General features: G+C 56.0%; 43 protein-coding genes. 21 read left to right on the top strand and 22 right to left on the bottom strand.

What is annotated here, in order from left to right; genetic code table 11:
• Window positions 1-104: 104 nt before the first annotated feature.
• The 7 genes from ABUK73_RS22605 to ABUK73_RS22575 form a co-directional block, all read right to left on the bottom strand.
• The gene (locus ABUK73_RS22605; RefSeq protein ID WP_353579223.1) at window positions 105-1,382 is read right to left on the bottom strand and encodes an L-fuconate dehydratase; all 1,278 of its coding nucleotides are present in this window, start codon (window positions 1,380-1,382) and stop codon (window positions 105-107) included.
• Window positions 1,383-1,440: 58 nt separating this feature from the next.
• On the bottom strand, window positions 1,441-2,451 hold the full coding sequence (locus ABUK73_RS22600; protein WP_353579222.1) for a zinc-binding alcohol dehydrogenase family protein: 1,011 nt from the start codon (window positions 2,449-2,451) through the stop codon (window positions 1,441-1,443).
• 3 nt (window positions 2,452-2,454) lie between these two features.
• A complete protein-coding gene (locus ABUK73_RS22595) occupies window positions 2,455-3,276 on the bottom strand; it encodes an amidohydrolase family protein (protein ID WP_353579221.1) in 822 nt (273 codons plus the stop codon).
• Window positions 3,273-4,292, bottom strand: a complete 1,020-nt coding sequence (locus ABUK73_RS22590; protein ID WP_353579220.1) for an aldo/keto reductase — start codon at window positions 4,290-4,292, stop codon at window positions 3,273-3,275. The genes ABUK73_RS22595 and ABUK73_RS22590 overlap by 4 nt, the downstream gene beginning before the upstream one ends.
• A gap of 143 nt (window positions 4,293-4,435) precedes the next feature.
• Window positions 4,436-5,377 carry an ABC transporter substrate-binding protein gene (locus ABUK73_RS22585; protein ID WP_353579219.1) on the bottom strand — a complete coding sequence of 314 codons (942 nt, stop codon included), beginning with the start codon at window positions 5,375-5,377 and terminating at the stop codon, window positions 4,436-4,438.
• A 124-nt stretch (window positions 5,378-5,501) separates the two neighbouring features.
• A complete protein-coding gene (locus ABUK73_RS22580; RefSeq protein ID WP_113087391.1) occupies window positions 5,502-6,524 on the bottom strand; it encodes an ABC transporter permease in 1,023 nt (340 codons plus the stop codon).
• Entirely contained in the window at window positions 6,514-8,088 is a 1,575-nt protein-coding gene (locus tag ABUK73_RS22575; protein ID WP_353579218.1) for a sugar ABC transporter ATP-binding protein, read from the bottom strand. Before ABUK73_RS22575 ends, ABUK73_RS22580 begins: the two co-directional genes overlap by 11 nt.
• A gap of 246 nt (window positions 8,089-8,334) precedes the next feature.
• On the opposite strand from ABUK73_RS22575, the gene ABUK73_RS22570 reads away from it, so the two are divergent.
• On the top strand, window positions 8,335-9,027 hold the full coding sequence (locus tag ABUK73_RS22570) for a FadR/GntR family transcriptional regulator (RefSeq protein WP_353579217.1): 693 nt from the start codon (window positions 8,335-8,337) through the stop codon (window positions 9,025-9,027).
• A 36-nt stretch (window positions 9,028-9,063) separates the two neighbouring features.
• Entirely contained in the window at window positions 9,064-10,596 is a 1,533-nt protein-coding gene (locus ABUK73_RS22565) for a UxaA family hydrolase (RefSeq protein WP_353579216.1), read from the top strand.
• A 166-nt stretch (window positions 10,597-10,762) separates the two neighbouring features.
• On the opposite strand, the gene purH is transcribed toward ABUK73_RS22565, so the two are convergent.
• The 4 genes from purH to htpX all read right to left on the bottom strand — a co-directional run bounded on the left by purH (window position 10,763) and on the right by htpX (window position 16,796).
• Window positions 10,763-12,379 carry a bifunctional phosphoribosylaminoimidazolecarboxamide formyltransferase/IMP cyclohydrolase gene (purH, locus tag ABUK73_RS22560; protein WP_353579215.1) on the bottom strand — a complete coding sequence of 539 codons (1,617 nt, stop codon included), beginning with the start codon at window positions 12,377-12,379 and terminating at the stop codon, window positions 10,763-10,765.
• 145 nt (window positions 12,380-12,524) lie between these two features.
• Entirely contained in the window at window positions 12,525-14,147 is a 1,623-nt protein-coding gene (locus tag ABUK73_RS22555) for a heparinase II/III family protein (protein WP_353579214.1), read from the bottom strand.
• A 310-nt stretch (window positions 14,148-14,457) separates the two neighbouring features.
• Complete coding sequence (locus ABUK73_RS22550) at window positions 14,458-15,846, bottom strand: RsmB/NOP family class I SAM-dependent RNA methyltransferase (protein ID WP_353579225.1); 1,389 nt, start codon at window positions 15,844-15,846, stop codon at window positions 14,458-14,460.
• Entirely contained in the window at window positions 15,837-16,796 is a 960-nt protein-coding gene (gene htpX, locus ABUK73_RS22545) for a zinc metalloprotease HtpX (RefSeq protein ID WP_353579213.1), read from the bottom strand. The genes ABUK73_RS22550 and htpX overlap by 10 nt, the downstream gene beginning before the upstream one ends.
• Before the next feature lie 108 nt (window positions 16,797-16,904).
• Here htpX and ABUK73_RS22540 point away from each other — a divergent pair, with 108 nt between their 5' ends.
• Window positions 16,905-17,105, top strand: coding sequence for a DUF1674 domain-containing protein (locus ABUK73_RS22540; protein WP_353579212.1), 201 nt, complete (start codon window positions 16,905-16,907; stop codon window positions 17,103-17,105).
• Window positions 17,106-17,174: 69 nt separating this feature from the next.
• Here the strand turns inward: ABUK73_RS22540 and ABUK73_RS22535 are convergent, their stop codons facing one another.
• From ABUK73_RS22535 to hemE, 8 genes are all read right to left on the bottom strand, one after another.
• On the bottom strand, window positions 17,175-18,059 hold the full coding sequence (locus tag ABUK73_RS22535) for a ParB/RepB/Spo0J family partition protein (RefSeq protein WP_353579211.1): 885 nt from the start codon (window positions 18,057-18,059) through the stop codon (window positions 17,175-17,177).
• An 82-nt stretch (window positions 18,060-18,141) separates the two neighbouring features.
• Entirely contained in the window at window positions 18,142-18,933 is a 792-nt protein-coding gene (locus ABUK73_RS22530; RefSeq protein WP_353579210.1) for a ParA family protein, read from the bottom strand.
• Window positions 18,934-18,952: 19 nt separating this feature from the next.
• Window positions 18,953-19,573, bottom strand: coding sequence for a 16S rRNA (guanine(527)-N(7))-methyltransferase RsmG (gene rsmG, locus ABUK73_RS22525; protein WP_353579209.1), 621 nt, complete (start codon window positions 19,571-19,573; stop codon window positions 18,953-18,955).
• A gap of 11 nt (window positions 19,574-19,584) precedes the next feature.
• A complete protein-coding gene (gene mnmG, locus ABUK73_RS22520) occupies window positions 19,585-21,462 on the bottom strand; it encodes a tRNA uridine-5-carboxymethylaminomethyl(34) synthesis enzyme MnmG (RefSeq protein WP_353579208.1) in 1,878 nt (625 codons plus the stop codon).
• 58 nt (window positions 21,463-21,520) lie between these two features.
• On the bottom strand, window positions 21,521-22,840 hold the full coding sequence (mnmE, locus tag ABUK73_RS22515; protein WP_353579207.1) for a tRNA uridine-5-carboxymethylaminomethyl(34) synthesis GTPase MnmE: 1,320 nt from the start codon (window positions 22,838-22,840) through the stop codon (window positions 21,521-21,523).
• Window positions 22,841-22,987: 147 nt separating this feature from the next.
• Window positions 22,988-24,253, bottom strand: coding sequence for a transcription termination factor Rho (gene rho, locus ABUK73_RS22510; RefSeq protein WP_112964404.1), 1,266 nt, complete (start codon window positions 24,251-24,253; stop codon window positions 22,988-22,990).
• A 186-nt stretch (window positions 24,254-24,439) separates the two neighbouring features.
• Window positions 24,440-24,985 carry a protoporphyrinogen oxidase HemJ gene (gene hemJ, locus ABUK73_RS22505; protein WP_353579206.1) on the bottom strand — a complete coding sequence of 182 codons (546 nt, stop codon included), beginning with the start codon at window positions 24,983-24,985 and terminating at the stop codon, window positions 24,440-24,442.
• Complete coding sequence (gene hemE / locus ABUK73_RS22500) at window positions 24,982-26,016, bottom strand: uroporphyrinogen decarboxylase (RefSeq protein WP_353579205.1); 1,035 nt, start codon at window positions 26,014-26,016, stop codon at window positions 24,982-24,984. The genes hemJ and hemE overlap by 4 nt, the downstream gene beginning before the upstream one ends.
• Before the next feature lie 408 nt (window positions 26,017-26,424).
• Here hemE and ABUK73_RS22495 point away from each other — a divergent pair, with 408 nt between their 5' ends.
• From ABUK73_RS22495 to dnaQ, 5 genes are read left to right on the top strand one after another with little or no spacing between them, the layout of a single operon-like run.
• Window positions 26,425-27,246 (top strand): pyruvate, water dikinase regulatory protein, encoded by an 822-nt coding sequence (locus ABUK73_RS22495; RefSeq protein ID WP_353579224.1) that lies wholly within the window; start codon window positions 26,425-26,427, stop codon window positions 27,244-27,246.
• Between the two features lie 35 nt (window positions 27,247-27,281).
• Window positions 27,282-27,881: a Maf-like protein gene (locus ABUK73_RS22490; protein WP_353579204.1), complete on the top strand. Its 600-nt coding sequence runs from the start codon at window positions 27,282-27,284 to the stop codon at window positions 27,879-27,881.
• A complete protein-coding gene (locus tag ABUK73_RS22485) occupies window positions 27,874-28,734 on the top strand; it encodes a shikimate dehydrogenase (protein WP_353579203.1) in 861 nt (286 codons plus the stop codon). Before ABUK73_RS22490 ends, ABUK73_RS22485 begins: the two co-directional genes overlap by 8 nt.
• On the top strand, window positions 28,731-29,330 hold the full coding sequence (gene coaE, locus ABUK73_RS22480) for a dephospho-CoA kinase (RefSeq protein ID WP_353579202.1): 600 nt from the start codon (window positions 28,731-28,733) through the stop codon (window positions 29,328-29,330). Before ABUK73_RS22485 ends, coaE begins: the two co-directional genes overlap by 4 nt.
• A gap of 2 nt (window positions 29,331-29,332) precedes the next feature.
• A complete protein-coding gene (gene dnaQ, locus ABUK73_RS22475; RefSeq protein WP_353579201.1) occupies window positions 29,333-30,031 on the top strand; it encodes a DNA polymerase III subunit epsilon in 699 nt (232 codons plus the stop codon).
• A gap of 140 nt (window positions 30,032-30,171) precedes the next feature.
• Here the strand turns inward: dnaQ and secB are convergent, their stop codons facing one another.
• Window positions 30,172-30,654: a protein-export chaperone SecB gene (gene secB / locus ABUK73_RS22470; protein ID WP_111841287.1), complete on the bottom strand. Its 483-nt coding sequence runs from the start codon at window positions 30,652-30,654 to the stop codon at window positions 30,172-30,174.
• Between the two features lie 84 nt (window positions 30,655-30,738).
• Entirely contained in the window at window positions 30,739-31,251 is a 513-nt protein-coding gene (locus tag ABUK73_RS22465) for an FxsA family protein (protein WP_353579200.1), read from the bottom strand.
• Between the two features lie 268 nt (window positions 31,252-31,519).
• On the opposite strand from ABUK73_RS22465, the gene ABUK73_RS22460 reads away from it, so the two are divergent.
• From ABUK73_RS22460 to ABUK73_RS22440, 5 genes are all read left to right on the top strand, one after another.
• A complete protein-coding gene (locus tag ABUK73_RS22460) occupies window positions 31,520-32,218 on the top strand; it encodes a Tim44/TimA family putative adaptor protein (RefSeq protein ID WP_353579199.1) in 699 nt (232 codons plus the stop codon).
• Entirely contained in the window at window positions 32,215-33,333 is a 1,119-nt protein-coding gene (mltA, locus tag ABUK73_RS22455) for a murein transglycosylase A (protein ID WP_353579198.1), read from the top strand. The genes ABUK73_RS22460 and mltA overlap by 4 nt, the downstream gene beginning before the upstream one ends.
• Entirely contained in the window at window positions 33,333-33,908 is a 576-nt protein-coding gene (locus ABUK73_RS22450) for a Smr/MutS family protein (RefSeq protein ID WP_353579197.1), read from the top strand. The genes mltA and ABUK73_RS22450 overlap by 1 nt, the downstream gene beginning before the upstream one ends.
• Window positions 33,905-34,270: a helix-turn-helix domain-containing protein gene (locus tag ABUK73_RS22445; RefSeq protein WP_113087369.1), complete on the top strand. Its 366-nt coding sequence runs from the start codon at window positions 33,905-33,907 to the stop codon at window positions 34,268-34,270. Before ABUK73_RS22450 ends, ABUK73_RS22445 begins: the two co-directional genes overlap by 4 nt.
• Window positions 34,271-34,427: 157 nt before the next feature.
• Entirely contained in the window at window positions 34,428-36,863 is a 2,436-nt protein-coding gene (locus ABUK73_RS22440) for a DNA gyrase subunit B (RefSeq protein ID WP_353579196.1), read from the top strand.
• 113 nt (window positions 36,864-36,976) lie between these two features.
• On the opposite strand, the gene ABUK73_RS22435 is transcribed toward ABUK73_RS22440, so the two are convergent.
• A complete protein-coding gene (locus tag ABUK73_RS22435) occupies window positions 36,977-37,579 on the bottom strand; it encodes a nitroreductase family protein (protein ID WP_353579195.1) in 603 nt (200 codons plus the stop codon).
• Window positions 37,580-37,783: 204 nt separating this feature from the next.
• On the opposite strand from ABUK73_RS22435, the gene ABUK73_RS22430 reads away from it, so the two are divergent.
• The 8 genes from ABUK73_RS22430 (at window position 37,784) to ABUK73_RS22395 (ending at window position 45,968) form a co-directional block, all read left to right on the top strand.
• Window positions 37,784-38,626: a fumarylacetoacetate hydrolase family protein gene (locus tag ABUK73_RS22430; protein ID WP_353579194.1), complete on the top strand. Its 843-nt coding sequence runs from the start codon at window positions 37,784-37,786 to the stop codon at window positions 38,624-38,626.
• Window positions 38,627-38,774: 148 nt separating this feature from the next.
• Complete coding sequence (locus ABUK73_RS22425) at window positions 38,775-40,010, top strand: polyhydroxyalkanoate depolymerase (RefSeq protein ID WP_353579193.1); 1,236 nt, start codon at window positions 38,775-38,777, stop codon at window positions 40,008-40,010.
• Between the two features lie 43 nt (window positions 40,011-40,053).
• The gene (locus tag ABUK73_RS22420; RefSeq protein WP_353579192.1) at window positions 40,054-40,821 is read left to right on the top strand and encodes a M48 family metallopeptidase; all 768 of its coding nucleotides are present in this window, start codon (window positions 40,054-40,056) and stop codon (window positions 40,819-40,821) included.
• A 115-nt stretch (window positions 40,822-40,936) separates the two neighbouring features.
• Window positions 40,937-41,593 (top strand): phosphoribosylanthranilate isomerase, encoded by a 657-nt coding sequence (locus tag ABUK73_RS22415; protein WP_353579191.1) that lies wholly within the window; start codon window positions 40,937-40,939, stop codon window positions 41,591-41,593.
• 2 nt (window positions 41,594-41,595) lie between these two features.
• Window positions 41,596-42,816, top strand: coding sequence for a tryptophan synthase subunit beta (gene trpB, locus ABUK73_RS22410; RefSeq protein ID WP_353579190.1), 1,221 nt, complete (start codon window positions 41,596-41,598; stop codon window positions 42,814-42,816).
• A gap of 2 nt (window positions 42,817-42,818) precedes the next feature.
• Window positions 42,819-43,658, top strand: coding sequence for a tryptophan synthase subunit alpha (trpA, locus tag ABUK73_RS22405; protein ID WP_353579189.1), 840 nt, complete (start codon window positions 42,819-42,821; stop codon window positions 43,656-43,658).
• Between the two features lie 33 nt (window positions 43,659-43,691).
• Window positions 43,692-44,585: an acetyl-CoA carboxylase, carboxyltransferase subunit beta gene (gene accD, locus ABUK73_RS22400; protein ID WP_353579188.1), complete on the top strand. Its 894-nt coding sequence runs from the start codon at window positions 43,692-43,694 to the stop codon at window positions 44,583-44,585.
• 39 nt (window positions 44,586-44,624) lie between these two features.
• Window positions 44,625-45,968, top strand: a complete 1,344-nt coding sequence (locus ABUK73_RS22395) for a bifunctional folylpolyglutamate synthase/dihydrofolate synthase (protein WP_113087485.1) — start codon at window positions 44,625-44,627, stop codon at window positions 45,966-45,968.
• Window positions 45,969-46,154 lie beyond the last annotated feature (186 nt).

Genomic DNA, 46,154 nt, shown 5'->3' with positions numbered 1-46,154 from the left:
GCCGCAACCATGCGGAAAATTATCATAACTATAAACGCAAGGCTCAGAGACGACTTAATGCAACAGAGTTGATGACGTTTACGTCTAGAGGGTTTCCGCATTTTTCACCCCTTGAACGTATAGGCCTCAATCGACTCCTGCTTCATCTCAATCGAAAAACCCGCCATTTTCGGCGGCATGTAAGCGGCATCCCTGATGTCGCAGGGCTCGATGAAATGTTCGTGCAGATGGTCGACATATTCGATCACGCGACCGTCCTTAGTGCCTGATACGACCAGATAATCGATCATCGACAGATGCTGCACGTATTCGCAGAGACCAACGCCACCGGCATGCGGCCAGACGGGCAGGCCGTATTTTGCGGCGATCAGCAGCACGGCCAGCACTTCGTTGAGACCGCCCATGCGGCAGCTGTCGATCTGCACGACGTCTATCGCACCTCCGGCGATGAACTGCTTGAACATGATGCGGTTCTGGCACATTTCACCCGTCGCGACCTTGACCGAACCGATTGCCTTGCGGATTTTGCGATGGCCGGCAATATCGTCAGGGCTGGTCGGCTCTTCGATGAAAAAGGGCTTGGCGAAAGCGAGCTTGTTGACCCACTCGATGGCCTGATCGACCTCCCAGACCTGATTGGCATCGATCATCAGATACCGGTCGGGACCGATGACCTCGCGGGCGATGGTCAGGCGACGAATATCGTCTTCGAGATCGCGCCCCACCTTCATCTTCACATGGTTGAAACCGGCATCGATGGCTTCCTGGCACAGACGGCGCAGCTTCTCATCGCCGTACCCCAGCCAGCCAGCAGAGGTCGTATAGCAGGCGTAACCCTCGTTTTTGAGGATTTCGGTGCGCTCTGCTTTGCCGCTCTCGGCCTTTTTGAGAATGGTCAACGCATCGTCGCGCGTCAGAACATCGGTGAGATAGCGGTAATCGACGATATCCGCGATCTGCTCCGGGCTCATCTCGGCCACCAGTTGCCACACTGGCTTGCCCGCCTGTTTCGCCAGCAAATCCCAGACGGCATTGACGACCGCACCGGTGGCCAGATGCATCGCACCCTTATCCGGCCCGATCCAGCGGAGCTGGCTGTCGCTTGTCAGATGACGCCAGTATTTGCCCGGATTTTCGAGTACGGTGGAGAGATCGGTACCAACAACCAGATGCCGCATCGCTTCGATGGCCATGCAGCAGATGTCGTTGCCGCGCCCAATGGTGAAGGTCAGGCCATGGCCTTTCAATGCCGTGTCATCGGTATCGAGAATAACGTAAGCCGCCGAATAATCCGGGTCCGGGTTCATCGCATCCGAGCCATCAAGGCTCTGGGATGTGGGAAAACGCAGATCGAAAACGCGCAGGTCTGTGATTTTGGTCATGGCCGTTTACTCGCGGTCAGAGGTCATAAATTCGTTTCGTCAGGCTTTATCGAACGGCTCACGCCACTTCGACCATGCCCTTGATGACACCAGCCTTGGGATTGGTGAGATCGGCAAAGCGGGATGGAACATCGGCAAGCACCATGCGGTGGGTAATCAATGCCTCCGGCACTTTGCCAGCGCGCTGCGCTTCCAACACCGCCCGGAAATCCTCGAGCGTCGCGTTGCGGCTGCCCAGCAACGTGGTTTCGCGCTTGTGAAACTCCGGGTCGTTGAAGCTGATGTCGCTGGCGACGATGGAGACGAGAACGTAAGAGCCGCCATGGCCGACGAAGGAAAAGCCGCGTTCCATCGCTTTCGGATTGCCCGTGGCATCGAACACCACATCGAAGAAATCACCGCCGGTGATCTCCGAAAGCCTGTCCTTGTCACCCTCACCGAGTTGCACGATGTTAGAGACGCCAAGCTGCTCTTTGCAGAAATCGAGCCTGTCTTCGCGGCTGTCGATCATCGTCACCGCGCCGCCATTTAGAACCGCAAAGACGGCAACCGCCATGCCAATGGGACCGGCACCGACGATCAGAACCTGCTGACCTTTTTCCACCGCCGCGCGACGCACGGCATGAGCGCCTATGGCAAGAAACTCCGTCATCGCCGCCTGATCGAGACTGAGGCCATCCGCCTTCAGCACGAATTGCCGGGGAACGCTGAGATATTCCACCATGCCGCCATCGCGATGAACACCAAGAACGCCGATGTTGCGGCAGCAATTGCTCTTGCCCTTCAAGCAGGCATTGCACTTGCCGCAGGAAAGATAGGGAATGATGGTGACGACATCACCCTCGGCCAACCCACTGCCTTCAGGTGCCTCTTCGACCGTGCCAGACAGTTCGTGGCCCATGATGCGGGGATAGGAAAGGTAGGGCTGGTTGCCGGTGAAAATGTGCAAATCCGTGCCGCAGACACCGATGCGGCGAATGCGCACCAGAACCTCGCCCTCGGCGCGATGCGGCTTTGGCAATTCCTTTGCGGAAAGAAGCCCCGGTTTATCGCAAAAAATCGCCAGCATGGATCACCTGTCGGAAAGAGAATAGAAACGCACGGCATTGCCGCCAAAAATGGCTTCGTGATGGGGAGGGGGGATGATCTCGCGGCAGAAATCGAGCCACTGCTGATAATCGCCCGCCAAATGCAGAACCGGCCAGTCACTGCCGAAGATCACGTGGTCCGGCCCAAAGAGTTCAAGAATGGTTTCGGCGTAGGGTCGAACCGACTCCGGCTTCTGCTCACCGCGCTCCGTCAACAGGCCGGAAAGCTTGCAATGAACATTCGGCAGCTCTGCGAGTGCCGCCATGTCCCTACGCCAGTCGATGTAATGGCCTGTGGCAATCAATGGCTTTGCGCCATGGTCGATGACGATGGGAAGGGCCGGATAACGCGTCGCAAATGTGAGTAGATGCGGCAGATGCGGCGGTAGAACCAGCGCGTCAAAAACAAGACCATTGTTGATCAAGGCCATTACGGCAGGTTCGAGCGCCGGATCATCGATCCAGCCGATATCCGCGATATCCTGCAACATGGGTCGCACGGCCTTGAAGGCGTGGTGGGTAGCGCGGCGGGTGATCTGCGCAGGCGCATCCGCCGCTTTCATATCCACCCAGCCAACAACGCCTTTGATGAAACCATGCTGATCCGCAAGGTCCAACATGAAGTCGGTATCGGCAGCCGTCTCCATCGTCTGCACCAGCACCGTTCCGCTCACACCGGCCTTTTCCATCAGAGTCAGGAGATCATCCGGCAAGAAATCCCGGTAGATCGCCCCCAGGGAAGGCGGCGGCCACTGACCGGCGCGGTCCTTCAAAAGCCAGAAATGCTGATGGGCGTCGATGATCATGATGACACCTTGGCCCGCGGCACCGGTGCGCCCTCGGCAAGCAAGCCACGCACTTCCAGCTCAGACCAGAACCTTGAAGGAATATCCTGCTCGAACCATGCGATGTTGGAAGAAAGCTGTTCAGCATTGCGTGCGCCGGAGACCACAGTCACGCAGGCGGGGTGGGCAAGGGGAAACTGTAAGGCGGCGGCTTGCAAGGACACACCCAGTTCCTCGCAGACACTATGCAGCGAATCCACCCTGGCCAGAATCTCCGGCGGTGCATCCGCATAATTGAATTTGCGATTGCCGGCAAGAATACCGGAATTGAAGGCACCAGCAGCAACGATAGCGACACCGCGCTTTGCGCAATTGTTCATGAAATCCAGGCTTTCCTGCTCCAGCAGCGTATAGCGCCCGGCGAGCATGGCAACATCAATGTCGAAAATCTCCATCGTGTCGCGCACGACTTCCCACTCATTAACGCCCAGACCAACCGCACCCGTCGATCCCTCATCCCGCAGCTTTGCGAGCGCCTTGAAGCCACCACCGGTGGTCAACTGCTCCCAGTAATGCTGATGCTTATCGCCATGGGTCATGGGGCCGATGTCGTGAATGTAGAGAATATCAGGCTTCAGAATGCCAAGCCGCTGCTGGCTGGCCTCGAAAGATCGCAAAATGCCGTCATGGGAATAATCATAGACCGGGCGGAAGGGCAGGGGCGCGATATAGGCATCCTCTTCCGGACCCACCGTCGCGTCCGGCACCATGACGCGACCGACCTTGGTGCTGAGCGTATAATCCGCCCGCTCATGCTCCGTCACCATGGTTCCCAAGCGGCGCTCAGAGCGGGTGTAGCCGTAAAAAGGTGCAGTATCGAAATAACGTATGCCGTGCTCCCATGCCGTGTCGAAAGCACCTTTCGATTCCGCATAGGGCGTGACCCGGTAAAGATTACCCATCTGGGCGCAGCCAAGGCCCATCACGGTCACATCCACATCACGGCGGGGGATTTTACGTTTTTCGGAGACTTTCATCGCGGCACTTTCGAAAGCTAGCTCTTGGCAATTGGTGTTTTGGGACGTGATCCTCGGGTTTGTCCCGAGGATACATTTACGTCGCAAAAACCGAAAGGTTGGCAGATGCTCGGGACAGGCCCGAGCATGACGTCAAACGGACCTTAGTAAAGAACGTTCTTCGCTTCCGGCTTGTCGATATTGCCCTTGGTCACGACCACGACACCGGTATCGACGAACTTCTCGACCTTCTCCTTGTTAATGAGCTTGGTGACGGTTTCCACGCCCTTTTCGCCCATCTGGTAGGAGCCCTGCACCACGATGCCAGCAAGCGTGCCATCCTTGACGAAACCCTGAAGGTCCTGATTGCCGTCGAAGCCGATGGCCACGACCTTACCAGCCTTGCCGGATTGCGCCAGCGCGCGGCCAACACCAATCGCGGTCGGCTCATTGGCGCCGAAAATGCCCTTGAGGTCGGAATTGGCGGCCAGAACGTCAGTGGTCTGGTTCAGCGCCGTCGCCATCTGCGACTGCGAATAATAGGGGCCGACGATCTGAAGCTTGGAATTTGCCTTGATGTAATCGGTAAAGCCGCCGACGCGACCGATTTCCGAACCGGCACCGGCCACATAGGACATGACGGCGATCTGGCCTTCCTTGCCAACCTTGTCGATCAGAGCCTGTGCAGCCAGTTCGCCAGCCTTCTTGTTGTCTGTGGCGAGGAAGGACTGGTAATATTGCTCGGCACCCTTGGCGAGCTGCGAGTCAACGATCACCACCGGAATACGAGCTTCCCAGGCTTTCTTGACGGCAGGAACCAGCGCGTCCGGATCAGACGGCGCCAGAACGATTCCGGATACCTTACGGTTGACGGCGTTCTCAACCATGTTGACCTGATCGGCGATGGCCGATTCCGAAGCCGGGCCCTGGAAGGTCATGGTGTTGCCGGACGAACTCTTCATCGCGGCATCGGCACCTTTCTGCACGTTCTGCCAGAACGTGGAATTCACGGTCTTGACGATGACGGCGATTTCACCCGCCTGAACGGTCGATACGCTCCACAGCGCAATGGCCGAGGTCAAAAGTACGGTGGTCAGTTTCTTCATGTTTTCCTCCATTGTCCCGGCAAAGCGATATCTCCTCGTCGCCACCAGGTTATCCCGCGGATTGGGTCCGCACCCTCCCGCATGTCTTCCGCACCGGGAAGATCATGCGCCATTCGAAACTCCATCAGCGGCGGTTGCGCAGCTGGTCTATCCACACCGTGCCCAGAATGACGAGGCCGATGATGATCTGTTGCGTGAAGGCCGAAACGCCGTTCATGTTGAGGCCATTGCGCAAAATGCCGATGACGAAAGCACCAATCGCCGTGCCGGAAATGGTGCCGACGCCGCCAATCAGCGACGTGCCGCCGATCACGGCACTGGCAATCGCATCCAGCTCATACATCACGCCTTCGTTCGGCTGTGCCGTAACCAGGCGCGACATCAGCACACAGCCGGTGAGGCCCGCCAACGTACCCGACAGCACATAGGTAAAATTGGTGACGCGGGCGACATTGACGCCGGACAGGCGCGCGGCTTCCGCGTTCGAACCAACGGCATAGATATGACGGCCAAGCACAGAGCGGTTGAGCATGAAGGACACGGCAATCGCAATCACGATCATCAGGATGACCGGATAGGGAATGCCCGGAAAGACCACATTCGGAAAGCCGTCATCGCCAATGGTGACGATGCGAAACAAAGCGCCATTGCCCAGTTCACCGAAGGATTCGCCAAGACCGGAAACGGCACGCGCGCCAGTGATCTGCAAGGCGACGCCGCGCGCGATCAACATCATGCCAAGTGTGGCAATAAAGGGCGGCAGCTTGAAGCGGGTGACGAGCAGGCCGTTGATGAGGCCGCACAGAGATCCGGTCAGAATGCCGAAGAACATACCGACAGGCACCGGCATTCCCAACTCCTTCACCGCCAAGGCAGCAACCACACCGGCAAGCGCCAGCACCGAGCCCACGGAGAGATCGATGCCGCCGGTGATGATGACGCAGGTCGCACCGATGCCCAGAAGCGCAATCGACGTCACCTGAAGTGCAATCGTCATGGCGTTGTTGACGGTGAAGAAGGCGCTGCTGGTGGCGGAAAACACCATGGTCAGCACGACAAGACTGCCGAGGGCCGCAAATTTCTGAATGATGTCCTTCTGCCGGTCGCTGAAGGAAAAGCTCTTGGGCGCGTCTGCACTATCTGACATGTCTATCCCCGCTGCTATAGCCAGAGGCATAGCGCATGATTTCTTCCTGAGTGGTCTTGGCCGTTTCCACGATGCCGGTAATCGTGCCTTCATGGAACACGGCGATGCGGTCCGTCAGGCCCAGCACTTCCGGCAGTTCCGAACTGATGAGAATGACGCCGATGCCTTTGGCCGCAAGCTCGTCCATGATCTTGTAGATCGCAAATTTTGCACCGACATCGATGCCACGCGTAGGCTCATCGAAGAACAGAATGCGCGATTGGCGAAACAGCCATTTGCCGATGATGATTTTCTGCTGGTTGCCGCCGGATAGAAGCCGCACCGTCTGCTTGATCGAGGGCGTGCGGATGTTCAAAAGATCAACATAGCGGCGAGCGGCATCGTCGTGCTTTTTGAAATCGATGAGGCCAAAGCGGTTGGACACCTCGTCCATATTGGCCAGAGACGTATTGGCTGCCACCGACATCTTGACCGCGAGGCCATCGCTCTTCCGATCCTCCGAAAGATAGGCGATGCCTTCCGCGATCGCATCCTGCGGCGAGGTAATGGAAAGTTCGCGACCTTCGAAGGTGATCGTTCCTGCATCGAACGCATCAGCCCCGAAAATCGCCCGCGCCACTTCGGTACGACCGGCGCCCATCAACCCGGCAAAACCGAGAATTTCACCACGACGCAGATCGAAGCTGACATCATGAAACACGCCCTTGCGTGTCAGGCCCTTCACCGAGAAGATCACCTCATCCGTTGGTTTCGATGTTCTCTCGGGAAATTTTTCTTCCAGAGAACGGCCGACCATCCGGGTCACGATATCGTCCACGGTGATATCAGCAAAATTATCCGTCGAAATATAGCGGCCATCACGCAGCACCGTAACGCGGTCAACGATCTCAGCCATTTCATCCAGCCGGTGCGAAATATAGACGATGCCGACGCCAGAGGCTTTGAGATCGCGGATGACCTTGAACAGCAGCCGCGTTTCCTGTTCTGTTAACGAGGATGTCGGCTCATCCATGATGAGAACTTCAGCATCCAGCGACAGCGCCTTGGCAATTTCCACCATCTGAGACTGTGCAACGGAAAGGCCACGCACCATCTGATCGGGATTGAGATCAATGCCCAGCCGGTCGAGACAGCGTTTGGCATCCGCACGCAGCTTTTTGCGGTCGACCAGAAAACCCTTTCGGGGCTCGCGTGCCAGATAGATGTTTTCGGCAATGGTCAGATGCGGAACGAGGTTCAGTTCCTGATGGATGATGGCGATGCCAGCCGCTTCCGATTCCAGTGGCGAGGCGTACTGAACTTGTCGACCCTTGTGCAGAATCGTGCCGCTGGTGGGCTGATAGACGCCGCTGACGATTTTCATCAGCGTCGATTTTCCGGCGCCATTTTCACCGCAGACGGCATGAACCTCGCCCGACAGCAGATCAAACTGCACGTCGCTCAGCGCTTTGACGCCGGGAAATTCCTTGCTGATATTGTCAAGGCGAAGCAGGACGCGACCATGCTGACGCAGCGTGGCTCCGGTCGCGGAATCGTCCTGAATAACCGATGCGCCCTGCGACATCCCTCACATCCTCCCGGTAACGCCTCAACTCCACCCAAGGCGTTTCGAATAGGCGGAATGGTTAGGCCGCATTTTTATCTTGGTCAAGCCAATTTTGGGATATTGATGCAAGTGGCCTAATAAGCGAAATTCATAAATCGAAATAGATCAGTTAGTTCAATGAAATAAACATTATCTTGCGTCTCTCTCACGTTGACGATACGGTAAGGCCAAATCGATACTGGCGGAAAGTTCTCACGAAATCCCATGAATGGTCAGGCCAAAATTCTGGAGCCACGCAGGCTCTATCAGCAGATCGCAGATCAAATTCGTGAGCTGATCGACAGTGGCGAGTTTCTGGCGGGTGCACGCCTGCCGGCGGAGCGGGAACTGGCGCAAAGGCTTGGCGTATCACGACCCTCATTGCGAGAAGCCCTCATCGCGCTGGAAATCGATGGCAGTGTCGAAATCCGTATGGGCTCTGGCGTCTATGTCTCGTCGGAACCAGCGCAGTCGCCTGCCAGAACAAAGTCTCTGGGCGAAAGCCCTTCGGAACTCATGCAGGCGCGCGCAGCATTGGAAGGCACGACCATCGTGTTGGCCGCAAGCCGTATCGATGCAGCTGCCCTGGAAACGCTACGCGCCACTCTGGATGCCATGCGCAGCGAGATCGAAGCGGGGCGCAAGCCGCTCGATCAGGACAGGCAGTTTCACGTCATCATTGCCGAGCAATCCGGCAACAGCGTCTTGGCGCGGCTTGTAGGTGATTTGTTCGATGAGCGCCACAGCCCGATTTCGGCGCAATTTCGTGTCAAATTCGAAGACAAGGACACATGGATTTTTGCGTTGCAGGAGCATGAGGCCATTCTGTCCGCTCTTGAGGCCAAAGACCCATTGCTGGCGCAGGCAGCCATGCACAGCCATCTGGACAGTTCACGGCGACGATGGGTCGAGAACTGAGACTTAAAATAAAAGAATTCGCGAGGAGGAGACCGCGTGACAGAGAATTCAGAAGCAACCATTTTGCTCAACACGCGCGACAATGTTGCCGTAGCCCGGCGCTCGATCCAACCGGGGGGAGAGACGGGCCGCAGCGGCCTTCAGGCGCTGGAGCTGATCGGGCGTGGTCATAAGGTGGCGCTGAAAACCATCAAAACCGGTGAGGAGGTTCTGAAATACGGACAGGTCATCGGCATGGCAACGCAGGACATAGAGCCGGGCCGTCTCGTGCATTTGCACAACCTTGCCATGGTACCATCTGAACATGCCCACCAGTTCAGCGTCGATATCGATGAAAAAGGCATGCTACCGCTTGCGGAGCGCCGCACCTTCCTGGGCTTTGACCGGGGAACCGGTGGTGTCGGCACGCGCAATTACATCGGTGTCATCGCCTCGGTAAACTGTTCCGCCACCGTCTCCCGCTACATAGCTGACTACTTCAACCGCGATGGCGGGCTGGACGGTTTCGACAATATCGATGGCGTCGTGGCGCTGACCCATGGCAGCGGCTGTGCCATCAACACGAAATCGGAAGGCTACCGCCTGCTGATCCGCACTATACAGGGCTATGCCCGCCATCCAAATTTTGGCGGTATTCTGCTCATCGGCCTGGGTTGCGAGACCAACCAAATCGCGCCGATTCTCGAACATTACAAGATGGAAGAGGGGGATCGCCTCCGGACCATGACCATTCAGCAGCATGGCGGTACCCGCAAGACCATCGAAGCGGCCATTGCCAATATCAAGGACATGCTGCCGGGCGTGAATTCTGCCAAACGAACGGAACAGCCACTGTCTGCGTTGAAAGTCGCATTGGAATGCGGCGGATCGGACGGCTATTCCGGCATTTCCGCCAACCCGGCGCTTGGTTACGCATCTGATCTCATCGTGCGCAATGGTGGCACGACGGTGCTTGCGGAAACCCCGGAAATCTATGGTGCCGAACATCTCCTGACCCGCCGTGCCGTGACACCCGCCGTGGCCGAAAAGCTGCTGCAACGCATCGACTGGTGGCGTGATTACACTGCCCGGAATGGGGACGAGCTGAACAACAACCCATCCCACGGCAACAAGCTGGGCGGGCTGACCACCATTCTTGAAAAATCCTTAGGCGCAGTCGCCAAAGGTGGCTCGATGCCGCTCAAGGCTGTGTACGAATTCGCAGAAACCGTAACCGAACCAGGTTTCGTCTTCATGGACACACCCGGTTACGACCCTGTTGCGGTTACGGGGCAGGTAGCGGGCGGCTGTAATGTCATCTGTTTTACCACAGGTCGTGGTTCCGTTTCCGGTTTCAAACCCGCCCCCTGCATCAAGATCGCCACCAACTCTGAAATGTATGAACACATGAAAGAGGACATGGACATCAACTGCGGAGAGATCGTCACCGGAAATGAAACGATAGAGGAATCCGGCAAACGAATCTTCGAACACATCATCGCCGTCGCCTCGGGTGATAAGACCGTCAGCGAGATTTACGACTATGGCGATAATGAATTTGTGCCGTGGCAGGTGGGTGCAGTGACGTAATAGCGCGTGTTTCATGTGAAACAACGCAGGTGCTTAAGCACGCCCCCGACGATTCATAACGTTTAACGTTGTGGTTCAACAAATCCTCGGGACAAGCCCCAGGATCACGTTGAAGACAGGAAGTGCTTCGAGCCGCTAACACACGTTCAGCGGCTCATTTTCTTTATTAATGGCGGAAGTGGCGCATGCCTGTGAAGACCATTGCGACATTGTGGGCATTGGCAGCGTCGATCACGTCCTGATCGCGCATTGAACCACCAGGCTGGATGACAGCCGTTGCACCCGCTGCAATCGCAGCCAGCAGGCCGTCAGCAAAGGGATAGAAGGCTTCTGAGGCAACGGCGGAGCCCGTGGTCAGCGGCTCGGCAAGGCCCATGGCCTTTGCGGCATCTTCAGCCTTTTGCGCAGCGATGCGAGCGGAATCGATACGGCTCATCTGGCCAGCACCGATACCTGCAGTCTGGCCATCCTTGGCGTAGATCACCGCATTCGACTTCACATGCTTGGCGATCTTGAAGGCGAACTTCATGTCTTCCAATTCCTGCGGTGTCGGCGCACGATTGGTGACGACCTTCAGATCGAGGTCTTCGACCATACCGTTGTCACGGCTCTGAACGAGCAAGCCACCCGAAACCGTCTTTGCAGTGATGCCGGGGGCACGTGCATCCGGCAGACCGCCTGCGGAAAGCAGGCGCAGGTTTGGCTTGCGCGCCACGATCAGCTTGGCTTCCTCGGTCACATCAGGCGCAATGATGACTTCGGTGAAGAGCTGAATGATTTCTTCCGCTGTTTCCGCATCCAGTGTCTGGTTCAGCGCAATCACGCCGCCGAAGGCCGAGACGGGATCGCAGGCCAGCGCGCGCTTGTAGGCATCCAGCAAGGTCGTGCCGGTCGCAACGCCGCAGGGATTGGCGTGCTTGATGATGGCGACGGCAGGTGCATTTTCCGGCAGGAACTCGGCAACGAGCTCATAAGCCGCATCCGTATCATTGATATTGTTATAGGAAAGCTGCTTGCCCTGCAGAAGCGTTGCCGTGGCAACGCCCGGGCGCTTATCACCAGTCAGGTAGAAACCGGCGCTCTGATGCGGGTTTTCACCATAACGCATCTTTTCCTTCAGCACGCCGCCAATGGCGCGGTAATGCGGCGTCTCGATCGACAGTGCTTCGGCAAACCAGTTGGAAATCACTGCATCATAGGCGGCCGTGCGGGCATAGGCCTTCGCTGCAAATCTTTGGCGCAGCGCATAGGTCGTCTGGCCATCATCCGCCTGCAAGGCTTCCAGCAGTTCCGGATAATCGCTCGGGTCCGTCACCACGGTCACATAGGCATGGTTCTTGGCCGATGCGCGGATCATGGCCGGGCCGCCGATGTCGATATTTTCCACCGTCGTCGGATAGTCGCCGCCCTTGGCGCGCACTTCCTCGAAGGGGTAGAGGTTGATGACGGAGAGATCGATGCCTTCGATCCCGTGCGCCCGCATGGCTTCCACATGCTCTGCATCGTCACGAATTGCCAGCAGGCCGCCATGCACATTGGGGTGCAAAGTCTTGACGCGGCCATCCATGATTTCCGGGAACTTGGTGATATCGGACACATCCGTCACCGGAAGACCCGCATCGGCAATCGCCTTGGAGGTGCCACCCGTCGACAGCAGTTTCACGCCGAGTTTGACCAGCGCACCCGCCAGTTCAATGATGTCAGTCTTATCGGAGACGGACAGAAGAGCGGTGCGAATCTTGACCTTGTCTGGAGCGGGAATTTTCTTGGAAACAACAGCCATCGGGAGAACTCCGTAATGCGGAAGGGACAGGCCGGAGAGCGACCCATCCGGCGGTTGCCGCCGCGTTAGCACAGCTTTGCCCATTAATAAACAGAGCGAGCGCATCCGCTTTCGAATCACGCAGGATTTTAATGGATGCGCCCGTTTACAGCTTTCGCTCGATAAGCCAGCGGATTTCCGTTGTTCCCGAAGCCTGGAAGGGGATTTCGATTTGCTGTGACGGGCGAATACCAGACGCATCCGCCATGAACACATCTTCCGCTATGCTTACCGTCTGACCCGGCGCTGAAAACACCCAGCTTGTGCCATCGACCGCGCGCATCATGATGGTTTCCTCATCCAGAGATACAAGCTCGATGGAGGGATGAATGTGAAACCGGGAAACGACATCCACGGACGCGGACAGCGCCTTTTTATCGTTCTCAGCCGCTTGAATGAGATCACGTCCTTTGATCTTGCTGCCGGCGGCATTCAGTTCCAGCTCTCGCTGGTGAATAAAACCGAATTCCTTGAGATAACCGTCATGCGATGCCACCAGTACATCTGCACCTTTCTGGTCGGTTTCTCGCTCCACATTCACCTCTGTAATACCCGGCACCATGATGGCACCCAGCAGCCGCGAGCGCGAAAGTCGCGACGACGATGTGTCATTGATGGTGACGGTAGAATGCGCGGCTGTCGAGCGGCTTGCCCGTTTGAAGGCGGGTGCCGCAAAGGGTGGAAAGCCGGAATTGACGATGAAGCGATTTCTGACCGAAGACAGCTCGAAGGACAGGCAGCCGCAATGAGCGCTTCTGGAAAGCGACAGCCGTTGCGGAATACCCGTATCGACAATGAGGACTGTGTCATCCGCCGCCAGTCTTTGATAACCGATATCGGGAAGCGCACGCGAAGGCCGCCCCGATGTCTCGTCATATCGCAGCACGGAGGCCAGCTCGTTGGCGAGCGTCGCCGTGGAGCCGTTGAACAGCGCCAGATCACCATCCTGATGCCGGAAGAAACGAATGGCGGGGAACATGCGGTCAATCGCTGGCACAAGCCCTGGCGGCACATCATGACCCAGATTGATATAGCTCTGTCGTAACGGCAAAAGATCGATCAGCAAATCCAGCATGATTCTGGGATTGCGCGATACATGCCCCCCATCCGGCAGAATCTGACGCTCCAATTCCCGATCCAGTTTCATGCCGTAACGGGCAATCTTCGATGCGCGGTTGGGCAGGGAAATCGATGCAACGGCCAGCGCAATGCGGACTTTCAACCGCACTTCACCATCCGGCGCATATTTGGCAATCAGGCTCAGATAGCGCACATGATAGCCGAGGCTTTTCAGGAAACGCCGATAGAAGCCCGCATCCGCACTCTGCAAAATGACCGGTGAATGCGATAACCACGCAATCAGCCTCTGCGCCGCCGTCTCCGGTGCCCAGGCAATGCCAATTATCCTGCGTCCGTGGACCGCAATCCAGTCTGAAACCAGAAGACGAGATCGGGTGCAGGCCTCCTCCGACTTGCTGGCCCGGACATGGCGCAGCCAGCTGAAGCTGTGCAGCTTTTCCTCGAAGGCCTCGGACGGCATGTCCAAAGAAAAGGGTGAAACACCGCCGGTCTCGAGTATTCGCCCTGCGAGCGCGATACGGCCATAGACCAGCTCTTCGGCAATGTAGGGATCAACTGCGCGCAAATCCGTTGGCGCTGCCACGAGCCCGCTGGGTGTACGATCCGCAAGTTTCAGGAATTGAATACGCAGCGGCGCAATGCCAATCATGGCACGGTTCCGTAGGGTGCGTAAAAATAGCCCCGCAACGCTGAAGCTGCTGTTCAGGGATCCTACCAAACTTGTGTTTCCCGCCCGCGCAAAGACTTATTATGTTTCAGAGAACTACGGATGCTGGCTAGCAATTGACAAGTCATTCAATCTTTCACGAAAAACTTCATATTTTGTAAACGATGCTGACGCGCCGGGGTAACCGACACCGCACGTCGTGCGGCATCAAGCGCGGTCAGCCATTGATGAGGAAACCACCCACGAAGCAACGGCAACGCGGGATGTGGAAGGAAAGCAGAAGAGCATTCGGTTAGTGTTTACGCAGCACCGCTGCATAAAAACCATCTACGCCACCGAACATATCCGGCGTTGTGCGCAGGTCACCGTCGGCATTGATCGCTGCTTCGAGGCCTGGATAGTCCTTCGGTGACACAGGAACGCGCTCGAGGCCAAGCTCGCTTTTCAGCACCTTCGCGACCATGTCCTCGCCCTCTGACGGGTCCAGCGAGCAATTGGAAAACACGACCAGACCGCCCGGCTTGACCAGCGTGATGGCGTGGCGCAGCATCTGCTCCTGCAAAGCCGCAAGTTTGGCAATGTCCTGAGTGTCCTTCGTCCAGCACACATCCGGGTGCTTGCGTAGCGTGCCCGTGGAAGAGCAGGGCGCATCCAGGAGAACCGCATCGAACAAGTCGTCGGTCTGAAACTTGAGCATATTGCTCTCAACCGTGTCGGCATTCAGTTTCAGACGATCGAGATTTTCACGCAAACGCTTCAGGCGGTTGCCGGATTGATCGAGTGCCGTGACCTCAGCGCCCGCAAGAATAAGCTGCGCCGTCTTACCCCCCGGTGCAGCACAAAGGTCCGCAACACGTTTGCCAGAGAGATCACCCATCAACCGCACAGGCATGCTGGCGGAAAAATCCTGCACCCACCACTCACCCTCGTCAAAACCCTCCAGCGCGGCAACAGAGCCTTCGAAAGACTGAAGCCTGACGCTGCCATTGGGCATGACGGTACCGTTCAGCTTCTGCGCCCAGAGATCGGGATCGGATTTTACCGTGACATCGATAACAGATGGAATGAGTTGAGCCTCTGCCATACGGCTCACAGCTTCAGCGCCATAAACCTCAGCCAAACGCGAGAAAAACCACACGGGCAGCACAGGAACGGTGCTGATTGCCTGCAATACATCGTCTTTCTCACGACCCAAGCGGCGGAGAACTGCGTTGACGAGTTTCACGAAACGCTTGTTGCGTGGATCGCGATGCGCCTGCTCCACCGCAAGATCGACCGCGGAATGGTCAGGTACATCGAGATAAAGCATCTGCGTGGCACCCACGACCATGACATGGTGCAGCGAACGCGCGCCTTGCGGAAGAGGTCCATCCAGTAACATGGAGAGTGCGGCTTCGATGCGTGGCAGATGCCGCAGCGCCGTGTTGACGATAGCACGCACCAATGCGCGGTCCGCAAGGCTCAGCGCACGATAGGCCGGATTGCCGTTTTCCGCATCCAGCATACCATCCAGCGATGTCTTCTTATCGATGACGGCAGAGATGATCTTTACGGCTGCGACGCGGGCCGCAAGGCCCGGCTTCCATTCTTCGCCTGCGACAGAGGCGTCATTATTTCCACCAGACGGCTTGCGTTTAAAGTGTTTTGCCGGTTTGGCGGAGGAGTTCGATGTCAAGACCAGGGACCTTTACGCTCATTATTTTCGCCTCGTCCAGAACCCGTGTTCGGGACGGAGCGTGATTTGCGCACCGGCTTACCACTTGTCGCCGCATAGGTCGATGGCTGTCCAAACTCCGATGACATGGCCTGCAGGGCGGCAATGCGGTTATCGGTATTCGGGTGGGTCGAAAACAGATTGTCCATCCGCTCGCCGGACAACGGGTTGATGATGAACATATGCGCAGTCGCCGGGTTTCTCTCTGCATCATCATTGTGGATTTGCTGAGCAGCGCCTGCGATCTTCTGCAAGGCGGATGCAAGCCACAGGGGATTTCCGCAAATCTCGGCTCCACGACGGTCGGCAGAATATTCGCGCGTACGGCTGATTACCATCTGCACCAGCATCGCCGCAAGTGGCGCCACGATCATCGCCACCAGCACACCGATGAAGCCAAGCGGATTGTTGTTTTCACGGTTCCCGCCGAAGAAGAAGGCAAAGTTGGCCAGCATTGAGACCGCACCGGCGAGCGTGGCGGTAATCGTCATGGTCAGGGTGTCGCGATTTTGGATATGAGCCAGCTCATGCGCCATCACACCGGCCACTTCCTGCGGCGTCAGCCGTTCCATCAGGCCAGTCGAAGCAGCAACCGCCGCATTTTCAGGGTTGCGACCGGTGGCAAAAGCATTCGGCTGCGGGCTGTCATAGACATAGACCTTCGGCATGGGCAGACCGGCATTCTGGGAAAGGTCGCGGATCATCGCGAAGAAGTCGGGCGCATTGCGCTCGTCCACCTCCTGCGCGTGGTAAGCCCGCAGCACCATCTTGTCGGAATTCCAGTAGGAGAAGAAGTTCATGCCTGCGGCAAACAGGAAGGCGATCATCATGCCGCCCGTTCCGCCAATCATGAATCCAATGCCCATGAACAAGGCCGTCATGAATGCCAACAACATGGCCGTACGCATCAGGTTCATCCAAAAATCTCCGTTCCGGGGTGAAATGGCTTATCAAGCCTTTCCGACTTCTATAATCTGGTTACGAAGAAACGCTTTTCAATATCCTGTCATAAGGCCTTGAGAACCATGCAGAACGCAGACAACGATAATGCTGGTGAAAACCAGAAGAAGATTTCCCCTGCAGCAGAGCGCGCATTGAAGGAAGCCGAAGAGCGCCGCAAGGCCGCAGAGCAGCTGGAATTGCCACCGGAGACAGGCGGGCGCGGCGGTGCGGAACCAGTCCGCTTTGGAGATTATGAGATCAAAGGCCGTGCAATCGACTTCTGAGGCAATCTCACATAAATAAAAAACGGGGAACAGAAATTCTATTTCCCGTTATTATTCAAATAGTTAATTCTATTTTTGTTCTAACAGACGGCAGACCGCTTCAAGCTGTTCCAGCGTGCGGTAGTTGATACGGATATGCCCGCTATTGCCTTTGTGATTGATCTTCACATCGAGCCCTAGCGCATCGGCAAGCGTCCGCTCCAGCGCAATCGTATCGGAGTCTTTTTCGTTCTCAGGCTTGCGGGAATTCGTCGGGTCCAGCTGCGCACGAATATCGGCCTGCGCCAGCCGCTCTGCATCACGAACAGAAAGTCCCTTGGAGACAATCGTCCGCGCCAGATAGGCCGGGTCAGACGTTGGGACCAGAGCGCGAGCATGGCCAGCGGAGAGCGTGCCTTCAGCTAACATATCCCGAACCGGGTCTGGCAGCTTTAGAAGGCGCAGGCTATTAGCCACATGGCTTCGGCTCTTGCCGATAATTTCTCCAAGATCATTCTGGGTGTAACCATGTTCGGCAATCAGCTGATCATAACCCAAAGCTTCTTCCAGCGGGTTGAGATCGGATCGCTGCACGTTTTCAACAATGGCGAGTTCGAGCGCGGTGCGATCATCCACATCGCGAACGATGACCGGAACTTCGGTGAAGCCCGCGAGCTGCGCCGCGCGCCAGCGACGTTCACCGGCGATGATCTCGTAACGGTTCTGCTCGACGGTGCGCACCACAACAGGCTGAACAATGCCGTGCTGGCGAATGGACGACGCCAGATCCTGAAGCTCGCTCTCATCAAAATGGCGACGCGGGTTGCGCGGGCTGCGGGCAATGAATTCGATGGGGATCGTTCGGTCCGGGCTGACGGCACGCTGGGGTTCACCAACCGGCAAAGGCTGGTCCATCTCACCAATCAATGCTGCCAGGCCACGTCCGAGACGGCGCTTCGAAAGATCATCGCTCATTATTTACTCCACAGATCGAAAGCGCCGCTCATTGTAGTTTTGCGCTTGGATTATCTTATCGCTTCTTGGCGACTGGCGCGCATCATGCAGCTTTACGCAAACGCTCGCGTTGAATGACCTCAGAAGCGAGTTGCAGATAGGCCTGGCTTCCTGCGCACTTCAAATCATACAAAATGGCCGGCTTGCCATAGGATGGCGCTTCGGAGACGCGCACATTGCGCGGGATGAGCGTGTGGTACACTTTCTCACCGAGATGCGTCCGTACATCACTGACCACCTGCTGTGCGAGGTTGTTGCGCGAATCGAACATTGTGAGGACGATGCCCTGGATATCCAGCGCCGGGTTGACCGTGCCGCGTATCTGATTGACCGTGTCCAACAACTGGCTGAGACCTTCCAACGCGAAGAACTCGCATTGCAACGGCACCAACACCGAGTGAGCAGCAGCCATGGCGTTCATCGTCAGAAGATTGAAGGATGGCGGGCAATCGACGAGAATATAGGAATAGGCGTGGGCATCCGGCGCTTGTAGTGCGCTTTTAAGCAGGAATACGCGGTTGGCGGCATTTGCGACTTCCATCTCAAAGCCCAGCAAATCCATAGTCGATGCGACGATATCAAGATTTGGGACAGCCGTTGGCACGGCGACTTCTGAAACAGTATTGGCGCCGACCAGCAGATCGTAGGACGACAGCTTACGCTCACGGCGGTCAATACCGAGGCCAGTGCTGGCATTGCCCTGCGGATCGAGATCGACGACGAGAACGCGCTCACCGATCGCGGCCAAGGCGGTGGCGAGGTTAATCGCCGTCGTCGTTTTACCGACACCGCCCTTTTGGTTGGCAATCGTAATGATCCGGTTTTTTTCAAACATGGTGCCGCACCTGACTTGGTCAATCAGCTTTTCGACGTAAATTACTGATTTCGAGAACAACAGAGTTCTCTTCTACACTGCTTTGGTGTTTTACCAGATCGAAATCCCAACGACCACGCGCTTTTTTTACCTCAGCCTCGTAATCCCGGCCTTTGTTGAGGTAAGAGCGAAGATTTTGATTCTCATTTGCCCAAGGCTGAATATAGCTCAGCAATAAATCGAGCTCTGCCAGTGCGCGCGCAGACACCGCATCCGCCGATTTGATAACCTGCGGGGCCGTCTCTATGCGAATTGGATGCACAGACCCTCTGGCGCCGGTCTCTTTCAACGCGACACGCAGAAATCCCGCCTTTTTATTGTTGCTTTCGACCAGGTTAACCCAGCCGTCCTGACGCTCGGCCAGAAAAATGGCCGTAATGACGCCAGGAAAGCCACCGCCGCTTCCAAGGTCCACCCAAGTCTGAGGCGCAGGAGAGAGCTGAAATATCTGCGCGCTATCTGCCACATGGCGAGACCACAATTCGCTGAGGGTCGAAGGCGCTACGAGATTGGTAGTAGCGTTCCATTTCTTGAAAAGCTCGACAAAATGCTCAAGCCGATTTTGTGTTTCACGTGAAACACTCTGGCCGTTTATCTTCATATTGGGACTCGTTAAGGCTGTGCACGCAACTTCTGGGTTTGCGTATAAGTGCCTTTCTTGACCAAAGCAAGAATAAGCGACACTGCCGCCGGCGTCATCCCGTCCACACGCGATGCCTGCGCGATATTTGCAGGCCGCGCTTTCTCAAGCTTTTGCTTCAATTCGTTCGAGAGGCCCGACAATGATGTAAAATCAAAATTCTCTGGGATTCTGCGATCTTCGTCTCTCTTGATATCAACAATGTCGGCGCTCTGGCGCTGCATATAAACGGCATAGCTCGCTTCGATCTCGAGTACCTCGGCGACTTTAACCGGAATGTTATTGACCTCGGGCCAATGGTTTTTCAACGTCTCAAACTCGATATCCGGATACGCCAACAGTTCATAAGCAGTCCGTCTCTGTCCATCATGATTAAGCCTCAAGCCTTGCTTCGCGGCTTGAGACGGGCTTATCGATAGTTCTCTCAGAAGCTCGCGTCCGCAGTTCAAGTCATTAATAAAATCAGCAAAGCGATTGGCGCGCTCAGAACCGACGATACCAGCTTCGAGCCCAAGAGGCGTCAAACGCAGATCAGCATTGTCGACGCGTAGTGACAGTCTATATTCGGCTCGTGACGTAAACATCCGATATGGCTCTGTAACGCCCTTCGACGTCAGGTCATCGATCATCACGCCAATATAGGATTCTGTTCGGCTAAAATGGACCGGTTCGCCGCCGCTCGCAAATATAGACGCGTTTAGCCCTGCGACCAACCCTTGCGCCGCTGCTTCTTCGTAGCCCGTCGTGCCGTTAATCTGACCGGCCAGAAAGAGACCAGGGACCTTCTTGCATTCCAGCGAGGGCCGGAGCTCGCGGGGATCGACATAATCATACTCGATTGCATAACCAGGCTGGAGGATGGTGACCTTTTCCAGACCGGGGATTGTGTGAATGAACATTTCTTGCACAGAAGTGGGCAGGGAGGTCGAAATCCCATTGGGATAGATGGTATCGTCGTCGAGACCTTCTGGCTCCAAAAAAATCTGGTGGCCATCACGTTCTCCGAAACGGACGATCTTGTCTTCGATTGACGGACAATAACGAGGACCGACACCTTCAATCTGACCGGAATACATGGCCGAGAGATGGATATTGTCCTGAATAATTTTGTGACCCGCCGGAGTCGTGCGTGTAACGCCGCAATCAATCTGTGGATTGACGATTTTATCCGTCATGAAGGAGAAGGGAACCGGGGTCTCATCGGCACCCTGGCGTTCAACACCCGCCCAATCAATCGTCTTTCCGTCTAGACGAGCAGGAGTGCCGGTTTTGAGGCGGCCCATCCGTAGTCCAGCCCGAGCCAACGTATCGGAAAGGCCAACAGACGGCTTTTCTCCAACGCGTCCGGCGGGAATCTTTTCGGAGCCGATATGAATGAGGCCACGGAGGAACGTGCCACTCGTCAGGACAACGGCACGGCAGGATAGTTTCCGACCATCGGCAAGAATGACGGCGGTAATGACGTCATTTTGAATTTCAATGTCGTAGGCGTCGCCCTCAACCACATTTAGGTTCTGGATCGAAGCGATTTCCGATTGCATAGCTTCTCGATATAGACGGCGATCTGCCTGGGTGCGAGGCCCGCGAACAGCTGGGCCTTTCTTCCGATTCAGCATACGAAACTGAATGCCACCAGCGTCAGCTACCCGACCCATGAGTCCATCCAGCGCATCGATCTCACGAACAAGATGACCTTTGCCGAGACCGCCAATAGCGGGATTGCAGGACATGACGCCGATGGTGTCGCGTTTGTGCGTCAGCAAAACAGTGTTGGCGCCATGTCGTGCGGCTGCAGCTGCAGATTCACAGCCAGCATGACCACCGCCAATTACAACGACATCATATGTCATTATAAATCTCTTTATCCCTGTCGCGCTCCAACGGGAAAACGCGAATGTTTCACGTGAATCATTTGCCGATACAGAATTCGGAAAATATGACACCGAGCAAATCCTCGACATCGACGCGGCCGGTGATTCGTCCCAAAGACGTAGCAGCCAACCTGAGGTATTCCGAGCGGATCGCAAGATCCATTCCTTCGGATTTCAGCGCATCACTAACATAGTTCAGCGTCTCTTCAAGTCGTTTCTTGTGACGAGCCCGAACAGGAGCCAATGTCAGAGACGATCCAACCCGCTTTTCTATTTCCGTTTTGATGCGTTCCCGCAGTTGTTGAAGCCCTGCACCGGTCTTCGCGGAGATAGCAAGGTCATGCAGATGGGATGGTTTGCTGGACAAATCGGATTTGGTTACGACGCGAATAGCGGTGACACTTAAATCATGGTTTTGTTGCGGATCCGAATCAAAATCAGTTAATAACAAAACAAGATCAGCAGATTCCGCGGTTTGACGCGCGCGGCGTACGCCTTCCTGTTCGACGATATCAGCCGTCTCTCGCAGGCCCGCGGTATCAAAGACCGTCACCAGATAACCATCAATGTTAAGATCAACGCTGATTACGTCTCGCGTTGTACCTGCGATATCGGTGACGATAGCAATATCTCGACCGCTCAGCGCATTCAACAAACTCGACTTGCCAACATTTGGCGCACCAACCAATGCGACTTTGAAGCCATCACGGATGATCTCAGAGGACGCTCCAGCGTAAAGATGTTGCTCGATTTCCGCCTTGAGAGTCAAAACATCTTGCCAAACCTGGTCGGCGACGGAATCTGGAACGTCGTCCTCATCCGAAAAATCGAGTTCCGCTTCAATCAATGCACGGCAGCGGGTCAGGCGATACGCCCAGCCATCATATAATCCCGAAAGGCGGCCACTGGTCTGCTCAACGGCCAGCCGACGCTGCATCTCGGTTTCTGCCTTCAGCAGGTCCGCCAGACCTTCGACTTCCAGCAAATCCATTTTGCCATTGTCGTAAGCGCGCTTGGAAAATTCACCAGCCTCAGCAGGGCGCACGCCATAGATTGTATCGAGTTCCGAAAAAATGGCGTCAACCACAGCGCGACTGCCGTGAACTTGAATTTCTACGCAGTCTTCGCCGGTGAAGGAATGGGGTGCTAGAAACTGGAAGACGAGCCCTTGGTCAATCGCGTCATTGTTTCGGTTTCGAATCGTTCTAAGACCGGCTATGCGAGGTGCTGGGATATTCTCTCCGACAAGTTTCGATAAGGCAGAAACAGCTTGCGATCCACTCAACCTCAAGACCGCTACGCCAGCGGGCAGGGAACCGCTTGAGAGAGCGTAGATCGTATCTTTGGAAGGAGACATGGCGACAACTCCTGAAGCGCTCTGCGATTACCGTCTTATGAATATCGGCAACGACATCTCTATCGCATGTGAACGCATGTGCTTTCAAACAATTGGCCGCGTCCTGTTAAGACGCGGCCTTAAACTTTCAAAGATGAATCCGGCTAATTACGTATTCATCGAGTCGAAGAAATCACCGTTGTTCTTGGTCTGCTTCAGCTTGTCGATCAGGAACTCGATAGCGTCGGTGGTGCCCATAGGCGCAAGGATACGGCGCAGAACGAAGATCTTCTGGAGGTCCTGACGTGGAACCAGCAGGTCTTCCTTACGCGTACCGGACTTGAGAATATCCATGGACGGGAAGATGCGCTTGTCTGCGACCTTGCGATCCAGAACGATTTCCGAGTTACCGGTGCCCTTGAATTCTTCGAAGATAACTTCATCCATACGGCTGCCGGTATCGATCAGAGCCGTTGCGATGATCGTCAGGGAGCCACCTTCTTCGATATTACGGGCGGCACCGAAGAAGCGCTTGGGTCGCTGCAGGGCGTTGGCATCCACACCACCGGTCAGAACCTTACCAGAAGAAGGAACGACGGTGTTGTAAGCGCGGCCAAGACGGGTGATCGAATCGAGCAGAATGACGACGTCACGACCATGCTCAACCAGGCGCTTTGCCTTTTCGATGACCATTTCGGCGACCTGAACGTGGCGCACCGCTGGCTCGTCGAAGGTAGACGAAACGACTTCGCCCTTCACCGATCGCTGCATGTCCGTCACTTCTTCCGGACGCTCATCGATCAAGAGAACGATGAGATAGCATTCCGGATGATTGGCGGTAATCGAATGCGCGATGTTCTGGAGCAGAACGGTCTTACCGGTACGCGGCGGAGCGACGATGAGGCCGCGCTGGCCTTTGCCGAGCGGTGCCACAAGGTCGATGACGCGTGCGGAGAGGTCTTTGGATGTCGGGACATCCAGTTCCATTTTGAAGCGATCATTCGGATAGAGCGGCGTCAGATTGTCGAAATGGACCTTGTGACGAATCTTTTCCGGATCATCGAAATTGATCGTGTTGACCTTAAGCAGCGCGAAATAACGCTCGCCTTCTTTAGGTCCACGGATAGGGCCTTCGACGGTATCGCCGGTTTTCAGCGAGAAACGGCGGATCTGCGATGGCGAGATGTAAATATCATCCGGGCCGGGCAGATAGTTTGCGTTGGCAGAGCGCAGGAAGCCAAATCCATCCTGAAGAACTTCGACGACACCTTCGCCAATGATCTCGATGTCCTGACTTGCCAGAACCTTGAGGATTGCAAACATGAGCTCCTGCTTACGCATCGTGCTCGCATTTTCGACTTCCAGGGATTCGGCAAAAGTCAGCAAATCGGTAGGGGATTTGCTCTTAAGTTCCTGAAGCTTCATTTCAGCCATGAAGAGAAAGACCGTCTTTAAAATATGTGTGGGGAAAGGCGTGATCGCGAATCAGGTACTGGGGAAGGCCCCGCAGACGTCTGAATAATTCACATGCCATTGAGATGAGTAATCGGAAAATAGCGATTCAACCGGAAAGCCGCAAGAGGAAAGCACCAATTCCGAGAAATTTATCGTGATCGCCCGTCAAGCATATGGTTTCACAACCACAAGTAAGACTATCAGGATCATCAGGACGGTCGGAACCTCGTTCATCAACCGCCAGTGACGGGCAGAACGGGTGTTTTCATCCCGTGCAAAACGCCTGACGCTTCTGCTGAAATAGACATGCGTCGCCGTCATGAGAATGACCAGAGCAATTTTCGCATGCAGCCAGCCGCCGGAAAAACCATAAACCGACCAGGCGAGATAAAGGCCGAAAACCCAGGATATCATCATCGCCGGGTTCATGATGACCTTGAGGAGACGCTGCTCCATGATTTTGAAGGTCTCGGACTTGTCCGAACCGGCGGCGGCATCCGTGTGGTAGATGAACAGCCGCGGCAGGTAAAACAGCCCGGCCATCCAGGATATGACGGCTATGATGTGCAGCGCCTTGATCCAGAGATAGGCATCGGCCGCATCGACATGCAGCACGACCGCGATCATGGCCACGAAAGCGCTCAGCGCAACCGCCGCCCGCAGACGGGCTTTGCGCCCAGCCTTTGCCGATGTCTGCTTTTCCTCGCTCATAGGCGCGCACCGTGGGAGCGAACGCGCGACACCAGTCTGGTGACGTTCTCCGGGTCCGCCTGCGGTGTGATGCCGTGGCCGAGATTGAAGATCAGCGGGCCGTTGCCAAGACAGTCAAGAATGGTATCAATGCCGTCATCCAGCGATTTTCCACCGGAAACCATTCGCATCGGATCGAGATTGCCCTGGACCGGGCCATCTTTCTGGAGATCGCGGGCGAAAGACAGCGGCACGCTCCAATCGAGACCGATCGCATCTGCCTTGGTTTTTTGGCGATAATCCTTCAGCAGAATGCCAGCACCTTTCGCAAAGGCGATGATCTTGGCATCAGGGCGACGCGCGCGAACGGATTGGATGATACGAGCGACCGGCTTTATCGCGTATTCCTCAAATTCCTTCTCGCCCAAAACACCCGCCCAGGAATCGAATATCTGAACGGCGTCGGCACCTGCATCCAATTGTTCAACGAGATAGTCAGCAGAGGCTTCTGCGAGGAAGGCCAGTAGCTGTTCCATCGCCTGCGGTTCCTGATAGCCGAAAAGGCGGGCAGGGGCCTGATCGGGCGTGCCGTGACCAGCAATCATGTAGGTCGCAACCGTCCAAGGCGCACCACAAAAGCCAAGCAATGTAGTCTTGGATGGCAGTTCCTGTCTAAGCTTCGAGACCGCTTCGAAAACCGGCTTGAGGTGAGGCAGAACATTATCCTGCTTCAAAGCAGCAATCCCGGCCACATCGATTGGATCCATTGCAGGGCCCTTGCCTTCGGTGAAGGAGACGTTTCGATTTAGGGCGTCAGGAATGACCAGAATATCCGAGAAGAGAATGGCGGCATCCAGATCGAAACGTCGAATGGGCTGTAGCGTCACTTCAGTTGCAAGCTGCGGATTATAGCAAAGATCAAGGAAACTTCCTGCCGTCTTCCGCGTTTCTCGATATTCCGGAAGGTAACGACCGGCCTGTCTCATAAGCCAGATCGGAGGAGGGGTGAGTGTCTCTCCATTCAGAACCTTCATAACACGGCGTTCGGACATGATGCTCATCTTTTCTAAAAAATAAAATCTAAGAGATTTAAAAGATTTTCTATTTCTTAGAGTCTGTGAGTAGCAAGGATTAAAATCTGTTCGGCGGAAATGCCGCATGAGCGATGATTCATATGTCACACGCGCCTGTTTGGGCAGGTTTGGGAAAACAGACGGGATATTTTGAAATAAACAAAATATTTCCGTGGCTTAAAGAAAAACCGAATACTATGACGCTTGTGGATAACCCTTGGACGGTTTTTTAACGTCCGCTTTTCTCCTCACAATTCACAGGCAGGCTTTTGCTTGCTACACCGGTTTGCCGATTGTGGACAAAACACAGGTTTTGCGCCGCGCGACCGGATGCCGGGCCAGATGACGGATGTTATCCGACATTATCAACAGGGGGACGAAAACAGCGTGGAGAACCAAAAAAGCTTCTTCCATCTTCATCTGATTTCTGACTCCACGGGCGAGACTCTGATGTCGGCGGGCAGAGCGGTGTCGGCGCAGTTTCACGCGGCCATGCCGCTGGAACATGTGTATCCGATGATTCGGAACCAAAAACAGCTGCAGAAGGTGATCGACAGCATCGATCAGGAGCCGGGAATTGTTCTCTACACAATTGTGGATGAGCAGCTGGCCGAGTTTCTCGATCTGCAATGTCACGCCATCGGCGTGCCCTGCGTAAATGTGCTGGAACCCGTCATTGGTATTTTCCAGACCTATCTCGGCACAACGTCGCGCCGGCGGGTGGGGGCGCAGCATGCGTTGAATGCGGACTATTTTGCCCGTATCGAAGCCCTGAACTTTGCCATGGATCATGATGACGGCCAGATGCCGGAAAATTACGATGATGCCGATGTCGTCATTATCGGCATCAGCCGCACATCGAAAACACCCACCAGCATCTATCTGGCCAATCGCGGCATCAAGACCGCCAATATTCCTGTGGTGCCGGATGTGCCCTTACCCGAGAGCCTCTATAAGGCGACGAAGCCGCTGATCGTCGGGCTCGTCGCAACGTCTGACCGCATTTCGCAGGTTCGTGAAAACCGCGAGTTGGGTGCGACGGGCGGTTTTGACCGGGGCCAATACATTGACCGCGCAACGATCATGGAAGAACTAAAATATGCGCGGGCACTCTGCGCCCGCAACAGTTGGCCACTCATTGATGTAACGCGGCGTTCCATCGAAGAGACCGCCGCGGCCATTCTTGCCCTTCGTCAGCGGACGCGCTAATCCCTTCGCACCCCCCTGTTCGGAGACCATGGTTGATGAGACCAGACCTGATCCTTGCTTCTTCCAGCGCATCCCGGCAAATGCTGATGCGCAATGCTGGACTGAGCTTTACCGCTAAACCCGCCGAAATCGATGAGCGTGCTATCGATGCGAAGCTCGAGAGAGATGGTGCATCACCGGACAGGATCGCGGTCGAACTTGCCAAGGCAAAAGCGCTGGCCGTCAGTGCGATTTATCCAGATGCTGTCGTTCTGGGCTGCGACCAGACCATGTCGCTTGGCGATAGGATTTATCACAAACCAAAAGATATGGTGGAGGCCCACGCCAACCTCATGTCACTTTCCGGTAAGACCCACCGTTTGAATTGCGGTGCCGCGTTGGCCAGAAACGGCAAGATCATCTGGGACGTCGTCACTCTCGCTGATCTCACCGTGCGGGACTTGGACGCGGAATTTCTCGACAGACATCTGGAGCGGGTTGGACCGAAAGTGCTGTCCAGCGTCGGCGCCTATCAGCTGGAAGGGGAGGGCATTCAGCTTTTCACCGATATTGAAGGGGATTATTTCACCATTCTGGGTCTGCCGCTGCTGTCACTGTTAACGAAACTTCGCGAATTGGGCCTGATCGATGGTTGATTCACGTGAAACATTAACCATCAAAGCCTTCGTCACCGGCTACCCCATCAAGCATTCTCGTTCTCCATTGATCCATGGTCATTGGCTGAAAATCTTCGGCATTAAAGGCTCCTATCACGCCGTCGCGGTATCGCCTGACAATTTCGCGCATTTCGTTGCGACATTGAAATCCGGCGAAAGCGGTTTCGTCGGCGGCAACGTTACGATCCCACATAAGGAATCCGCCTACCGATTGGCAGACAGGCCTGACGAAATCGTGCAGGAACTGGGCGCAGCCAACACGCTGTGGCTGGAAGATGGCCAGATTTGCGCGACGAATACCGACGGCTACGGATTCGTCTCCAATCTTGATGCGCGGCATCCCGGTTGGGACAAGACGGATAAGGCTGTGGTTCTGGGCGCTGGCGGCGCGAGCCGCGCTATCATTCAGGCGCTGCGCAATCGCGGCATTTCTGAAATTCACGTCGTCAACAGAACCGTAGCCCGTGCAAAAGAATTGCGCGACCGGTTCGGCGACCATGTCTTTGCCCATTCCATGGGGGCCTTGGACGAGGTTTCGACAAATGCTGGGCTTTTCGTCAACACGACATCTCTTGGTATGGATGGCAGCGAAACGCCGCATATCGATTTCTCAAAGCTGAGCCGAGATGCAGTGGTAACGGATATCGTTTACGTTCCGCTCAAAACACCCATTCTCAAAATGGCAGAGCAACAGGGCTTTCCCGTTGTCGATGGTCTAGGCATGCTCTTGCATCAGGCCAAACCCGGTTTTGAAAAATGGTTCGGTAAATCGCCTGAAGTGGATGAAGAACTGAGAAACCTCATTATTGCCGATATGGAAAAGCACGGATGATTACCATCGGGCTCACCGGATCGATAGGTATGGGAAAATCCACGACGGCGAAGCTGTTTGAGGAAGATGGCGTTGCGGTCTGTGATTCCGATGCCGTCGTTCACCAGCTTTATACGGGTGAGGCGGTGGCTCTGATCGAGGAGGCTTTTAACGGTACGACCGAAAACGGCCAGGTCAACCGTCAAAGGCTGGGTGAAGCCTTACGTCAGAATCCGGCTAATTTCGAAAAGCTCGAGCAGATCGTTCATCCCCTGGTGCGGAAAAAGCAGCATGTGTTTTTGGATCATGAGCGGCAGGGAGGCGCAGAATTCGCCTTGCTGGATATCCCCCTTTTGTTCGAGACCGGCGCAGAAAGCCGCGTCGATAAGATCGTGGTTGTCAGCTGTGATGCGGACATCCAGAGGCAAAGGGTTATGTCTCGGCCCGGGATGACGGAAGAAAAATTTCAGATGATCCTTGCGCGGCAGATGCCAGACGAGGAAAAGAGACGCAGGGCCGATTTCATCATCGATACCGGCCGGGGAATTGAAGAGGCGCGGGTGCAGGTGAAAGCCGTTCTCGCTGCCTTGAGATTCGAGCGAAAAGAGAAGGTCTGACGATGCGCGAAATCATATTCGATACGGAAACCACCGGCCTGGAATCGAAGTTCGACCGCATCATCGAAATCGGCGGCATCGAACTCTTCAATCACTTCCCGACTGGCCGGACTATCCATATTTACATCAACCCCGCCGACCGCAAGGTTCACCCGGATGCGCTGGCTGTGCATGGCATCACGGATGAATTCCTGCTGGACAAGCCAAAATTTGAGGAGGTTGTTCAGGAGATCCGCGACTTTTTCGAGGGTGCTCGCTGGGTTGCGCATAATGCGACCTTCGATATGGGTTTCATCAATGCGGAATTTGGGCGGCTTGGCATCGAACCGGTCTCGCCGGAAATGGTGACCGATACGCTGTCCATGGCCCGTCGAAAACATCCGATGGGTCCGAATTCGCTCGATGCGCTCTGCCGCAGATATGGCATCGACAACTCACACCGGACCAAGCACGGCGCGTTGCTCGACTCCGAACTTCTGGCCGAAGTTTATATCGAGATGATCGGTGGTCGCCAGACTGCGCTCGGGTTCGGCTCTACCGTGAAATCGCAGGTCAATGAGACCGTCGATGATGTGCCGTTAGAGGCTTTGGTGAGATCCAGACCTTTGCCGTCACGGCTGGACGCGGAAACGGCAGCAGCCCATGGCAAACTGGTTCTGGCGATGGGCGATAAGGCGATCTGGAATAAATACCAGCACTAGGGTGACAGTAACGGAGTTAGGCCCCGCGGGTTTTCTTCGAACAGTGCGGTTGGCATTCGTAAGATAAAATGCTCAACAAATTCCGCCCATAAAAAACCCGGGCTCTTGACCCGGGTTCTTCATCAAAAAATTTTGGCAGATCAGTTCGGAACGGCCTGAACCTTGGCGCGGGCCTGTTCTTCGGCAACGCGCTGCGCAAACATCTGCGAGAAATCGATCGGGTCGATCATCAATGGCGGGAAGCCGCCGTTGCGGGTGACGTCTGCGATGATCTGGCGTGCGAAGGGGAACAGAAGGCGCGGGCACTCGATGAAGAGAACCGGCAGCATGTGTTCCTGCGGGAAACCAGTGATGCGGAAAACGCCGCCATAAACCAGTTCGGCAACGAACAGAACCTTGTCGCCATCCTTGGCTTCTGCATTCAGCGTCAGAACGACGTCGAAGTCGGAACCGGAAATCGGGTTCGCATTGACGTTGACATTGATGTTGATGGCAGGTGCGCCATCGCGTGCCTGCAACGACCGTGGAGCGCCTGGATTTTCAAACGACAAATCCTTGGTGTACTGGGTCAGAATATTGAGGGAGGGGTTTGCACCTTCCTGCGCACCGTTTTCAGTGGTCATAATATGTCCTCGCGGATTGAATTCTTGGAAGCCCGTCTATCATCTCGACAATAGGCTTACAACCCTTTGATATAGAGGGGCAGGTCAGGGTTTTGGCAGGTCGCGGTCATCCCGGTTCTGCGACCAGGGCGAATGTCCCGACCCTTCCCGATGAAAGTCGTCCTCATCCAGATCGACAACCTTGGAAGACGCATCGCGCTGCGGGCCTGGACGAAAACCCTGTCCCCTAAAGGAGCTTGCAACCACGATCCGTGGGCCAATGGCTTTCCAGATGAGCTTTCTGAAACCTGGGATCAGCAACAGAAGGCCAATCGCATCGGTAATGAAGCCGGGAATAAACAGAAGAATACCGGCGATAACCCGCATGCCGCCACTGATCATCGCTTCCGCAGGCTCTGCACCGGTCCGGCTGGCATTTTGAAGATTGCGCACCATGCCAAGACCGCCGGATCTCAGAATGACGAGGCCGAGAAAGGATGTGAGCAGGATCAGCGCCAACGTCAGCCACACGCCCAGAGCCTTGCCAACGACGATGAAGCCGGCAATTTCCAGGATCGGCATCAAAAGGACGATGACGGGTAAGAGTGAGAAACGCATAAGTCCTGCCTTGTGTTGTTGAAGCCCGCCTGCATTCATCCAGTTGCTGGCGAGATGCTGAGGGTGCCGTTCCAAGCTGTCGAAAATCTGTTCACCGAAACGAAAATGCAGAAGCGTTTTCCGTGTCATCCGGTGCCTGAATACCCATCATATCGCCAAACTGGCCATGTTTGGAGACCGGCGATTGAATCTGCCTGTTTGAATGATGAGCAGATGCAGACTATATGATGTGTAGAAAATTGGATTTAAATGGCGGTTTCGGTAAAAGATGGGCTCAAGCGACTTTATAACATTGTTTTTTCTTGTGGCTGCAGTGCTGATTTTTCTTCAGTTGCGCAGTGTCCTTGGCCGTCGTACCGGCAATGAAAAGCCCCCAATCGACCCCTACAGCCCCCGCGATGTCGCCAAATCCGGCGCAGGCGATGATAACAAGGTCGTTACCTTACCGCGTCGTGGTGAGGGCGAAGAAGAAAACCGTTTTGCGGAAATTGATGCCATTTCTCCTGTCGGCTCCGCGCTGAATGATTCGCTGCGTGAACTGACCAAAACCGATCCTTCGTTCCGTCCGAAGGAGTTTTTGAACGGCGCGCGCATGGCTTACGAGATGATTGTCATGGCTTTTGCCGATGGCGACCGCAAGACGCTCAAAAATCTTCTGTCCAAGGAAGTCTATGACGGCTTCAATGCGGCGATCACGGAGCGTGAAGGCCGTGGCGAGGTGGTTAAATCCACATTCGTCGGCACGGAAAAAATCGATATCACCCATGCCAGCATTCGCGATTCCGAAGAGCAGATCACCCTTCGCATCATCAGCCAGCTGATTTCCGCGACCTACGACAAGGAAGGCAAGCTGATCGACGGCGATGCCGAAAATGTCTCCGAGGTCGATGACATCTGGACCTTCTCGCGCGATATCCGTTCACGCGATCCGAACTGGAAGCTGATTGCGACCGAATCCGAGCAATGACCAGCGCTGGCCGGAATTTCGAACTCAAGGAGGTGTCGTTCGCTGAGCTGCCGGGTTGGCAGACGGACGACCCTTCCGCATTGTTTCCGGCCATGCATTCCATTCTGGCGCATATGCGCAAAGGCAAGCCTTACCGCACCGGCTCGCTGGGTCTGACCGCCGAAGAACTTGTCGCCTTTTTTGAAAAGGCTGAACAGTTGGATTTCTCCGATGCGGCAACAGCCCGCAACTTCTTCGAAGAGCAGTGTCTGCCTTTCAAAATATCTCCTTCATCTGGCAAAACCGGTTTTGTCACCGCGTTTTACGAGCCTGAGCTAGAGGTATCCGCTTCGCCGGATGCTGTCTGGAAATATCCGATCTATCGCCGCCCGGATGATTTGATCGATCTCGATGACGCCAATCGGCCGGAAGAGATCGATCCCTATTATGCCTTCGGTTTGCTGCGGGACGGGAAGATTTCCCATTACCCCGATAGAGGTGAAATCGACCGCGGCTATCTCGAAGGGCGGGGGCTTGAAATCGCCTGGGCCAAATCGAAGGTCGATCTGTTCTTCGTCCATGTGCAGGGTGCTGCACGTCTTCGCTACGCTGATGGCACGATCAAGCGGATTACTTATGCTGCAAAAGCAGGCCATGTGTTTTCGCCTGTGGGTCGCCTCTTGCTGGATCGGGGTGAACTCGACCCCGCCACTATCTCCATGCAGACCATCCGCCAGTGGCTGAGAGACCATCCCGAACAGGTGGATGAGGTTCTCTGGCATAACCGGTCCTACATTTTCTTCCGCGAGGCCGATGTGGATGGCCTTGAACTCGGGCCGATTGCGGCTGCCAAGGTGCCGTTGATCGCGGGCAGGTCGCTTGCGGTGGATCGGCTGATCCACACATTTGGTTTTCCATTTTATATCGCTTCGCAAAGCCTGACCCATCTGGATGGCGGTCAACCCTTCGGGCGGCTGTTGCTGGCGCTCGACACGGGATCGGCCATTGTCGGGCCGGCGCGCGGCGATATCTTTACCGGATCGGGCGATGAGGCAGGAGAGCTTGCGGGCACCGTGCGCAATGATGCAGATTTTTATATACTGATTCCGCGTGAGGCGGCGGAAAGGTATCGGTAATGAAGGGCGGCCGCAAACTCGGCAAGGATGAGCGTATCTTATGGGGCAAGGTCGCCAGAACGACCCGGCTGATTTCCGGTCGTGTCGAAGATTTGCTTGCCTTCGAAGCGCTGGAAGCTGAAGTCGAGCCGGAGCCCGCACCGAAAGCAGCCAAGATCATTCCGCCTTTCCCGCAGATGATCGTTGAGACGGTATCCCAGCCTCTGGCCACGGATGCGGAAAAGAAGCGCCTTCACAGCCCGATGGAAAAGCCGGTCAAACGCAAATTGACCCGTGGACGATTACCGCTCGAAGCGCGGATCGATCTGCACGGCATGTTCCAGAGTGAAGCCCATGCGGTTTTGCTGGATTTTCTCATTCGCGCCCATGAACGGGGCCTGCGGCATGTTCTTGTCATCACTGGCAAAGGCCGATCCATGGGCAGTGACGGCGCTCTGAAAAGAGCGGTGCCGATGTGGTTCTCCAAGCCGGAATATCGATATCTCATCTCGTCCTACGAAGACGCATCAATGAACCATGGTGGAGATGGCGCGCTTTACGTGCGCCTGGCAAGACGACGGGGAGATACGTCATGACGCCCTTTGCGGAAGCCGTTCGTGGTCTTCGTGAAAAAAAGGGCGTGTCGCAGAAGCAGATGGCGCTCGCCATCGGCGTATCGCCTGCCTATCTCTCGGCGCTGGAACACGGAAAACGCGGCAAGCCCAGCTTCAATCTTCTTCAGCGCATTGCCGGATATTTCAACATCATCTGGGACGAGGCGGATGAATTGTTCTCTCTGGCGGGTGCATCCGACCCGCGCGTGGTAATCGATACGGCGGGTTTGCCGAAGGAATATACGGCTCTGGCAAACGGATTGGCCCGGGATATTCGCAAGCTGGCGCCAAGTGTGATAGATGAATTGGCAGCCGTGCTGCAAAAAAGCCGTTCTTGCGATTGAAACCCTCGCTATCCCCTGCTTTATGCAGGGTTTTGGCGCTTGCGGACTTTGGATATCGAAGCGGAATTTCTATAGTCACACGTCAGATTAAAAGTGATTCGCTGCCGCGCCGTCTCATTTGGACGCGCTGCGACAGACACATTTGGAAAGAGTGCTTATGACTGAAACATCGTCGAGCGAAAACGCCGCCAGTGCAGCCTATGGAGCCGATTCCATCAAGGTCTTGAAAGGCCTCGATGCTGTGCGCAAGCGCCCCGGTATGTATATCGGCGATACCGACGATGGTTCCGGTCTGCACCACATGGTCTACGAAGTCGTGGACAACGCCATCGATGAAGCATTGGCCGGTCACGCCGATCTGGTCACGGTCACACTCAATGCCGATGGGTCCGTGACGGTAACCGACAACGGTCGTGGTATCCCGACGGATATCCACACGGGCGAGGGCGTCTCGGCTGCCGAAGTCATCATGACGCAGCTGCATGCGGGCGGTAAGTTCGACCAGAATTCCTATAAGGTATCCGGCGGTCTGCACGGCGTGGGCGTTTCGGTGGTCAACGCTCTGTCTGTCTGGCTGAAGTTGCGCATTCGCCGCAACGGCAAGGTTCACGAAATCACCTTCACCCACGGCGTGGCCGATGGCCCGTTGAAGATCGTTGGTGATTACGAAGGACGCTCCGGCACGGAAGTGACCTTCCTGGCCAGCTCCGACACTTTCACCATGACCGAATATAATTACGCGACGCTGGAACACCGCCTTCGCGAACTCGCCTTCCTGAACTCCGGCGTGCGCATCCTTCTGACAGACAAGCGCCATTCGGATATCAAGCAGGAAGAGATGACCTATGACGGTGGTCTGGAAGCCTTCGTGCGTTATCTGGACCGCGCCAAGAAGCCGCTGGTCGACAAGCCGGTTGCCATCAGGGGCGAGAAGGACGGCATCACCGTCGAAGTCGCCATGTGGTGGAACGACAGCTACCACGAGAATGTGCTCTGCTTCACCAACAACATTCCGCAGCGCGATGGCGGAACGCATATGGCCGGCTTCCGAGGCGCGCTGACGCGTCAGGTCACCTCCTATGCGGATAGTTCCGGCATCACCAAGAAGGAAAAGGTTTCCCTTCAGGGTGAAGATTGCCGTGAAGGCCTGACCGCTGTTTTGTCGGTCAAGGTGCCAGACCCGAAGTTCTCCTCGCAGACCAAGGACAAGCTCGTTTCCTCGGAAGTGCGGCCTGCCGTTGAAAACCTCGTCAACGAAGCGCTGAGCACCTGGTTCGAAGAGCATCCGAGCGAAGCCAAAATCCTCGTCGGCAAAGTCGTGGAAGCGGCGATTGCCCGCGAAGCCGCCAGAAAAGCGCGTGAACTGACCCGCCGTAAGGGCGCACTCGATATTGCTTCTCTGCCCGGCAAGCTGGCTGACTGCTCCGAGCGAGATCCGGCCAAGTCCGAAGTCTTCCTCGTCGAGGGTGACTCTGCTGGTGGTTCTGCCAAGCAGGGACGTTCGCGTGAAACGCAGGCCATTCTGCCGCTGCGCGGCAAGATCCTCAACGTGGAACGCGCCCGTTTCGACAAGATGCTGTCCAGCCAGGAAATCGGCACGCTAATTACCGCACTCGGCACATCCATCGGCAAGGACGAATTCAACGCCGACAAGCTGCGCTATCACAAGATCATCATCATGACCGATGCTGACGTCGACGGCGCGCATATTCGCACGCTGCTGCTGACATTCTTCTTCCGTCAGATGCCTGAACTGATCGAACGCGGACACCTGTATATCGCCCAGCCACCGCTCTATAAGGTCACGCGCGGCAAGTCCGTGCAGTATCTGAAGGACGAAAAGGCGCTGGAAGAATATCTGATTTCCATGGGCATCGAGGAAGCATCGCTGACCCTCGGTTCCGGCGAAGTCCGTGTCGGTGAAGATTTGCGTGAAGTCATTCTCGATGCGGTGCGCATGCGCACGCTGATCGACAGCCTTCATTCCCGCTACAGCCGTTCCATCGTGGAGCAGGCGGCCATTGCTGGCGCGCTGAACCCTGAACTTTCCGCCGATTCCAGCAAGGCTGAATCAACCGTTGCCGAAGTGGCGCGTCGTCTTGACATGATTGCCGAGGAAACCGAGCGCGGCTGGGCCGGTGAAGTCCTAAACGATGGCGGCCTGCGTTTCTGGCGCATGGTGCGCGGCGTCAAGGAAGTCTCGACGCTGGATATGGGCCTCATGGGCTCCGCAGACGCACGCCATATCGACCAGCTGGCGACCCGCATGGGTGACGTCTACAAAACGCCACCGGTGCTGCAGCGCAAGGATGGTACGCTGACGATTTCGGGCCCACGTTCGCTTCTCGACGCGATCTTTGCAGCAGGCCGCAAGGGTCTGTCGATGCAGCGCTATAAGGGTCTTGGTGAGATGAATGCCGAACAGCTGTGGGAAACCACGCTCGACGCCAATGTGCGCTCGTTGCTTCAGGTCAAGATTCCAGACGCGACCGACGCCGACAGCCTGTTTGCACGCTTGATGGGCGATGAGGTGGAGCCGCGCCGTGACTTCATTCAGGAAAACGCATTGAGCGTCGCCAACCTCGATATCTAATGTTTGCCTGTGGATCGTCGCAAAAGACGATTCACGTGAAACAGAATTTTAACAAAAGGCCCGATGGATACTCCATCGGGCCTTTTGTCTGTCCTGGACTAGGCGAGTGATTTTCAGTCCGCCTTGCCTGTAAAGCTGCCCTCGAAGGCAACATCGGCCAGCGGCAGCCGGTTGCTCGGCACTTCACGTTCCGCGAGATTGTCCGGCAAGGTGCTCCGGTCCGTCATCGTGCCAATCGCGACAGCTGCCTCGACCACATAGCCTTCTGGCACATTCAAAGTCTCAACGATTTTGTCCTTGAAAATACCGGCCATGCCGTGGGTGTGATAGCCGAGCATATGGGCCTGCACGGCGAGCGAGAACCACGCCGCACCAGCATCGAAGGAATGGGTTGGTGCTGGCTTCTTCTCGCCCTCGCGGGAAACGCTATAGCTTCGCGAAATGATGAAAAGCAGAACTGACGCGTTCTTCGCCCAGACCTGATTGCCCTCCATCAGTAAGCCAACGAACTTCTCCCAGTCCGCGCTGCCCTTATGGGCGTAAACAAAGCGCCATGGCTGCAGGTTGGACGCAGAAGGTGCCCAATGCGCTGCATCGAGGATCGTCAGCAAATGCTCTTTCGGCATCGACTTGCCATCGAATGCGCGCGGCGACCAGCGATCCAGAAACAGAGGTTCGACCGGATATTCGGACTGGCGGTTGTTGCTGTGGGTCATTTCATCTCCTCGACAGTTTTCAGTTCCATATGGATGGTTCAAAGCGGACTGTGCCACAATTTTGCATCAACAACCCGCCAAATAGATGTCGCGGGCTCGAACGACACAAAGAAACCTTCCGCCTGTAAAAGCTAGAAGGGGTGACAAGGATAAATAGTTCGTTCATATATGCATAATCTTGTATGATAACCGGGAGAGAGTTCCATGAAATTGATGCGCGTCGGCCAGCCGGGCCAGGAAAAGCCAGCCATTCTGGATGCAGATGGCAAGGTCCGTGATCTTTCAGCGCATGTGAAGGATATTGGCGGCGAGGCGATTTCGCCTGAGGGCCTGAAGAAGATCGCAGCCATCGATCTCTCCACGCTGCCGGTTCTTTCGGATGACCGCATCGGCGCCTGCGTTGCCGGTACCGGCAAGTTCATCTGCATTGGCCTCAACTATTCGGACCATGCGGCAGAAACCGGCGCGAAAGTGCCGCCTGAGCCGGTCATTTTCATGAAGGCGACATCCGCCATCGTCGGTCCTGACGACAATGTCGTCATTCCACGCGGTTCGGAAAAGACCGACTGGGAAGTCGAACTCGGCGTGGTGATCGGTAAGACCGCAAAATACGTCTCCGAAGCGGACGCTCTCGATTACGTTGCCGGCTATTGTGTTTCCCATGACGTTTCGGAACGCGCCTTCCAGTCGGAGCGGCAAGGCCAGTGGACCAAGGGCAAATCCTGCGACACTTTCGGCCCGATCGGCCCATGGCTCGTGACCAAGGATGAAGTCACCGACCCGCAAAATCTCAGCATGTGGCTGAAGGTCAATGGCGAAACCATGCAGAACGGTTCCAGCAAGACCATGGTCTATGGCGTCGCCAATGTGGTGTCCTATCTCAGCCAGTTCATGTCCCTGCGTCCGGGCGATGTTATTTCCACCGGCACCCCGCCCGGCGTCGGCCTCGGCATGAAGCCACCACGCTTCCTGAAGGCGGGTGACGTCGTGGAACTGGGGATCGAGGGTCTGGGCAGCCAGAAGCAGACCTTTGTTGCTGATGTCTAAGTCAATGCGTCACTGAGAGGTTTTCCACCTCTGCTCCCGCTATCGAAGCGCCATCGGGAAACCGCTGGCGCTTTCTGCATTTTGTGCAACTGCGAAAAGATGCTATCCTGTAAAAAAGACTGCGATCAACGACGGGAGGCGTTCATTCGTGTTTTATCAGCTTTATGAAATGAACCATGCGGCCATGGCGCCGCTGCGTGCCAGTGCCGATCTTATGCGTCAGGCCTGCAACAATCCCATGAACCCGCTGTCCAACACCGCCTTCGGGCGCAGTCTGGATGCGAGTTTTGAAGTGTTCGAGCGTCTGACCCGGCGCTACGGAAAACCCGCCTTCGGGCTGTCTTCCACCATGATCGATGATCAGCTGGTCGCCGTTCAGGAAGAAACAGTCTGGGCGAAACCCTTCTGCAATCTCGTCCATTTCAAGCGAGACTTGCCGTTGGGCCGCAAGGCGGACCCCAAGATCCTGCTGGTCGCCCCCATGTCCGGCCATTACGCGACCTTGCTGCGTGGAACTGTAGAAGCACTGCTGCCGTCTGCCGAAATATACATCACCGACTGGCTGGATGCACGCACCGTGCCGATGACAGAAGGCGGCTTTGATCTTGATGATTACATTTCCTACGTCATCGATATGCTGCATCACATGGGCGAGGGCGTGCATGTCGTTGCTGTCTGTCAGCCATCCGTTCCGGTTCTGGCTGCGGTGTCTGTCATGGAAGTAGATGGAAATGCCTTTGCACCGGCATCCATGACGCTGATGGGTGGTCCGATCGACACGCGTATCAAGCCCACCGCCGTCAACGAACTGGCCAAGGGAAAATCCATCGACTGGTTTCGCGACAATGTGGTGATGCAGGTGCCATGGCCGCAGCCGGGTTTTGGCCGCACGGTCTATCCCGGCTTCCTTCAGCTTTCCGGCTTCATGTCGATGAACCTCGACCGGCATATGACCGCGCATAAAGATTTTTACCTGAACCTCGTCAAGAATGACGGTGATTCCGCAGAGAAGCATCGCGAGTTCTATGACGAATATCTGGCGGTGATGGATTTGACCGCCGAATTTTATCTCCAGACGGTGGAGACGGTGTTCATCGAACACGCTCTTCCCAAGGGTGAAATGCTGCATCGGGGCAGGGCGGTCGATCCCGCCGCTATCAAACGGGTCGCGCTGTTTACCGTAGAAGGGGAGAATGACGATATTTCCGGCGTAGGCCAGACCAAGGCCGCCCATGATATCTGCGCGAATATTCCCGCGGACAAACGGGAGCATTACATGCAGCCGGATGTCGGACATTACGGTGTGTTCAACGGCTCGCGGTTCCGCCGCGAGATCGTGCCGCGTATGCTGGAGTTCTTTCATAAGCACGAGCGGACTGCCTAGCAGGACAGATAGCTTTTTCCGGCGCGAATCGCTATGAAGGGCGATGTTTTCGCTTCTCCGAAAGTCCCCAAAATCTCCGGCACCCGGCAAAGCTATGCCTTCCCAGCGTAGGATGGACGTTGGTGGGCGCAGCCTGCCCATCACCATCAAGGAAAATCAGCGCGCTACCCGCATCACCCTTCGCATTGAACCGGGTGGCAAAGCGCTGAAGATGACCATTCCCTACGGTCTTCACCACCGCGAAGTGGATGACTTTCTGGAGCGGCACAATGGCTGGCTAAAAGCCAAGCTCTCCAAATTTTCAGAAGAAGGCAGCATGCGAGATGGCGGCATAATCTCCATCCGGGGCGTGGCGCATCGCATCGAACACACAGGCACATTGCGCGGCGTGACGCAGCTGGCGAAGAATGCCGAAGATGAGGCGGTTCTTCGGGTCAGCGGATCTCCGGAACATATGGGCCGCCGTATCGCAACTTTTCTCAAGAAGGAAGCGCGTTCCGATCTGGAACGGCTAGTGGCCTTTCATGCCAAGGCAGTGGGCAAGCCGGTGCGCTCCATTTCCATGAAAGACACCCGCAGCCGCTGGGGCTCCTGCTCGCATGAGGGCAATCTCAGCTTCTCGTGGCGCATCGTCATGGCGCCGGAAACTGTCATCGATTATCTGGCGGCGCATGAAGTCGCGCATCTGCGGGAAATGAACCACGGGCCGAAATTCTGGGCGCTGTGCGAGAAGCTCTGCCCCCATACCGAAGCCTCTAAGGCCTGGTTGAAGCGCAACGGATCACAACTCCACGCAATCGATTTCGAGTAAATCCTTTCAAAATGGTTTGGATTCACGTGAAACATTCGCTCCGTCCGCATGCCTGTTTCGATTTGGCTCGACTCGACGCCTGTTTCATGGCACCTCGCAATTCATGAGGAAGGCCATGACACCGGATATCAAGATTTGCGGATTGAAATCTGCGGACGCTATCGAGCGGGCCGTGAGACGTGGCGCGAGCCATATCGGCTTCATCTTCTTCGAAAAGAGCCCGCGCAATATCGAGCCTGACATTGCAGGCAAGCTGGCCGATGCCGTGCGTGGCAGTGTCAAGATCGTTGCCGTGACCGTCGATGCCGACAATGACGAGCTGGATGAAATCATCGATCTCCTGAAGCCAGACATTTTGCAGCTGCATGGCAGCGAAACGCCTGAGCGGGTGCTGAACGTCAAGGCCGTCTTTGGTTTGCCGGTCATGAAAGCGTTTTCCATACGCGACGCCGATGATCTTGCCAAAATCGATCCCTATATAGGGATAGCCGACAAGTTTCTGTTCGATGCCAAGCCGCCAGCGGGTTCCGATCTGCCCGGCGGCAATGGCGTGTCCTTCGACTGGACCTTGTTGCGCTCTCTTGACGAAGGCGTGGATTACATGCTTTCCGGGGGGTTGAACAAAGACAATATCGCTGAAGCCTTGGAAGAAACCGGGGCGAGGGGAATAGATGCATCTTCCGGCGTCGAAAGCGCGCCGGGTGTCAAGGATCTGGCCATGATCGACGCATTTTTCGATGCGGTTCGATCGGCAAGGCCGCAGGGAGTTTGAGAGTGAACGAAACGCTGAAACCCAACTCGTTCCGCGCCGGTCCCGATGAGGACGGACGCTTCGGTATTTACGGAGGCCGCTTCGTTGCCGAGACGTTGATGCCGCTTATTCTCGAGCTGCAGGCGGAATGGGACAAGGCGAAAACCGATCCCGAATTCCAGGCCGAGCTGAAGCATCTGGGCGCACATTATACCGGTCGTCCCAGCCCGCTGTATTTCGCCGAACGGCTGACCGCCGAATTGGGTGGCGCAAAGATTTACTTCAAGCGCGAAGAGCTTAACCACACCGGTTCGCACAAGATCAACAACTGCCTCGGCCAAATCCTGCTGGCCAAGCGCATGGGCAAGACCCGCATCATCGCGGAAACCGGTGCCGGCCAGCACGGCGTTGCCTCGGCCACGGTCGCGGCCCGCTTCGGTCTGCCATGCGTGGTCTATATGGGCGCGACCGATGTGGAGCGTCAGGCACCGAACGTGTTCCGCATGAAGCTTCTGGGCGCGGAAGTCGTGCCCGTCACGGCTGGCCACGGTACGCTGAAGGACGCCATGAACGAGGCGCTGCGCGACTGGGTCACCAATGTCGATGATACCTATTATCTGATTGGCACCGCTGCCGGTCCTCATCCATATCCAGAAATGGTTCGTGATTTCCAGTCCGTCATCGGTGATGAAGCCAAGGTGCAGATGATGGAGGCCGAAGGCCGCCTGCCGGATCTCGTTATTGCAGCCGTGGGCGGCGGCTCGAATGCCATCGGCATTTTCCATCCCTTCCTGGATGATGAAAGCGTCAAGATCGTCGGCGTCGAAGCGGGCGGCAAGGGCCTCTCCGGCGAAGAACATTGCGCGTCGATCACCGCCGGTTCGCCGGGTGTTCTGCACGGTAACCGCACTTATCTGCTTCAGGATCAGGATGGCCAGATCAAGGAAGGTCACTCCGTCTCTGCCGGTCTCGACTATCCCGGCATTGGCCCTGAACATTCCTGGCTTTCCGATATCGGTCGCGTGGAATATGTGCCGATCATGGACCACGAAGCTTTGGACGCATTCCAGATGCTGACACGCCTCGAAGGCATCATCCCGGCACTCGAGCCGAGCCATGCTCTGGCAGAAGTCATCAAGCGGGCGCCAACCATGGGCAAGGATGAGATCATCCTGATGAACCTGTCTGGCCGCGGCGACAAGGATATCTTCACCGTCGCTAAGCTTCTGGAAATGGGGGCGTAATCATGACTGCACGTATGGACAAGCGCTTTGCCGATCTGCGCGCTGAAAACCGCCCGGCTCTGATCACTTACTTCATGGGTGGCGATCCGGATTTCGAAACCTCGCTGGGCATCATGAAGGCATTGCCGGAAGCCGGTGCCGATGTGATCGAACTCGGCATGCCGTTTTCCGATCCGATGGCCGATGGCCCCGCCATTCAGATGGCCGGTCAGCGCGCGTTGAAAGCCGGACAGACGCTGAAAACGACGATCGATCTGGCGCGTCAGTTTCGCAAGGGTGACGACGCAACGCCGATCGTTTTGATGGGATACTACAATCCGATCTATATTTATGGCGTCGAAAGGTTTCTGGATGAAGCGTTGGCCGCTGGCATCGATGGCCTGATCGTGGTCGATCTTCCGCCTGAGATGGATGACGAGCTTTGCGTTCCGGCGCTTGAGCGGAACATCAATTTCATTCGTCTGGCAACGCCGACGACGGATGACAAACGCCTGCCTGCCGTCCTTAAAAATACCTCAGGTTTTGTTTATTACGTCTCGATGAACGGCATTACCGGTTCGGCTTTGCCCGATCCATCGTTGATCTCCGGCGCTGTCGGGCGTATCAAATCGCATACCGGCCTTCCTGTCTGTGTGGGCTTCGGCGTCAAGACGGCGGATCATGCCCGCGCAATCGGTGCTGTTGCCGATGGCGTGGTGGTGGGTTCCGCCATCGTCAACCAGATCGCCGGAAGCCTGACTAAGGATGGTAAGGCCACCAATGACACTGTTCCCTCCGTGACAACACTGGTAAAGGGACTTTCAACGGGCGTGCGTGCATCGCGCCTTGCCGCTGCCGAGTAATTGGTTCAGCGCAGATAGTCAGGAGTATTAGACGTGAACTGGATCACCAACTACGTACGGCCTCGGATCAACTCCATGCTTGGCCGCCGGGATACCCCGGAAAACCTTTGGATCAAGTGCCCGGAAACGGGCGAGATGGTTTTTCACAAGGATCTGGAAGAAAATAAGTGGGTCATTCCTGCTTCCGGTTTCCACATGAAGATGCCTGCCAAGGCGCGCCTTGAAGACCTTTTTGACGGTGGCGAATACGAAGCCCTGCCGCAGCCGAAGGTGGCTCAGGACCCGCTGAAGTTCCGCGATTCCAAGAAATACACCGACCGTCTGCGTGACAGCCGTACCAAGACCGAGCAGGAAGACACGATCCTTGCAGGCGTCGGCAAGCTCAAGGGCCTGAAGATCGTCGCCATCGTGCACGAGTTCCAGTTCATGGGCGGCTCACTCGGCATTGCCGCAGGTGAGGCCATCGTCAAGGCGTTCGAGCGCGCCATTTCCGAACGTTGCCCGGTCGTCATGTTCCCGGCATCTGGCGGTGCGCGCATGCAGGAAGGTATCCTTTCGCTGATGCAGTTGCCGCGTACCACGGTTGCGGTCAACATGCTGAAAGAAGCAGGCATGCCTTACATCGTCGTGCTGACCAACCCGACAACGGGTGGTGTGACCGCTTCCTATGCGATGCTGGGCGATGTGCATATTGCAGAGCCCGGTGCCGAAATCTGCTTTGCGGGCAAACGCGTCATCGAACAGACGATCCGCGAAAAGCTGCCTGAAGGTTTCCAGACATCGGAATATCTGCTGGATCACGGCATGGTCGATATGGTCGTGGATCGGCGCGAGATTCCCGATACGCTGGCTAGCCTGTTCAAAATTCTGACCAAGGCACCTGCCAACACAGCGACGGACGTTTTGCCTCTGGCTGCTTCCGCCTGACGCCTGTCACGACTGGCTCCGGAGGGGCTGATGACGGATATGACGACGCCTGCCCACAGCGAGGCAGAACGGATCATCGAACGGCTCTTGGGGCTACACCCCAAGGGCTTTGATCTTTCGCTGGACCGGATCACCCGCCTTCTGGAAAAACTCGGCAATCCGCACAAAAGATTGCCGCCCGTCATCCATGTGGCCGGTACCAACGGCAAGGGTTCGGTAACGGCCTTCAGCCGCGCGATTCTGGAAGCGGCGGGTCTCGGCGTTCACGTCCATACATCTCCGCATCTGGTCAACTGGTACGAGCGCTACCGCCTCGGCATTCGTGGCGAAAAAGGCCGCTATGTCGAAGACGCGGTTCTGGCCGATGCGCTGGAGCGCGTGGCCGCTGCCAATGACGGGCAGATGATTACCGTCTTTGAAATCCTTACAGCCGTCACTTTCGTTCTGTTTGCTGAACATCCAGCCGATGTCGCCATTATCGAGGTTGGCCTTGGCGGGCGCTTCGATGCAACCAATGTCATCAGCAACCCGGCAGTCTCGGTCATTATGCCGATTTCGCTCGACCATCAGGCCTATCTCGGCGATAGCGTCGAACTGATCGCTGCGGAAAAAGCCGGGATCATGAAAACAGGATCACCCGTCGTCATCGGCCATCAGGAATATGATGCCGCCCTCGATGTGCTGGTGAACACCGCTGAGCGCAAGAAATGCCCGACAGCGGTTTACGGGCAGGACTATTCCGCCCATGAAGAATTTGGCCGTATGGTCTACCAGGATGAGTTCAGCCTGGTGGATGCACCGCTGCCGCGCCTTCCCGGTCGCCACCAGCTCGCTAACGCTGCCGCCGCCATCCGCGCCGTCAAGGCCGCAGGCTTCGAGGTCACGGATCGGATGATCGAAAAGGCGATGGCCTCGGTCGAGTGGCCAGGCCGTCTGCAACGCATCACGACAGGCAAGATTGTCGAACTTGCACCGCCCGGTGCGGAAATCTGGATCGATGGTGGACACAATCCCGGTGCCGGTGAGGTCATTGCCGAAGCCATGGCCGGTTTCGAGGAAAAGCAGGCGCGCCCGCTGTTCCTCATCGCCGGTATGATCAACACCAAGGACCAAGTCGGCTATTTCAAGGCCTTTGCGGATATCGCCCAATATGTCTTCACGGTGCCAATCCACGGCACGGATGCCGCCATCGACCCCGTGGTGCTGGCACATGCCGTGTTCGATGCCGGACTGGTCGCCGCCCCGACATCGTCGATTGAGGAAGCGTTGGAAGAACTGACAAAACGCCTTGCGCCCGGAAAACCCGCACCGCGGATTTTGATTGGGGGGTCGCTCTATCTGGCGGGCAATGCACTTGCTTTGAATGGGACAGTTCCGAAGTAGGCCGTTATCACGCCTGGAATTCGCCACCGTGCTCTAAACGCTCCACCGTCACCCTCGGCCTTGTGCCGAGGGTCTGACGAATCCCAACCTTCAACATGGGCAGATCCTCGGACAAGCCCACTGCTGTCCGGTTTAATCTCACACCCATTGCATTACCATCTGGTCTTTGTGTCGGTTGGTGCTGGG

Origin of the sequence: Agrobacterium vacciniicorymbosi, from assembly GCF_040427045.1 — a bacterium.
Lineage (GTDB): Bacteria > Pseudomonadota > Alphaproteobacteria > Rhizobiales > Rhizobiaceae > Agrobacterium.
The sequence above is the reverse complement of the archived record's forward strand: the minus strand, read 5'-3'. Positions and strand labels throughout refer to the sequence as shown.

Bases quoted from the DNA above. Each gene is read 5' to 3' on its own strand.
- ABUK73_RS22605 (WP_353579223.1), bottom strand. From the start codon at position 1,382: ATGACCAAAATCACAGACCTGCGCGTTTTCGATCTGCGTTTTCCCACA.
- ABUK73_RS22600 (WP_353579222.1), bottom strand. From the start codon at position 2,451: ATGCTGGCGATTTTTTGCGATAAACCGGGGCTTCTTTCCGCAAAGGAA.
- ABUK73_RS22595 (WP_353579221.1), bottom strand. From the start codon at position 3,276: ATGATCATCGACGCCCATCAGCATTTCTGGCTTTTGAAGGACCGCGCC.
- ABUK73_RS22590 (WP_353579220.1), bottom strand. From the start codon at position 4,292: ATGAAAGTCTCCGAAAAACGTAAAATCCCCCGCCGTGATGTGGATGTG.
- ABUK73_RS22585 (WP_353579219.1), bottom strand. From the start codon at position 5,377: ATGAAGAAACTGACCACCGTACTTTTGACCTCGGCCATTGCGCTGTGG.
- ABUK73_RS22580 (WP_113087391.1), bottom strand. From the start codon at position 6,524: ATGTCAGATAGTGCAGACGCGCCCAAGAGCTTTTCCTTCAGCGACCGG.
- ABUK73_RS22575 (WP_353579218.1), bottom strand. From the start codon at position 8,088: ATGTCGCAGGGCGCATCGGTTATTCAGGACGATTCCGCGACCGGAGCC.
- ABUK73_RS22570 (WP_353579217.1), top strand. From the start codon at position 8,335: ATGAATGGTCAGGCCAAAATTCTGGAGCCACGCAGGCTCTATCAGCAG.
- purH (WP_353579215.1), bottom strand. From the start codon at position 12,379: ATGGCTGTTGTTTCCAAGAAAATTCCCGCTCCAGACAAGGTCAAGATT.
- ABUK73_RS22555 (WP_353579214.1), bottom strand. From the start codon at position 14,147: ATGATTGGCATTGCGCCGCTGCGTATTCAATTCCTGAAACTTGCGGAT.
- htpX (WP_353579213.1), bottom strand. From the start codon at position 16,796: ATGAACCTGATGCGTACGGCCATGTTGTTGGCATTCATGACGGCCTTG.
- ABUK73_RS22540 (WP_353579212.1), top strand. From the start codon at position 16,905: ATGCAGAACGCAGACAACGATAATGCTGGTGAAAACCAGAAGAAGATT.
- ABUK73_RS22535 (WP_353579211.1), bottom strand. From the start codon at position 18,059: ATGAGCGATGATCTTTCGAAGCGCCGTCTCGGACGTGGCCTGGCAGCA.
- ABUK73_RS22530 (WP_353579210.1), bottom strand. From the start codon at position 18,933: ATGTTTGAAAAAAACCGGATCATTACGATTGCCAACCAAAAGGGCGGT.
- rsmG (WP_353579209.1), bottom strand. From the start codon at position 19,573: ATGAAGATAAACGGCCAGAGTGTTTCACGTGAAACACAAAATCGGCTT.
- mnmG (WP_353579208.1), bottom strand. From the start codon at position 21,462: ATGACATATGATGTCGTTGTAATTGGCGGTGGTCATGCTGGCTGTGAA.
- mnmE (WP_353579207.1), bottom strand. From the start codon at position 22,840: ATGTCTCCTTCCAAAGATACGATCTACGCTCTCTCAAGCGGTTCCCTG.
- rho (WP_112964404.1), bottom strand. From the start codon at position 24,253: ATGGCTGAAATGAAGCTTCAGGAACTTAAGAGCAAATCCCCTACCGAT.
- hemJ (WP_353579206.1), bottom strand. From the start codon at position 24,985: ATGAGCGAGGAAAAGCAGACATCGGCAAAGGCTGGGCGCAAAGCCCGT.
- hemE (WP_353579205.1), bottom strand. From the start codon at position 26,016: ATGTCCGAACGCCGTGTTATGAAGGTTCTGAATGGAGAGACACTCACC.
- ABUK73_RS22490 (WP_353579204.1), top strand. From the start codon at position 27,282: ATGAGACCAGACCTGATCCTTGCTTCTTCCAGCGCATCCCGGCAAATG.
- ABUK73_RS22485 (WP_353579203.1), top strand. From the start codon at position 27,874: ATGGTTGATTCACGTGAAACATTAACCATCAAAGCCTTCGTCACCGGC.
- coaE (WP_353579202.1), top strand. From the start codon at position 28,731: ATGATTACCATCGGGCTCACCGGATCGATAGGTATGGGAAAATCCACG.
- dnaQ (WP_353579201.1), top strand. From the start codon at position 29,333: ATGCGCGAAATCATATTCGATACGGAAACCACCGGCCTGGAATCGAAG.
- secB (WP_111841287.1), bottom strand. From the start codon at position 30,654: ATGACCACTGAAAACGGTGCGCAGGAAGGTGCAAACCCCTCCCTCAAT.
- ABUK73_RS22465 (WP_353579200.1), bottom strand. From the start codon at position 31,251: ATGCGTTTCTCACTCTTACCCGTCATCGTCCTTTTGATGCCGATCCTG.
- ABUK73_RS22460 (WP_353579199.1), top strand. From the start codon at position 31,520: ATGGGCTCAAGCGACTTTATAACATTGTTTTTTCTTGTGGCTGCAGTG.
- mltA (WP_353579198.1), top strand. From the start codon at position 32,215: ATGACCAGCGCTGGCCGGAATTTCGAACTCAAGGAGGTGTCGTTCGCT.
- ABUK73_RS22450 (WP_353579197.1), top strand. From the start codon at position 33,333: ATGAAGGGCGGCCGCAAACTCGGCAAGGATGAGCGTATCTTATGGGGC.
- ABUK73_RS22445 (WP_113087369.1), top strand. From the start codon at position 33,905: ATGACGCCCTTTGCGGAAGCCGTTCGTGGTCTTCGTGAAAAAAAGGGC.
- ABUK73_RS22440 (WP_353579196.1), top strand. From the start codon at position 34,428: ATGACTGAAACATCGTCGAGCGAAAACGCCGCCAGTGCAGCCTATGGA.
- ABUK73_RS22435 (WP_353579195.1), bottom strand. From the start codon at position 37,579: ATGACCCACAGCAACAACCGCCAGTCCGAATATCCGGTCGAACCTCTG.
- ABUK73_RS22430 (WP_353579194.1), top strand. From the start codon at position 37,784: ATGAAATTGATGCGCGTCGGCCAGCCGGGCCAGGAAAAGCCAGCCATT.
- ABUK73_RS22420 (WP_353579192.1), top strand. From the start codon at position 40,054: ATGTTTTCGCTTCTCCGAAAGTCCCCAAAATCTCCGGCACCCGGCAAA.
- ABUK73_RS22415 (WP_353579191.1), top strand. From the start codon at position 40,937: ATGACACCGGATATCAAGATTTGCGGATTGAAATCTGCGGACGCTATC.
- trpA (WP_353579189.1), top strand. From the start codon at position 42,819: ATGACTGCACGTATGGACAAGCGCTTTGCCGATCTGCGCGCTGAAAAC.
- ABUK73_RS22395 (WP_113087485.1), top strand. From the start codon at position 44,625: ATGACGACGCCTGCCCACAGCGAGGCAGAACGGATCATCGAACGGCTC.